The sequence below is a fragment of the Acinetobacter sp. 1294243 genome (assembly GCF_000588015.1).
In the GTDB taxonomy this organism is placed as follows: Bacteria; Pseudomonadota; Gammaproteobacteria; order Pseudomonadales; family Moraxellaceae; genus Acinetobacter; species Acinetobacter pittii.
In genome coordinates this window covers 1-57,671 of sequence record NZ_JFXG01000015.1, presented here as the reverse complement: position 1 = coordinate 57,671, position 57,671 = coordinate 1, and the positions used below count along the sequence as shown (strand labels likewise).

At 38.6% G+C, this 57,671-nt stretch carries 48 protein-coding genes, 3 tRNA genes and 2 pseudogenes (1 of these 53 running past the window's edge); 27 read left to right on the top strand and 26 right to left on the bottom strand.

Annotated features, from left to right (window positions below):
- The 4 genes in view from J655_RS19745 to J655_RS19730 are tightly spaced (at most 60 nt apart) and all read right to left on the bottom strand, a layout consistent with a single transcriptional unit that may run on beyond the window.
- Positions 1 to 133: the start of a hypothetical protein gene (locus J655_RS19745; protein WP_032046614.1), read on the bottom strand. 164 nt of this gene lie to the left of the window's left edge; 133 of the gene's 297 nt are visible here — the first part of the coding sequence; it begins with the start codon at positions 131 to 133; its stop codon lies beyond the left edge, outside the window.
- Entirely contained in the window at positions 130 to 402 is a 273-nt protein-coding gene (locus J655_RS19740) for a hypothetical protein (protein ID WP_032052837.1), read from the bottom strand. The genes J655_RS19745 and J655_RS19740 overlap by 4 nt, the downstream gene beginning before the upstream one ends.
- A gap of 51 nt (positions 403 to 453) precedes the next feature.
- Positions 454 to 954: a phage regulatory CII family protein gene (locus tag J655_RS19735; RefSeq protein WP_001289505.1), complete on the bottom strand. Its 501-nt coding sequence runs from the start codon at positions 952 to 954 to the stop codon at positions 454 to 456.
- Positions 955 to 1,014: 60 nt separating this feature from the next.
- Positions 1,015 to 1,278 carry a transcriptional regulator gene (locus J655_RS19730; RefSeq protein ID WP_032052836.1) on the bottom strand — a complete coding sequence of 88 codons (264 nt, stop codon included), beginning with the start codon at positions 1,276 to 1,278 and terminating at the stop codon, positions 1,015 to 1,017.
- A 133-nt stretch (positions 1,279 to 1,411) separates the two neighbouring features.
- Here J655_RS19730 and J655_RS19725 point away from each other — a divergent pair, with 133 nt between their 5' ends.
- The 11 genes from J655_RS19725 to J655_RS19690 all read left to right on the top strand — a co-directional run bounded on the left by J655_RS19725 (position 1,412) and on the right by J655_RS19690 (position 7,356).
- The gene (locus J655_RS19725) at positions 1,412 to 2,161 is read left to right on the top strand and encodes a LexA family transcriptional regulator (RefSeq protein ID WP_032052834.1); all 750 of its coding nucleotides are present in this window, start codon (positions 1,412 to 1,414) and stop codon (positions 2,159 to 2,161) included.
- 208 nt (positions 2,162 to 2,369) lie between these two features.
- A complete protein-coding gene (locus tag J655_RS0104715; protein WP_032052832.1) occupies positions 2,370 to 2,810 on the top strand; it encodes a hypothetical protein in 441 nt (146 codons plus the stop codon).
- Positions 2,810 to 3,100, top strand: a complete 291-nt coding sequence (locus tag J655_RS19720; RefSeq protein ID WP_032052831.1) for a hypothetical protein — start codon at positions 2,810 to 2,812, stop codon at positions 3,098 to 3,100. The genes J655_RS0104715 and J655_RS19720 overlap by 1 nt, the downstream gene beginning before the upstream one ends.
- Positions 3,093 to 3,419, top strand: a complete 327-nt coding sequence (locus J655_RS19715) for a hypothetical protein (RefSeq protein WP_032052829.1) — start codon at positions 3,093 to 3,095, stop codon at positions 3,417 to 3,419. Before J655_RS19720 ends, J655_RS19715 begins: the two co-directional genes overlap by 8 nt.
- Positions 3,420 to 3,430: 11 nt before the next feature.
- Complete coding sequence (locus tag J655_RS19710) at positions 3,431 to 4,501, top strand: ATP-binding protein (protein ID WP_032052828.1); 1,071 nt, start codon at positions 3,431 to 3,433, stop codon at positions 4,499 to 4,501.
- On the top strand, positions 4,498 to 5,493 hold the full coding sequence (locus J655_RS19705; RefSeq protein WP_032052826.1) for a hypothetical protein: 996 nt from the start codon (positions 4,498 to 4,500) through the stop codon (positions 5,491 to 5,493). Before J655_RS19710 ends, J655_RS19705 begins: the two co-directional genes overlap by 4 nt.
- Position 5,494: 1 nt before the next feature.
- Positions 5,495 to 5,740 (top strand): hypothetical protein, encoded by a 246-nt coding sequence (locus tag J655_RS0104710; RefSeq protein ID WP_032052825.1) that lies wholly within the window; start codon positions 5,495 to 5,497, stop codon positions 5,738 to 5,740.
- Positions 5,741 to 5,742: 2 nt separating this feature from the next.
- On the top strand, positions 5,743 to 6,513 hold the full coding sequence (locus tag J655_RS25770) for a DNA translocase FtsK (protein WP_416201985.1): 771 nt from the start codon (positions 5,743 to 5,745) through the stop codon (positions 6,511 to 6,513).
- Complete coding sequence (locus J655_RS19700) at positions 6,510 to 6,794, top strand: hypothetical protein (RefSeq protein ID WP_032052822.1); 285 nt, start codon at positions 6,510 to 6,512, stop codon at positions 6,792 to 6,794. Before J655_RS25770 ends, J655_RS19700 begins: the two co-directional genes overlap by 4 nt.
- 2 nt (positions 6,795 to 6,796) lie before the next feature.
- Entirely contained in the window at positions 6,797 to 7,132 is a 336-nt protein-coding gene (locus tag J655_RS19695; RefSeq protein WP_032052820.1) for a hypothetical protein, read from the top strand.
- A complete protein-coding gene (locus tag J655_RS19690; RefSeq protein WP_017480501.1) occupies positions 7,132 to 7,356 on the top strand; it encodes a hypothetical protein in 225 nt (74 codons plus the stop codon). Before J655_RS19695 ends, J655_RS19690 begins: the two co-directional genes overlap by 1 nt.
- A gap of 138 nt (positions 7,357 to 7,494) precedes the next feature.
- On the opposite strand, the gene groL is transcribed toward J655_RS19690, so the two are convergent.
- The 5 genes from groL to J655_RS19665 all read right to left on the bottom strand — a co-directional run bounded on the left by groL (position 7,495) and on the right by J655_RS19665 (position 21,251).
- Positions 7,495 to 9,129, bottom strand: coding sequence for a chaperonin GroEL (groL, locus tag J655_RS19685; RefSeq protein ID WP_002120607.1), 1,635 nt, complete (start codon positions 9,127 to 9,129; stop codon positions 7,495 to 7,497).
- A 58-nt stretch (positions 9,130 to 9,187) separates the two neighbouring features.
- The gene (locus tag J655_RS19680) at positions 9,188 to 9,478 is read right to left on the bottom strand and encodes a co-chaperone GroES (protein WP_002120604.1); all 291 of its coding nucleotides are present in this window, start codon (positions 9,476 to 9,478) and stop codon (positions 9,188 to 9,190) included.
- Between the two features lie 240 nt (positions 9,479 to 9,718).
- Complete coding sequence (locus tag J655_RS19675) at positions 9,719 to 19,270, bottom strand: Ig-like domain-containing protein (protein WP_032052819.1); 9,552 nt, start codon at positions 19,268 to 19,270, stop codon at positions 9,719 to 9,721.
- Positions 19,271 to 19,573: 303 nt separating this feature from the next.
- Positions 19,574 to 20,332, bottom strand: a complete 759-nt coding sequence (locus J655_RS19670) for a metallophosphoesterase family protein (RefSeq protein ID WP_017480496.1) — start codon at positions 20,330 to 20,332, stop codon at positions 19,574 to 19,576.
- Positions 20,313 to 21,251 carry a diacylglycerol/lipid kinase family protein gene (locus J655_RS19665; RefSeq protein WP_032007026.1) on the bottom strand — a complete coding sequence of 313 codons (939 nt, stop codon included), beginning with the start codon at positions 21,249 to 21,251 and terminating at the stop codon, positions 20,313 to 20,315. The genes J655_RS19670 and J655_RS19665 overlap by 20 nt, the downstream gene beginning before the upstream one ends.
- A 391-nt stretch (positions 21,252 to 21,642) precedes the next feature.
- On the opposite strand from J655_RS19665, the gene J655_RS19660 reads away from it, so the two are divergent.
- Complete coding sequence (locus J655_RS19660) at positions 21,643 to 23,475, top strand: phosphoenolpyruvate carboxykinase (GTP) (RefSeq protein ID WP_005067621.1); 1,833 nt, start codon at positions 21,643 to 21,645, stop codon at positions 23,473 to 23,475.
- Between the two features lie 41 nt (positions 23,476 to 23,516).
- Here J655_RS19660 and glpD read toward each other — a convergent pair whose 3' ends face one another.
- Both glpD and glpK read right to left on the bottom strand, forming a co-directional pair.
- Positions 23,517 to 25,034 (bottom strand): glycerol-3-phosphate dehydrogenase, encoded by a 1,518-nt coding sequence (glpD, locus tag J655_RS19655; protein WP_032007024.1) that lies wholly within the window; start codon positions 25,032 to 25,034, stop codon positions 23,517 to 23,519.
- 154 nt (positions 25,035 to 25,188) lie between these two features.
- The gene (glpK, locus tag J655_RS19650) at positions 25,189 to 26,697 is read right to left on the bottom strand and encodes a glycerol kinase GlpK (protein ID WP_032007022.1); all 1,509 of its coding nucleotides are present in this window, start codon (positions 26,695 to 26,697) and stop codon (positions 25,189 to 25,191) included.
- A 373-nt stretch (positions 26,698 to 27,070) separates the two neighbouring features.
- On the opposite strand from glpK, the gene J655_RS19645 reads away from it, so the two are divergent.
- Positions 27,071 to 28,402, top strand: a complete 1,332-nt coding sequence (locus J655_RS19645) for an MFS transporter (RefSeq protein ID WP_005803945.1) — start codon at positions 27,071 to 27,073, stop codon at positions 28,400 to 28,402.
- A 117-nt stretch (positions 28,403 to 28,519) separates the two neighbouring features.
- Complete coding sequence (locus tag J655_RS19640; protein ID WP_002115580.1) at positions 28,520 to 28,942, top strand: hypothetical protein; 423 nt, start codon at positions 28,520 to 28,522, stop codon at positions 28,940 to 28,942.
- A gap of 23 nt (positions 28,943 to 28,965) precedes the next feature.
- Here the strand turns inward: J655_RS19640 and J655_RS19635 are convergent, their stop codons facing one another.
- Both J655_RS19635 and folD read right to left on the bottom strand, forming a co-directional pair.
- A complete protein-coding gene (locus tag J655_RS19635; protein WP_017480493.1) occupies positions 28,966 to 29,634 on the bottom strand; it encodes a class I SAM-dependent methyltransferase in 669 nt (222 codons plus the stop codon).
- Positions 29,635 to 29,890: 256 nt separating this feature from the next.
- Positions 29,891 to 30,739 carry a bifunctional methylenetetrahydrofolate dehydrogenase/methenyltetrahydrofolate cyclohydrolase FolD gene (gene folD / locus J655_RS19630; RefSeq protein ID WP_032052813.1) on the bottom strand — a complete coding sequence of 283 codons (849 nt, stop codon included), beginning with the start codon at positions 30,737 to 30,739 and terminating at the stop codon, positions 29,891 to 29,893.
- A 152-nt stretch (positions 30,740 to 30,891) separates the two neighbouring features.
- Here folD and J655_RS19625 point away from each other — a divergent pair.
- Both J655_RS19625 and J655_RS19620 read left to right on the top strand, forming a co-directional pair.
- Positions 30,892 to 30,965: transfer RNA gene (locus J655_RS19625), tRNA-Cys, on the top strand.
- 11 nt (positions 30,966 to 30,976) lie between these two features.
- Positions 30,977 to 31,062 (top strand) — tRNA-Leu (locus tag J655_RS19620).
- A 103-nt stretch (positions 31,063 to 31,165) separates the two neighbouring features.
- Here J655_RS19620 and J655_RS19615 read toward each other — a convergent pair.
- Entirely contained in the window at positions 31,166 to 32,971 is a 1,806-nt protein-coding gene (locus tag J655_RS19615; RefSeq protein ID WP_032042574.1) for an alkaline phosphatase D family protein, read from the bottom strand.
- Positions 32,972 to 33,167: 196 nt separating this feature from the next.
- Between J655_RS19615 and J655_RS19610 the strand changes: the two genes are divergently transcribed.
- Together J655_RS19610 and J655_RS25185 are read left to right on the top strand one after the other, a co-directional pair.
- Positions 33,168 to 33,253: transfer RNA gene (locus J655_RS19610), tRNA-Leu, on the top strand.
- Between the two features lie 76 nt (positions 33,254 to 33,329).
- Complete coding sequence (locus J655_RS25185) at positions 33,330 to 33,671, top strand: hypothetical protein (protein WP_199962073.1); 342 nt, start codon at positions 33,330 to 33,332, stop codon at positions 33,669 to 33,671.
- Here J655_RS25185 and J655_RS19605 read toward each other — a convergent pair whose 3' ends face one another.
- From J655_RS19605 to rlmE, 4 genes are all read right to left on the bottom strand, one after another.
- On the bottom strand, positions 33,672 to 33,986 hold the full coding sequence (locus tag J655_RS19605) for a DUF5713 family protein (RefSeq protein WP_005067609.1): 315 nt from the start codon (positions 33,984 to 33,986) through the stop codon (positions 33,672 to 33,674).
- 134 nt (positions 33,987 to 34,120) lie between these two features.
- The gene (folP, locus tag J655_RS19600; RefSeq protein WP_032007536.1) at positions 34,121 to 34,972 is read right to left on the bottom strand and encodes a dihydropteroate synthase; all 852 of its coding nucleotides are present in this window, start codon (positions 34,970 to 34,972) and stop codon (positions 34,121 to 34,123) included.
- A gap of 136 nt (positions 34,973 to 35,108) precedes the next feature.
- A complete protein-coding gene (gene ftsH, locus J655_RS19595) occupies positions 35,109 to 37,004 on the bottom strand; it encodes an ATP-dependent zinc metalloprotease FtsH (RefSeq protein WP_005803954.1) in 1,896 nt (631 codons plus the stop codon).
- A 133-nt stretch (positions 37,005 to 37,137) separates the two neighbouring features.
- On the bottom strand, positions 37,138 to 37,788 hold the full coding sequence (gene rlmE, locus J655_RS19590) for a 23S rRNA (uridine(2552)-2'-O)-methyltransferase RlmE (RefSeq protein WP_000235573.1): 651 nt from the start codon (positions 37,786 to 37,788) through the stop codon (positions 37,138 to 37,140).
- A 199-nt stretch (positions 37,789 to 37,987) separates the two neighbouring features.
- Here rlmE and yhbY point away from each other — a divergent pair, with 199 nt between their 5' ends.
- Together yhbY and J655_RS19580 are read left to right on the top strand one after the other, a co-directional pair.
- A complete protein-coding gene (gene yhbY / locus J655_RS19585; RefSeq protein ID WP_002115576.1) occupies positions 37,988 to 38,311 on the top strand; it encodes a ribosome assembly RNA-binding protein YhbY in 324 nt (107 codons plus the stop codon).
- 16 nt (positions 38,312 to 38,327) lie between these two features.
- Positions 38,328 to 38,864, top strand: coding sequence for a DOMON-like domain-containing protein (locus tag J655_RS19580; RefSeq protein ID WP_032007537.1), 537 nt, complete (start codon positions 38,328 to 38,330; stop codon positions 38,862 to 38,864).
- A 60-nt stretch (positions 38,865 to 38,924) separates the two neighbouring features.
- Here the strand turns inward: J655_RS19580 and J655_RS19575 are convergent, their stop codons facing one another.
- Positions 38,925 to 39,512 carry a hypothetical protein gene (locus J655_RS19575; protein ID WP_005072962.1) on the bottom strand — a complete coding sequence of 196 codons (588 nt, stop codon included), beginning with the start codon at positions 39,510 to 39,512 and terminating at the stop codon, positions 38,925 to 38,927.
- Positions 39,513 to 39,541: 29 nt separating this feature from the next.
- Positions 39,542 to 39,700 (bottom strand): hypothetical protein, encoded by a 159-nt coding sequence (locus tag J655_RS24775; RefSeq protein ID WP_002115567.1) that lies wholly within the window; start codon positions 39,698 to 39,700, stop codon positions 39,542 to 39,544.
- 124 nt (positions 39,701 to 39,824) lie between these two features.
- On the opposite strand from J655_RS24775, the gene carA reads away from it, so the two are divergent.
- The 3 genes from carA (at position 39,825) to greA (ending at position 44,774) form a co-directional block, all read left to right on the top strand.
- On the top strand, positions 39,825 to 40,964 hold the full coding sequence (gene carA / locus J655_RS19570) for a glutamine-hydrolyzing carbamoyl-phosphate synthase small subunit (RefSeq protein WP_032052810.1): 1,140 nt from the start codon (positions 39,825 to 39,827) through the stop codon (positions 40,962 to 40,964).
- Between the two features lie 14 nt (positions 40,965 to 40,978).
- A complete protein-coding gene (carB, locus tag J655_RS19565; RefSeq protein WP_005067595.1) occupies positions 40,979 to 44,209 on the top strand; it encodes a carbamoyl-phosphate synthase large subunit in 3,231 nt (1,076 codons plus the stop codon).
- A gap of 88 nt (positions 44,210 to 44,297) precedes the next feature.
- A complete protein-coding gene (gene greA, locus J655_RS19560) occupies positions 44,298 to 44,774 on the top strand; it encodes a transcription elongation factor GreA (protein ID WP_002115570.1) in 477 nt (158 codons plus the stop codon).
- 68 nt (positions 44,775 to 44,842) lie between these two features.
- On the opposite strand, the pseudogene J655_RS19555 reads toward greA, so the two are convergent.
- A pseudogene (locus tag J655_RS19555) lies at positions 44,843 to 45,443 on the bottom strand (TetR/AcrR family transcriptional regulator).
- A 139-nt stretch (positions 45,444 to 45,582) separates the two neighbouring features.
- On the opposite strand from J655_RS19555, the gene J655_RS19550 reads away from it, so the two are divergent.
- From J655_RS19550 to J655_RS19540, 3 genes are all read left to right on the top strand, one after another.
- Positions 45,583 to 45,975, top strand: a complete 393-nt coding sequence (locus tag J655_RS19550) for a RidA family protein (RefSeq protein ID WP_005067589.1) — start codon at positions 45,583 to 45,585, stop codon at positions 45,973 to 45,975.
- A 111-nt stretch (positions 45,976 to 46,086) separates the two neighbouring features.
- A complete protein-coding gene (locus J655_RS19545) occupies positions 46,087 to 46,719 on the top strand; it encodes a CatB-related O-acetyltransferase (RefSeq protein WP_017480486.1) in 633 nt (210 codons plus the stop codon).
- A gap of 121 nt (positions 46,720 to 46,840) precedes the next feature.
- On the top strand, positions 46,841 to 47,278 hold the full coding sequence (locus J655_RS19540; RefSeq protein WP_017480485.1) for a universal stress protein: 438 nt from the start codon (positions 46,841 to 46,843) through the stop codon (positions 47,276 to 47,278).
- A 40-nt stretch (positions 47,279 to 47,318) separates the two neighbouring features.
- Here J655_RS19540 and J655_RS19535 read toward each other — a convergent pair whose 3' ends face one another.
- Positions 47,319 to 48,068: a hypothetical protein gene (locus tag J655_RS19535; RefSeq protein ID WP_032007543.1), complete on the bottom strand. Its 750-nt coding sequence runs from the start codon at positions 48,066 to 48,068 to the stop codon at positions 47,319 to 47,321.
- 25 nt (positions 48,069 to 48,093) lie between these two features.
- Positions 48,094 to 48,423, bottom strand: a complete 330-nt coding sequence (locus tag J655_RS19530) for an MGMT family protein (protein WP_002115572.1) — start codon at positions 48,421 to 48,423, stop codon at positions 48,094 to 48,096.
- An 81-nt stretch (positions 48,424 to 48,504) separates the two neighbouring features.
- On the opposite strand from J655_RS19530, the gene J655_RS19525 reads away from it, so the two are divergent.
- Complete coding sequence (locus J655_RS19525; protein ID WP_017480483.1) at positions 48,505 to 49,221, top strand: metalloprotease; 717 nt, start codon at positions 48,505 to 48,507, stop codon at positions 49,219 to 49,221.
- Here the strand turns inward: J655_RS19525 and J655_RS19520 are convergent.
- The 3 genes and pseudogenes from J655_RS19520 to J655_RS19510 all read right to left on the bottom strand — a co-directional run.
- Positions 49,218 to 50,948, bottom strand: a complete 1,731-nt coding sequence (locus tag J655_RS19520; protein WP_032052809.1) for a CapA family protein — start codon at positions 50,946 to 50,948, stop codon at positions 49,218 to 49,220. The two genes, J655_RS19525 and J655_RS19520, sit on opposite strands and share 4 nt — an antisense overlap.
- Positions 50,945 to 52,600, bottom strand: a complete 1,656-nt coding sequence (locus J655_RS19515) for a hypothetical protein (RefSeq protein ID WP_005803973.1) — start codon at positions 52,598 to 52,600, stop codon at positions 50,945 to 50,947. Before J655_RS19515 ends, J655_RS19520 begins: the two co-directional genes overlap by 4 nt.
- Before the next feature lie 147 nt (positions 52,601 to 52,747).
- A pseudogene (locus J655_RS19510) lies at positions 52,748 to 57,544 on the bottom strand (beta strand repeat-containing protein); the annotation flags it as partial.
- Positions 57,545 to 57,671: the final 127 nt, after the last annotated feature.

The window sequence follows — 57,671 nt, the reverse complement described above, 5'->3', positions numbered from 1 at the left end:
CGGCGTTATTTTCATCACGTTTTTGGCGTGCTAGATTTTTTTTACGGACTTCCAATAAACCAGACAAAGTTCTTAAAGCTGGTTCATGCCACGATTGGATATTTTTTTGGCTTTGTTGTTCTGAAATACTCATGAAACCTCCGCTAAAGCTTGCTCAGCACTTGTTAGGCGGCGTTTGGCGTTAAGTTCTGCGACTGTGGCGTGGCGGATTTCATTTGATGAAACCAAAATCAAGTGATTCTCTGATTTGATAGTCCACAACCTAGTTAAGGTTTTATTCCTAACCTCAAATAAATCGTTTGATTTATAACTACGGCAGTCTTCAGTCAGCACAACCACATCACCAACTAGGAATTCTAGTGAGTTGCCTTCAGGCGTTTGATTTGATAAATTAGTTTGCATATTCATTGACCCTTGAAATTAATGAATCACCTAAAAGCTTGATTTCGCCGATCAAGCTTTTTCTTTTTGTGATTTTGAAATGTAAATTGCTGCTTCTGATTTAAGTGCTTCACGCAGCTGGTGAATGTGGTTTTCCATTTGCTCTAAGATTTCTTCGGTATCGGCTAATTCCGCTGGTGTTACCACCCCATCCTCTAAAACCTTGTGAACCTGCTGATTAGCTTGGCCATTGTTGATGTTTATATGTAGCAACGTTTCAACAATGCTTACTTCATGGGCTTTTTCATCGGCTTGACTTGCTGGAACTAATACAAATCCAAGCATATGAGCCCACGCCTTAACTAATGCAGGGTTGCGAGTAAACTGAATCATTGCCTCAAGTTTTTTGATACTTGGGAAATGCGTTTCCATATTTGGGTTTGCGTAGTTAAGAACGCTCTTGTATGAATCGCCTAGAACGTCTGCAATTTCTTGCGGCGAAATACCTTGCGATTGGTGAACAATTTTGTAAATTGCCGTTTTAGCCTCTGGGCTTAAGTGAATTTCACTCATATGTGAATACCTCTTTAAATTTCACGTATACGCACATAAGGCGTAAGTGAATAATTGTTCCTATGCGGTTCGCTTGGGTTTTGTGCTACGTCTTAAATATTCAAAGTCAGCATTTGGGCATAATTCATCGCAACTAACTTTCCCGTGGCTTTCTCGGTCTAAGGCAATTGCTAAAGTTGCGCTACAAAAACGAAATTTGTTTACCACCAGACGCAAATAACCAAGAGTCGAGCCGCATTTTTTTGCAAATTGCTCTTTGGCTTCTTTGTTAGGCAAAGAATTAAGGTAATCAGCAAGTGATTTGGTTGATACTTCCACTTCCATTGATAAACCTATTGATAATTAATTTATCACTTGAGTTTATCTTTTGATAATTTTAATTGCAATAGGATAATTAGCAAAATTTATCCCTTATTGTTATCATTTGATAATTAGTTGGCTTATGAATGTTGTGTCCATGAATCTTAAAGAAATACGTCGTAAGAACTTGCGTAAGCTAATTGACCAGTTACTTTCTGACAAAATTTACGAGCGTCAAGAAGACTTCGCGGTTGCTGTAGGCATCGACAAAACTTATCTCTCTCAAATGCTTATGGAGCCTGATCAAAAAGGTTCACGAGGTGTTAGTGAGGCGAAAGCACGGCAGATTGAAAAAGAGTTAAATTTAGAGGTAAATTTTCTCGACCTACTTGATGAATCAAGTCCGTTTGGTAAAAGTAAAATTGAGAATGGTGTTATTCGACCTGCATCAAACCTTGATGATTCAGGTGACTATGTAATTATTCCGATGTATGACATTAAAGCTGCATGTGGTAATGGCTATACAAATGAAGATGAATTAGTTAAAGGCGGGTTGGTCTTTAAAGAAAGCTTTATCCGTAAATGTGGACTTTCCTTAAGCCATGAAGATACAGGAATTATTACCGGTGATGGTAGAAGCATGGAGCCAACAATTAATCATACGGATGCTATTCTTACAGACCTACGAGTAAAAACGATTGATCAAGTCATTAGTGATAAAGTTTATGCTTTTGTTGCAAATAAAGAGTTGAGAATAAAAAGACTTTTTAGAAAAACCAACGGCGGCTTAAGAATTGTTAGTGATAATCCCGACAAAGAAACCTTTCCAGATGAGCATATTGAAAAGGAAGATTTAGATGCCATTCAAATTAAAGGTTTAGTACGCTGGAGATGTGGAGAAGTATAAAAAATATAAAAAATTACATTATCAGCCTGATAAATTATCAGGCTTTTTTATTGCCTTAATAATCATGCAATTATCAAAAATGATAAATTAATTTATCAATTGCTATTGCTAAGTAAATTATCTTTTGATAATTTTATCTCGTAGACAACAAAAAAGCACATCGACCCTTTCAACTTCCGATGTGCTTTTGCAAACTGCGAGATCAATTATGAACGTAAAAACCGTTTCTAACAAGCATAAGGTAACTGGAGTTACGGCAATCGCTGTACTTGCTGCCTTAACATCATGTGAATACAAAACCGCTAATTCTAGCGTTCCTTCTAATTACTCATACGAAAGTAAGCAAATGGTTGCTTCTGAATATGAACTTTTAGCTGTTAAGAAAACTGGTGAACACTCAGGCGAAGGCGTTATACGCATTGACGGCTTTAAGTTAAATGTCACTTTTGATTATGAAGGCGTTCCAGACAGTTACGGCGTAGCTGGCTCAGACTATACAACCGCTGAAATCACTAACTTGGCAATTGAGTCAGTAACAGACTTACGCGGCAAGCCTTTCAATGACTTTACTAATCGTGATGACCATAAAAATATAAATATTTTATTGGTTGGCTACATCGATCGTAATAAGTGGGTGGAGGCAATCTGATGAAAAATTATAAATGCCCTACCTGCAATAAAGTTATTCCTGTTGATCGTTCAGAAATTAAAGCTGGTGATGAAGTTTCGTTTTGCAAAGTAACGCAAACTTCTAAATCTGCTCGTTTTTCTTCGAGAGAAGGAATTGTTGAGTGCCGCGAAGGCGATGTGGTTTTAGTTAAATATCGAAAGGAACTTATTCCATTAAATATTAAGGATGTCACACCTGCAGGAGCTCCCGGCCCGCTTACTTATGCCTTTGTTGGCTCATGTGAATGTGAGGGATCTAATCATGACTAATTTTAAAAAACACCCTGATGGGTACAAGTCTTACTTGGGCCGAGATGAAAAGGGACTCTACTCAGTTCGCATAGGCTGGCAAGTATTTGCTTCAAATGCTAATGGCGAAGTGCTCTACAAACTCAACAAGGATGGCGTTAAAAACCCTCTAGATGTTGAGAAGTTTAAAGCTGAATATCCGAAAGTATGGGAAGTACTCACACAAGAGATCAGCTTTCAACGAAAAAAGAAATTAGCTATCGATTTGGGTAATTCACACATCTCTTCAATTGACCGCAAATCGTATAAGCAAAAACGCGGCTTTACTGGCTCAAGATAAGGATAATTAAAATGACAGTTTTCTTTAAAAAAGCTGAACGTAAAAACGCGAAATTACGCTTAGCTATAGCGGGTCCTACCGGCTCAGGTAAAACGTTTACTGCCCTATTGCTTGCTAAGGGTATTGGTGGCCGTATAGCTGTAGCCGACACTGAGAATAGTAGCGCTGAGCTATATGAAGATTTGGTTGAATTTGAACATGCCAATATTCAACCACCATATACACCAGAAAATTTTATTCAGGTAATTAAAGCAGCTGAGAAAGCCAATTTTGACACACTGATTTTAGACAGTATTACTCATGAGTGGTCTGGTGTAGGTGGATGTCTTGAAATTGTTGATCAACTTGCTTCTGGTCCATTTAAAGGTAATTCATGGGGTGCATGGAGCCAAGTAACTCCACGCCACCGCAAATTCATTGATGCAATGTTGCAATCAAGCATCAACATCATTGTGACCATGCGTTCAAAAATGGAAACCATACAGACCAACGATAACGGCAAAAAGAAAATTGAAAAAGTTGGTATGAAAGCGGAACAACGTGATGGTATTGAATATGAATTTACGACTGTTCTAGATCTAACTCATGACAATATTGCTATAGCAACTAAGGACCGCTCTCGTCTGTTCTTAGATCCTCGTCAATTGGGTGAGCATGACGGCGTTTTATTAAAACAGTGGCTACTCTCAGGATCTGCTAATGCATGTATCAATGGAAATCAATATTTAGAACTTGAACATTTAATGCATCAAGCAGGAATTGATATTTCGAATTACTGTGCAAAGCGTGGTCTAAATAGTCTTCATGATGTGAAACAGCAAATATTTGAAGAAACTTGTGACGGTATTAAAAAAATCATTCAGCAAAATCAACAAGCTCAACAAGCCAATGAACAACGACTTATTGAGCAACAAGAAAAGACTTTAGAAAACGAGTACCAACTCGCTTTGAAACACATTGAGTCAGCTATACGTCTCAGTGATTTGGATTACCCAACTAATTACTTCAAGGGTACTAAGTACGAACAAAACATTTTAAACGCCTGTACTGCTAAATCAGATATGGAAGGATGGACAGCATGAATAATTTAATCACTGCAGCTGAAGCTTTTGCAGCTCTTCAAAAAGGTAAAACTGTTCTTTGTCGTTATGCTGGTGATGGAACACTTAAAGCTGATAAGTCCTTCAGTACCCTTGATCAAATGCCCGCAACTGTATTTGGTCTACCCCATTACGAGTTTTGTATTCAGCTTGAAACAATTGAATTAGCTGGTATCACTTTCACAAAACCTTTGACTATTGATGAATATGAAGAAGGTCAGGATGTGTTTGTTATTAGTACATATTCCCCTACGGTATATATCATTAATTTTAAGACTAATGCACTAATTGAATCTATTAATAGAGGCTTTGTTCAACGTGATGCTGAAAACGCCAAGCTTCAATTAAAAGCCCTATCCAAAGCCTTTGGATTTGAAATTGACAATGATCTCAGTGTTATTCGCCTTGGTGAAGAGCCAAAAAAACAACGAGGTAAAAAAGCAAAGGCTGAACAGCCTGTAGCTATAGAAAAGCCTGTTGAAGTTATCGCTGAAGAAAATAAACAAGCAATTGTTATTACAGAGCAAACTAATGTCACCACATCTGAGGATCTGTTAGTTCCAGAAACTAACGAGCCTAAAGTAGATCCAGAATATCAAAAGACACTTGATACCTTACTGCAACGAGTTATGGAGTCAAAAACACCTGAAGAGGTAAATGCAGTTTATCGCTATACGCGCACTTGGTCTGACAAACAAATGGATCCTCTCCTTCTTGCTACTCACAAGCGACTTGAAGAACTTGAAAAAGCTAAGGCACCAGCTAATGAACCACCATCATTAATGGTTCAAATCCAGACTGCACCAGATCTTACAACACTTGATGCACTTGAAATTGATGTTGCAGCTCGTGATCCACAGATTCAACCAAAGCTAATGGGATACGTAAGAAAACGCCGTTTCGAGTTAGAGAATCCTACATCTAAGGCAAATCAAGAACCTGACCCTGATTATCTATTGGGAGATGGTTTCTAAGATGAAAGACCAATTCAAGAAAGTGAATAACAAGCACTTAATTGGTTTTACTAACTACTTGCATTTGCTGGGCTTCGTAATAGTCCAGCAAGGAGTAAACCAAGCAATGCTTTTAACGAAACATTATGCGGTACCGGTTGCTTGGCGGCGCATAACGATCGACTACAACAACCGTTTAAATAAACCCGCTCAGCAACTTTATAAAGAGTTTGTTGAGTGGACTAAAGAAGAATATTTGAGGGCTTAAAAATGGATATGGAATTATATAAATCTATTGTGGATTTCGTTAGAAGACACAACAAAGCAAGTACAACTCATATTCAACGTGCATTTGGCTTGGGCTATAACCGTGCTGCTCCGATTATGGATAAATTGGAAGAAGACTATGTAGTTAGCCCAATGTCTGCGAATGGCAAACGTGAAGTTTATCCAGAAATTGTTGCTGAGCTTCATCAACAAATTAAAGTTCTAACAGCCGACTTAAAAGAAGCTCAAAGTGATTTTGCTTATGCATACAAGTCTGCTACCAGCTGGACAGAACGTGCTTACAAGCAACGGGAAAAAGTTGAATTAATAAAGAATGAGGCTGAACGATTCCAACAATCAGGATCCCCATTAGACCTAAATCAATTCTTAAGTAATTTAATTGAATTGGCCACATTTAAAAATGATCATGAATTTACAGATCATTTATTAGTACCAGCTCAAAAATTCTTTACCCATGATTTTAATGGTGATGGCTTTAAATATCACGATTCACTAGAAGAAGCTAAGAAGGAAGCAGAAGTTAATCTCGACTATTACAGAGAAAGAGTTGCAGATGGCCATCATGTTGCTGATGAAGGTGAATTTTTTGAACTTTGCTACGGCGTAGTTATCGCATCAGCTGGGTATACCGTAGATGAAGTTGTGACCGAAGAACATCACAAAAATGATGAATTTACAAAATACGAAGTGGGAACGGAAATCTTAAGTCTTCACTTTAATAAATGTAGTAACGAATCTGGAGCTGAACAATGAGCAAAGTAATTGGTGAAGTTAATTTAACTCCTAATAGTATTGAAGGCACACCTGCTGAAGTAGCAGCACATATCTTTCAAAATATTATTTGCCCTAGTACTGAAGAGCTACTTAAAAACAATCCTGAAGCAGCAAAAGTATTTGCTTATCACATTTTTGGTTTGGCTCTATCTCAGTTTGCTGAGTTTCAATCAACTAAGAATTTTGAAAAGACAGTGAACGTTACCCTGAATAATTTAGTGATGCGTTTGAAACAAGAACGCAATGAATTGAGGAACTAAAAATGTCATACCAAATTCAACCGGTTGAAGTACCAGATGATTTAAATAGCTGCTGGTTCCACCCTGATATAGAGAAGCACGACACTATTGGAGAGCATGCTGAGTTTTATACAAAAGAACAATGGGCTCAGCTACAAATTAATCTTGGTGTAGAAATTCTTGTTGAGCGTTTGGAATATTGGGATATTCCAGAAATTCCTGAAGACGACTGTGCAGATTGGTCAAACTGGAAACCACAAACACCTATAAAAGATGCCTTTCTTATTGCCGGTTTTGATACAGAAGATGGGCCTTGTTTGTGGTGGGCAAAGCCTAAAGCGGAAAGTAAGGAGGGGTGATGGGAGTTGCAATTGATTTAACAAACACTGAACGTAGAGTTTCAACTGCTGAATTTGCCCTTCGCATGAATTTTTCAGAAAAAGAACTTTACGAACGTATTAAGGATGGAAGAATTAAGCCACCTGTAAAGGATGGACGTAAAAACTTCTGGTTAAATAGTTATGTTCTTAGTTGCATTCGACAAGGTGCAGATGAAAATGAAATTCAGGAACTGAGAGCATGAAATCAGTAAAGAAAAAGGTCGCATTAAGCGACCTTTTCTTATGTGGCTAAATCAAATGTGAGTAATACTGTGAGTAACCAATCATTAAATTAATAATTAAATACCATATTACAAACACTTAACTTAAAATTGAGCGGTTTACATCATTCCGCCCATACCACCCATACCGCCCATATCTGGAACAGCTGGTTTATCTTCAGGAATGTCAGTAATCATACATTCTGTAGTTAACATTAAGCCAGCAACAGAAGCTGCATGCTCAAGTGCAGAGCGAGTTACTTTAGCTGGGTCAAGGATACCCATTTCTAACATATCGCCATATTCACCAGTTGCAGCGTTGTAACCAAAGTTACCTTCACCACCTTTAACAGCATTGATCACTACAGATGGCTCATCACCAGCGTTTGCAACGATTTGACGAAGTGGAGCTTCGATCGCACGGCGTAAAATGTTAATACCTGCTGTTTGATCTTCATTAGCGCCTTTTAAGCCATCTAATGCATTAACCGCACGTACTAGAGCAACACCACCACCAGCAACAACACCTTCTTCAACTGCTGCACGAGTTGCATGAAGCGCGTCATCTACACGGTCTTTCTTCTCTTTCATTTCAACTTCAGTCGCTGCACCGATTTTAATTACAGCAACACCGCCTGCTAATTTAGCAACGCGTTCTTGTAATTTTTCACGGTCATATTCTGAAGTAGATTCTTCAATTTGAGCACGGATTTGTTGAACACGCTCAGCAATACCAGCAGCATCACCAGCACCATCAACAATAACAGTGTTTTCTTTAGACACAGTGATCTTGTGCGCAGTACCTAAATCTTGAAGAGTTGCTTGCTCTAAAGACATACCAACTTCTTCAGAAATAACAGTTGCACCAGTCAAGATTGCGATGTCTTGAAGCATTGCTTTACGACGGTCACCGAAACCAGGAGCTTTAACAGCACATACTTTGATAATACCGCGCATGTTGTTTACTACAAGTGTAGCAAGCGCTTCACCTTCAACATCTTCAGCGATGATAAGAAGTGGTTTACCAGTTTTTGCAACCGCTTCTAAAACAGAAATCAATTCACGGATGTTGCTGATTTTCTTGTCAACAAGAAGAATGAACGGATTTTCAAGTTCAGCAGTTAAAGTATCTTGTTTGTTTGCAAAGTATGGAGAGATATAACCACGGTCAAACTGCATACCTTCTACAACGTCTAACGCGTCTTCGAAGCCAGAACCCTCTTCTACAGTAATTACGCCTTCTTTACCTACTTTTTCCATCGCTTGAGCGATAAGTTTACCAACAGTAGTATCAGAGTTAGCAGAGATAGAACCTACTTGCTCGATCGCTTTGAAATCGTCAGCTGGTTTTGCATTTGAACGGATATTTTCAACTACAGTTTTTACTGCGATATCGATACCACGTTTTAAATCCATTGGGTTCATACCTGCAGTTACAGATTTAATCCCTTCATTTAAAATTGCTTGAGCAAGTACAGTTGCAGTTGTCGTACCGTCACCAGCGATGTCGTTAGTTTTGCTAGAAACTTCACGAACAAGTTGAGCACCCATGTTTTCAAACTTGTCTTTTAATGAAATTTCTTTAGCAACAGTTACACCGTCTTTAGTGATGTGCGGAGCACCGAAAGAACGGTCAATTACTACGTTACGACCTTTAGGGCCTAAAGTCACTTTAACCGCATCTGCAAGTACGTTTACGCCTGCAATCATTTTTGAACGAGCTGAATCACCAAATTTTACGTCTTTAGCTGACATATTAAACTCCGAATCTTTTTAAATACTGAATCTGATAATGAATTGAGTTATGGATTGATTAGCCTTCCAACACAGCTAAAATGTCTGACTCTTTCATGATTAAGAGTTCTTCACCACTTACTTTCACTGTTGTACCTGCATAAGTACCAAACAATACTTTGTCACCAACTTTAACATCCAAAGCACGTACGCCATTCTCAGTGATTTGACCATTACCTACTGCAATTACTTCACCTTGAGATGGTTTTTCAGCAGCAGAACCTGGAAGTAAAATACCACCAGCAGTTTTGGTTTCTTCTTCTACGCGACGAATTACAACGCGATCATGTAATGGACGAATGTTGCTCATAATTAACTCCATCAGACTAAGTCTTTTTGATTAATCGTTATTGCTTTAATCCAGAGCAATAACAAAATATTTAGATGTCACTTTTGTGGGGATGAAAAAAAAGGCTTCAAGGGGAAAATGAAAAAAAACTTATCTTTTTTGGTCATTTTTTAACAAGTTGTGAAGAGTTTTTATTAAATTTAAAGCACAAAATAAAAGAGGCTATTTTCATAGCCTCTTTTATAAAGATAAATATTAATGTTAAACAAAGAGTTGCTGGTTATTTAACAATTCATCTAATGTTGTATTTACCTGATTTAAAGTTATCAATGAAACACTACTAAACATTGTACCTTCACCATCTCGGTCAAGACTAATAGTCGTGTTTCCAGCATCTTGCTCTACAGTAATAAATTTCGCTAATGTGCTCACGTCTTTAGAATAGTCAATTAATAGTTCACTTAAATCGATTTTGTCTGCTTGAGTATCAGTTCTTACATCACCTAAAGTAAAATCTAACACCGTATCATGTCCATTCCCACCAGTCGCATCTTGGCTATTTAGCAATTGGAACAGTATGGAATCAGTACCTTCATTAGTCATATAGGTATCGTTACCTTCACGCCCATTCAAAACGTTATTACCAGAGTTACCTGTTAAAAGATTATCTAAAGCATTGCCTGTTGCATTTAGATGAGCAGAACCAACCAACTCCAAGTCTTCAACATAACGACCACTTTCTAGACCTTTCAACCAATCAGAATATCCAACCAGACTATAACTCACAGAGCTAACTATTTTATCGTGTCCACCAAAATCGACATCTCTGTAGCCTGATTCGATAAGCTGGTTCTCCCAATAGCCACTTTCTACCCAAACATCTTCATAATGACTTGTATCAAAATAGATATCTTCAAAATGACTAGTATCAACCCAGCCTTCTTCTGAACGTATATAGGTCAGTTCGTAGCCTTCTTGCCATTGTTCATTTACAGCATCATAATGTTGTTCTACATATCGACTATAGTCGCTCTCTGCCGTACCATTATCTATATAAGTTATATTACCTTGATTTATATATATTTTTTGTATAGTCGAATAACCACTTATGATCCACTGCTTTTCATAATATACATCTGTTATTAATTGTTGTTCATAATATCCATCAAAAAGCCATATCTGTTCATAATGCCCTTCATTAATCCATTCTGGATACATATAGCTATTATCAATCCAAACATCTTTATATGTTGCATACGGCTCAACAGTATATTCTTCAACAAAATCACTTATATGATCAACTATATACGTATTATCCGTAGCATCACCTTTAAATTGATCGACAGTGATTGTAGGTAAATCATTAATCGCTTTGCTGATAGTTTCACTACGATTTCCTGCACGATCAATAATGGTAAGGTCAAATGACATTGCAGTCCCATACACATAAGTAGAGAAAGTTCCATCTGCCATGACCGTAGTACTCGTTACGGAAGGTTCTTGATCAGCAAAATAATATGTAATTTCAAGAGTAGCCTTACTTTCTGCGTGTCCCGTGAGCTCTCCCCATCCATTTATGGCAAGCTGGGTGACCACTTTCGGTGCTGTTGTATCATTTGTAGCAATAATCGTTGTACCTACACTCACATTTTGATTGGCATCAACTACTTTTACCGTCAATGTTTCACCATGCCAATATTGTGACCATAAGTATGTTGTGAAACTTCCATCATTTCTGACAGTAGTTTGACCAACTAAATTATTATTAGCATCAAAAATATTAACTGTTGAATATGCTTCCGCTTGTCCTGAAAGTACATTTCCATCTTCTAAGACAAGCTGAGTTGCTGCATTTGGTGCGACAGTGTCTATAGGTGCCTTAATTTCGGTGTAAGCGCTTTGATAGCCATTTTGCTCCACAACAATGCGTAAAGTTTGCCCATTCGCCTGAGGTGAGTATAACTGGATATTAAAATGCCCTGTTTCATCTACAGAACCACCACCAATATAATTACTATACACATCAAAAATACGCACCTCACTATTTGGTGTAGCAGTTCCCTCAATGAAGAAACCATTTTCAGATACAACGACCTGATCTGCTGTTGGTGGTGCATTAGTGTCTGGATTAAAAGTAATATTAAGTGGGGTACTTATATTTTTAGCTAAATCTATTGCCGTTATAAATAACTGCTCTCCACGTAATAATGGTGGATAAATACTAGCATTGAAATATCCTAATTCATCCGATTGAAATTCTGCTCTAAAATCTCCATCCGCATCCATTACTTTAATGGTTACTTTCGGATCAGCTTGTCCCGTAATACCATAACCGTCATTACTAATCACCACATCATTAATTATTGGAGCAATATTGTCTAAAGACGCAATAATTTCAGAGATTAGGCTATATTGATTCGTATTCTGGTCATAAACTCGAACTTGTAATGTCTGTCCCTGTAGATAGTAATCAATTAACTGAATAGCAAAACTACCATCTTCATTCACAACATTATTCCACCCTCCATTAATGATCTGACCATCAGTAGATGTAACAACAATCGACATTCCTGCTGTTGCCTTTCCTGTTAGAATATGGCCATCTACATCCAGTTTTAGCTCTGTTGCAGTAATTGGTGAGTTGGTAAATACAGGTACTAACTGATGAGCAACTTCGCTTCGGTTGCCAGCAATATCTTTGACAACAATACTCAAATTTTGTGTCTGGTATTGACTCAGATTAATCCATTGATTAAATGTGCCATCGTACCAAACATAAGTTGTTGCGATAACTGCACCATATTGATCAATAATTTCAATCGTTGCATTTGGCTCAGCCTCACCAAAAAGCAATCCGTCAGAGGTTAATGTAATATTTGAAGCAGCTGATGGTGCAACATCATCAATTAAAGCATTATGTTTAACCTCAATACTTCGGTTACTTGCTTGATCAATTACAACAAATATAAGCTCTTCTCCATGTAAATAGACTTGATTAAAATAACCTGACACGTTACCAGTACTATCTACATAACCATAGCCTACAACCTCACCCGTAGCATTTTTGACTTCAATCCGAGTATTTACTTCTGCTTGCGCAGTAAAGTTTTGACCGTTTGAGTCGAGCACAATATTTTCAATCGGATTTGGCGAGATATCATCAATTAAGGCATTCTGTTTGACCTCTGTACTGCGGTTACCAGCTCGATCAACTACAACAAAAGTAAGCTCCTCTCCATGTAAATACACTTGATAGAAGTAACCAGAAACATTACCCATGCTATCGGTTGAACCAGATCCTACCACCTCACCAACAGCATTTTTAACTTCGATTCGACTATCTGCTTCCGCTTGCGCTGTGAAGTTTTGACCATTTTCATTTAAGACAATGTTTTCAATCGGATTTGGTGCAATATCATCAATCAAAGCATTTTGCTTAAATTCAATACTTTGATTACCTGCTTTATCTATAACGATAAAAGTGAGTTCCTCACCTTTTAAGTAAACCTGATTGAAGTGACCTGACACATTACCAGTACTATCGACATAACCATAGCCAACAAACTCACCCGCAGCATTTTTGACACTAATAAAACTATTTGCTTCTGCTTGTGCTGTAAAATTTTGCCCATTTTCATTAAAGATGAGGTTTTGAATCGGATTTGGTGCAATGGTATCCATCAAAGCATTTAACTTAAGTTCGACACTGCGGTTACCTACTCGGTCTATAACAACGAACGTTAATTCTTCTCCATGTAAATACACTTGATAGAAGTAACCCGTCACACTACCAGTGCTATCGGTAGAGCCCCAACCTATCTGACTACCAAATGAGTCAAAAATTTCAATCTGACTATTTGCTTCTGCTTGTGCTGTAAAGTTTTGACCGTTCGCATCAAGTACAATATTTTTAATCGGATTTGGGGCGATATCATCAAGCGGCGCCTTAACTGAAACAGCTTCACTCACATTTCCAGCAAGGTCTTTAACAATGACTGTAAACTCTTCACCATGTAAATTGTAAGTACCGAAAGAAATAGTGAATGTACCATCAGCATTTACACTCTGACTCCACGTATTCACCTGTTGACCATTCTGATCAAAAATCTGGATGAAGGTATTTGGCTCAGCTACACCAGAAAGGGATGAACCATCTTCACTAAACGTGAGATTACTTGCAGCCACAGGAGCAAAATCATCAAGCGGTGCTTTTACAGTAACCCCACCACTCAAATTACCAGCCCGATCTACTACAACTATCTTAAACTCTTCGCCATGCAAGTAGTTACTGTATAAAGAGATGTTAAATGTTCCATCCCAATTAACATTATTATTCCACTGATTTACCAATTGACCATTCTGATCAAATATTTGAATCGTAGCATTTGGCTCAGCCATACCAGTTAGATATGAACCATCTTCGCTAAATACTAAATTAGTCGCATTTTCCGGTGCCGTATTATCAAGAAAGGCTGTTTGTTTTACTTCAACGCTACGATTACCAGCTTGATCAATCACAACAAAAGTGAGCTCCTCACCTTTTAAATAAACTTGATTCAAGTAACCCGAGACATTACCAGCACCATCCACATAACCAGAACCTACAACCTCACCCGCAGCATTTTTAACTTCAACTTTGCTATTTGCTTCTGCTTGCGCTGTAAAGTTTTGACCATTTTCATTAAAGATAATGTTTTCAATCACATTCGGAGCAATGTCATCAATCAAGGCATTCTGCTTGACCTCTGTACTACGGTTACCAGCTCGATCAACTACAATAAAAGTGAGTTCTTCACCATGTAAATAGACCTGATAGAAGTAACCTGAAACATTCCCCATGCTATCGGTTGAACCAGATCCTATGACCTCACCTGCAGCATTTCTAACTTCAACTTGAGTATTTGCTTCTGCTTGCGCCGTAAAGTTTTGACCATTTGAGTCGAGTACAATATTTTCAATCGGATTTGGTGCAATCTCATCAATCAAAGCATTCTGCTTAACTTCTGTACTACGGTTACCCGCTCGGTCAACGACAACAAAAGTAAGCTCTTCACCATGTAAATAGACCTGATACAAGTAACCAGAAACATTGCCTGTGCTATCTGCTGATCCATAACCAATAATGTCACCATTGGTATTTTTAATTTCAATCTGACTATTTGCTTCAGCCTGAGCTGTAAAGCTCTGACCATTGATATCTAATACAATATTTTCAATCGGATTTGGTGCGATATCATCAGTTAAAGCACTCTGCTTGACCTCTGCACTACGGTTACCCGCTCGGTCAACTACAACAAAAGTAAGTTCCTCACCATGTAAGTAAACTTGCGGGAAATAACCAAATACATTACCTAAGCTATCGGTATAACTAGTAGTAATCTTATTTCCATCCTGATCTAATATTTCAATAGAGCTTCCAGCTTCTGCCTGAGCTGTAAAGCTTTGGCCATCTTCGTTGAAGATGATATTTGCAATCGGATTTGGTGCAATGGTGTCAATTAAAGCATTTTGCTTAAATTCGACACTGCGATTACCAACTCGATCTATGACAACAAAAGTAAGCTCTTCACCATGTAAATAGATTTGATTGAAAAAGCCTGAGACATTACCAGCACTATCTGTAGAGCCCCAACCCGTCTGATTACCTAATGAATCAAAAACTTCAATCTGACTATTTGCTTCTGCTTGTGCTGTAAAGTTTTGACCGTTTGCATCAAGTAAAATATTTTTAATTGGATCCGGTGCAATATCATCAAGTGGAGCATTTATTGAAACAGCTTCACTCACATTTCCAGCTTGGTCTTTAACGGTGACCGTGAATGCCTCCCCATGTAAATTATTGCTACCTAAGAAAATAGTAAATGTACCATCCGAGTTTATGGTGTTATCCCATATATTCACGAGCTGACCATTATGATCAAAAACCTGAATCGTAGTATTCAGCTCTGCTACGCCTGTAAGATATGAACCATCTTCTGAGAAAACTAAATTGCTGGCTGGTGTAGGAGCTAACGTATCAGCGGTAATTACAGTATCGGTGCTTACTTGCCCACGAGCATCCTTAATTGATAAGAAAAACTGCTCACCATCAACAAGAGAGCGGTCAAGCTGGAGTTTAAAATAACTTGATCCATTCCAACCGTTATCTTCACCGACTTTAATTTCGGCTACGATTTCACCTTTGGCATCTTTAACAATGAGAGTACTATTATTTTCAGCTTGCCCACTTATCACTCCGTCCGAAGTAAAGCTATCTACATGGGGGGCAAAAGCATAATTAGGCGCCTGTATCTGAGCTGCTAAACTTACATTTCCATTTACATCGGTAGCCGTGACATAAACCGTCTCAGCATTAGTTAAAAATACACCTAGTTCTATCGAGAAACTTCCACTCTCATCGGTCCAGTTATTCCAGAACCATTTATTAAGAATGTTTCCTTGCCCATCTTTAACTAAAATTTCAGAGAAAGGTTCTGCATGACCATAAACTAAATCGCCAGCATCATTGAAATTTAAATCTGTTGGGACAGGTGGAGGAGTCAGATCTACAATGATATTCTGCTCAGGACTCATCAACCCTTTATTATCAATAATTTGAACGGAAATTTGCTCTCCATCAATTAAAGGACGGTTTACACTCAAGCTAAAATGACTAAATTCATTCCAACTATTGTCATCACCTAATGTAACCTTTCCTAATTCATTACCGTCAGCATCACACACGATTACTGTACTATTATCTTCAGCAAACCCCGAAATTAAGCCTTCTTGTGTAATACGTTCAACATGTGGAATATAAGCAAAGTTTGGAACTTCAATTAGAGTTTCACTCGTATTTTGATTTTTATCTACTACTTGTACGGTAACCGATTCGCCTTCTTTTAAAAATTGGAACACTTGTAAACTTGCAAAGCCTTGTTCATCGGTAAAACCTGTAGCAATTAAATTACCCTCTCCAGAAAATGCACGAATAAAGCTGTTCGGCTCATTAACATGTACTGATAAAGTTTCACCACTGATATCAAACTGTGGAGTTTCTAAAAATACTGCAGAAGTATAGTCTGCGGTAATATATTGTGGATGGCCTGAAATATTATCTTTATCTGTAGAAATAATAATTTGAGTGCCTTCCTCCAAAGGTTGGTCGAGAGACAAAGTAAATGGTCTGACTTCACCTAATGCCATTACACTAAAAGGCGTAATACCTGAACCCTCAAATGCAATGGAGTTAAACTCTTGCAGAATATTTCCATTCTGATCTTTTACAATAAAATGACTACCTTCAGTCGCATAACCAGTGATCACACCTTCTGGACTAATTCTTGTAATACTAATAGCAGGAACTTCAGTTACTAGGCCAATTGACGAATTTTCACTGCTGTATCCATTATAAGTAGCGACCGCATAAATTTCTTGATTAGTACTAATAGAAAGGTCTTGTAAAGTAAATTTACCCTCCTCATTAGCTATTGTAGTTGCAAGCCAGTCACCATTTTTATTATATATATCAACTTTACTTCCTTTATATGCACTACCTGAAATGATAGCTCCATCTATATTATTGAAAGTTAGTGAATCTAGAGTTGGCGAATTCGGAGTATGATCTACATTATAATTTTGGGTCTGTTTAATAATGGCTGTATTGCCAGCTTGATCAGTAAGACTAATATCAATTGATATATTGGTTTGCGATTCTTCTGACCACAAAAACTCTGCTGGAATTTCAGTAACCCACTCTTGGGTAACTTCATCAAAATGAAAGTTATAAACAACATCGTTTAAAGTCGTATTTACTGATGTCAGTGAGCTATTTAAATCTGTTGGTAGATTATCTACTTCCAGTCTTATAGAAATAACTTGATCTTTTTCAACTAGGCTTATTGTATTGTCTTCAGTAATCGGCTTTACAGTTACTGTAGTTGATTCAATATTTAAAGAATTATCTATAATTAATTTTTCCACACCAGTTTCTGATGTGTTGCCTGCAAGATCTGTCACTATAGCTTTATAGAGGTAACTTCCATCAGCTAAATTTTTTTGATCAGCTGTTGTCTCCTGCCAAGTTTTTCCTTCATCGGTAGAGACTTCATAGTGATCTAATAAAGCAGCTTGTTCTCCAATTACAATCGGTTGAGCTAGCTTCAAAGTAAAATTATTATCTTGCGTAATTTGATCGGTTGCTGAAACACCTGTATCACTCAAATCAGATAAAGTTAGTTCACCTGCTTGTGGTGCGGTAGTATCTACAACGACTTTTTGTATAGCGGTTTCTGATGTATTACCTGCAATATCTGTAACTATAGCTTTATATTGGTAAACACCATCAGCCAAATCTTTTTGATTTACTGTCGTTTCCTGCCATGTCTTTCCTTCATCTTTTGATATCCAGTAAGTGATTTGGCTATTGACTTCTTGTCCACTAATCTTTAAATCAAAAGTTTTATCTTGTGTAATTTGATCAGTTGCCGAAACACCTGTATCACTTAAATCAGATAAAGTCAGTTCACCTACTTGTGGTGCTGTTGTATCGACAACAACTTTTTGTATAGCGGTTTCTGATGTATTGCCTGCAACGTCGGTTACTACAGCTTTATATTGATAAACACCATCGACCAAATCTTTTTGAGCTACTGTTGTTTCCTGCCAACTCTTTCCATCATCTTTCGATATCCAGTAAGTAATTTGGCTATTTACTTCTTGTCCGCTAATCTTTAAATCAAAAGCTTTATCTTGCGTAATTTGATCAGTTGCTGAAATGCCCGTATCAGTCAAAGCAGCTAAAGTCAGTTCACCTGCTTGCGGCGCTGTTGTATCCACAACGACTTTTTGCACACTGGTTTCAGATATGTTGCCTGCAACGTCGGTTACTACAGCTTTAAATTGATAAATACCATCAGCCAAATCTTTTTGATTTACTGTCGTTTCCTGCCATGTCTTTCCTTCATCTTTCGATATCCAGTAAGTGATTTGGCTATTCACTTCTTGTCCACTAATCTTTAAATTAAAAGTTTTATCTTGTGTAATTTGATCAGTTGCCGAAACACCTGTATCACTTAAATCAGATAAAGTCAGTTCACCTACTTGTGGTGCGGTAGTATCTACAACGACTTTTTGTATAGCAGTTTCCGATGTATTTCCCGCTCGGTCCGTTACTACAGCTTTGTAGAGATAAACACCATCGGTTAAATCTTTTTGAGCGACCGTTGTCTCTTGCCAAGTTTTTCCTTCATCGGTAGAGACCAAATATGTTACTCGGCTGCCACTTTCCTGTCCCTCAATCTTTAAAGTGAAGTTTTTATCTTGAGTGATCTGGTCGATTGTAGAAGCCCCTGAATCCAAAAGATTTTTGAGATTCAAAGTACCTGGCTCAGGAGGCGTCGTATCTTTAGAATCGTTCCGAGACAATAAAGCAATTGTTCCGGCTCCTGCTAAAGCGCTGACTACCCACGACCAGAGGGGTACAGAAGATGGACTATCAATAAGCTTTGGCGTATCTTTTAATTCTAAATAATTAACAGTGGTCTGTCCGCTAGCATCTTCTCCCAGATTAGCAGCCCAATAACTCTGCCCTTCATTTAAAAGAATTTGCGGGTTTTCACTAATAAAATAGTTTTCTAAAACAATTTCAGTTCCATCTTTTAGATGAACAATTGCACTGTTTCCTTCTCTTGTTATTGAAGAAATTTTTTCTGGATTTATATCGATTTTTGCGACTTCTTTAGGATTTACTACAATATTTTTTGTCTGGCCTACATTAATATCAACTGTATTATTTTTTGAAGCATTATTTGCCATTAATGATACTTGTACCATTTTTCCACCATGAAATTTTAAATATTATTAAGTTATTCTAAAATATTAAGATAAATAGATACTCATTTAATCAAATATTATTAACTATCATAAAACCCTAAACCCTTATTGTAGCTACTTTAAATCGCGGCTTTTTATATAGTTAAAAATTTTTTATGTATCCATTAATATTATTTTTAAAATGATAAAACATTTAGAATGTTTTCCTATTCCCCATATATAGAATTTAAAGCTTAGGCATTGTAATGGATAAAATTTTATCAATCTACTCTTAAGTTAAATGTCTTATAGAATTTTTATAAATTAAATTAATTGAAAAATCTTTAAATCATAATTAAACCAATAATGATTAATTTTTCCTTCATTTGAAATGACATTAAAACTATTTGGAACATGATAATGCAAACGGCTAGAAGTTGCTGTTCCTGCATGAATATCATAAATAGGATGATCTATCTTTAATTGATAAATTTGCGTTAAATCATATACAGCAGTTTTATGTAAATGCCCGTGTAACATTCCAAATAGTCCCGTTGTACTCCATTTTTCGAGTGCCATTTTTCCTAATACAGGACAATCTTTAATACCATGCTCATCATCAGGTGGAGTATAAAAAGGTTGATGGAAAACAACTAATTTGATTTTATCCGCTGGCGCTTGCTGTAATCGCTCATATGTAGTTTGAATTTGCTCAATCGAAATATGTCCACGAGTATGATAACGACGGCGAATACTATTCACCCCAACAATATAAAAATGTTCAGTTTCTATAGTTGGTTCAAGCTGGCCAAAAAAATATTGGTAGCGAGTAAATGGTGAGAAAAAACGGTTCCAGATATGGTACAACGGAATATCGTGATTACCAGGCACAACAAGATAAGGAATATTAAGGCTATCTAAAAACTGACGGCATTTATAAAACTGTTGATATCGGGCACGTTGAGTAATATCACCACTCACCACAATGACTTCAGGTTTATGTTGAGTGCAAAAAAGTCGGATTGCATCTAAACATGCCTCAACTTCTGTTCCAAAATGCAGATCAGATAGGTGTAACAACATTTGGCACCATAATATTTAAAGCATTCTTTTCTACAGAGAAATTTAAAGGTGCTTTCATCTCTAATATTTCACCATCTAAAGCTACTGTAAGTTTTGATCTTTTTGCACAATCTACCACCACATGATCTGCACAAAAACTATAAACATCTTGGGTCTCTTCTACTTTGCCTTGAATCCACTGCCACAACATGTTTAATAAACTAAGCCTATCACTTTTCGTAATGACCACTCCAGCGACCCGACCTTGTGCTGCACATTCGGCAATTCTTAATTTCATATCACACAACTGCAACTGGTTATTACCAAAGAAAATTAGAGGGGTTTTGACTGGATATTTCTTCCCATCAACTGTGACGGAAAGTTTCATGGATTTATTTTCTCTTAATAAAACATCCAGAGCTGAGGTATAGGCATGTAAAGGTAAGCGTCCTAAATATTTATTATAAAGCTCACGTTTCTTTATAAATAATGGATAAAGTCCTAGACTCGCATTATTTAAATAAACATGGTCATTAATTGTCGCAATATGTACAGAGCGTGGTGTACCTCTAGCGATGACTTCAGCAGCTTCTAACAAATCTAAGGGAATATCTAAAACTTTAGCGACATAATTAAAAGTTCCCAAAGGTAAAATTCCCATAGGGATATGAGTATGTCTAAGTTTTGATGCTACCGCATTTAATGTTCCATCCCCACCCGCTGCAACAACAACACCTAAGTTTGCATTTTGGCTATGCCGATGAATTACTTGAATCATCAAATCATCAAAAGAAACATCTTCCGCTAATTCAAAAACTTGTATTTCAAAACCAAATTCGGTGAACACGGTCATTAACTGTTCATACATATCTTCATGTTTTGACGCATGAAAACCCGACTTTTGGTTATAAATGATAGAGAGAGGTTTTAAAGTCCGCATTTTTATTATCTTAGAGGGATTCATCCTGAATATTGTATATAAAAACACCTAATAAAAGTCTCTTTATGTAAATTTTGAATGAAGATCATTTGTTTAATCAATAATAATTCTCAAGAAAAAAATAAGAATCAAGATATTGATTTTTAAGGAAATAAATAATATAAATAACATACATACAACATAAAAATATTGAGAATAAGATATTGTAAAAAACTACAAGTTAATGATTTAAATAAGAAAAATATAAAAAAGTAAAATATCTATTTCTTAGTCTTTAGTCTTATTTTTTTTATGATTTTGTGCTTTAATACAGCCACTTTTTTATTTGATCTTTCATTGTACCTCTCAATGAATGACTTGTACGTTGTACATATTTTGAATAGGCCTCACCATGACCACAGTGAACGCACCAGAATTCGTTCGTCATCCTAAGCTTATCGCATGGGTTGAAGAAATTGCAAACTTAACCAAACCAGCAAAAATCGAATGGTGTGACGGAAGCGAAGAAGAGTATCAACGTCTAATCGACTTGATGATCGCTAACGGCACCATGCAGAAATTAAACCAAGAAAAACATCCTGGTTCTTATCTTGCAAATTCTGACCCATCTGACGTTGCACGTGTTGAAGACCGTACTTACATCTGCTCTCAAAATAAAGAAGATGCTGGTGCGACAAACAACTGGGAAAACCCAGCTGTTATGCGTGAAAAATTAAATGGTTTATTTGAAGGCTCAATGGAAGGCCGTACCATGTACGTTGTTCCTTTCTCAATGGGTCCTTTAGGTAGCCATATTGCTCATATCGGTATTGAGTTAACTGACTCTCCTTACGTTGCTGTTAGCATGCGTAAAATGGCACGTATGGGTAAAGCAGTTTATGACGTATTAGGTACAGACGGCGAGTTTGTTCCTTGTGTACATACAGTAGGTGCTCCACTTGCTGAAGGCCAAAAAGACGTTGCTTGGCCATGTAACCCTGAAAAATATATCGTTCATTACCCAGAAACTCGTGAAATCTGGTCTTTCGGTTCTGGTTACGGCGGTAACGCATTACTTGGCAAAAAATGTTTAGCTCTTCGTATCGCTTCTGTCATGGGACGCGAACAAGGTTGGTTAGCTGAACACATGCTTATTCTTGGTGTAACTAACCCTCAAGGTGAAAAACACTACATCGCTGCAGCATTCCCGTCTGCATGTGGTAAAACAAACTTTGCAATGTTAATTCCACCAGCAGGTTATGAAGGTTGGAAAATCGAAACTGTAGGTGACGATATTGCTTGGATCAAACCAGGTGAAGATGGTCGTTTATATGCGATTAACCCTGAAGCTGGTTTCTTCGGTGTAGCTCCTGGTACAAACACCAAGACTAACCCGAACTGTATGGCAACTCTTCATAAAGATGTTATCTATACAAACGTAGCGGTAACTGAAGATGGTCAAGTATGGTGGGAAGGTCTTTCTAAAGAAGTTCCAACAAACTTAACTAACTGGAAAGGTCAGCCTCACGTAAATGGTGAAAAAGCAGCGCATCCAAATGCTCGCTTCACTGTTGCAGCTGGTCAATGCCCTTCTATCGATGCTGACTGGGAAAATCCAGCAGGCGTTCCAATTTCTGCATTTATTTTCGGCGGTCGCCGCGCAGATACAGTTCCTTTAGTTTCTGAAGCTTTCGATTGGGTTGACGGTGTATATAAAGCGGCAACTATGGGTTCTGAAACTACTGCTGCTGCTGTTGGTCAACAAGGTATCGTTCGTCGTGACCCATTCGCGATGCTTCCATTTGCTGGCTATAACATGGCTGACTACTTTGATCACTGGTTAAGCCTTGGTCAACAAGTAAGCACAAAAGCTGAAGCAGCTGGTAATAAATTACCAAAAATCTTCAATGTAAACTGGTTCCGTCGTGATGCTGAAGGCAACTTCGTATGGCCTGGTTTCGGTCAAAACATGCGTGTTCTTGAGTGGATCATTGATCGTTGTGAAGGTCGTGCAAACGCTGTTGAAACACCAATTGGTCTTGTTCCAACATATGACGACTTGAACTGGGAAGGTACTGAATTCTCTAAAGAAGAATTTGACCTAATCACAGCTCAAGATAAAGATCAGTGGATTACTGAAATTGAAAGCCACACTGATTTATTTAATAAACTCGGTGATCGCTTACCGAAAGCATTAAAAGAACGTCAAGCAGCTTTACTTGAAGCTGTAAAAACTGGCTTCTAATTGCTATATATAAAAAAGGTCGCTATATGCGACCTTTTTTATTATGCGGCATCATCTTTTTGTCGACGCTCAGATAAATAAGCTTCTAATATTTTTACTTGTTTTTCATCAAATGCCAGACCTAGTTTTGTTCTACGCCACAATATATCCTCAGCAGTAGTTGCCCATTCATATTCACATAAATATTTGACTTCGCATTCAAATAAATCATGTCCAAAATTCTGGCCTAATTGCTCTATTGCATTTTTCTCTCTGAGTATATTCCAGACTCTTGTGCCATATGCATGCGCCCAACGGTTAGCAAGTGATTCAGACACTCCACTTACACGTGAATAAATCTGATGCGTTAAATCATCTAGTGTTGTCCAGTTTTCAGCGCCAGGTAATGGCTCATCTGCAGTCCACTCCTCTGCCATATTACTAAAAAACGGGGATAGATCTTCTAAAGCAGCCTCTGCCAGTTTCCGATAAGTTGTGATCTTGCCACCAAACACAGATAACAAAGGTGCTTTTTTATGTTCAGCCTGTAATGCCAAGGTATAGTCACGTGTAATTGCTGAAGGATTATCAGATTCATCATCACATAAAGCACGTACACCCGAGTACTGGCTTACAATATCAGCTCGAGTTAACTGCTTTTTAAAATGTGAATTGGTCACTGTTAAGAGGTAATCAATTTCTACCTCTGTGATCTCTACCTTTTGTGGATCACCTATATATTCCTGATCTGTCGTACCAATCAGTGTATATTTTTCTAAATATGGAATTGCAAACACGATGCGTCGATCTTCGTTTTGCATAATGAAGGCTTTATGGCAGTCATATAATTTTGGCACAACAATATGACTTCCTTGGATCAATCGGATTTGATAAGGCGATTCTAAATTTAGGTTTTCTCTAATAATTTCTTCAACCCAAGGACCAGCTGCATTCACCAAAGCTCTTGCACGTACCTGATAAAACTCTGCTCCGCTTTGTAACTCCAGATGCCACAGCTCTTGTTCCCTATAAGCTTTAATACAACGCGTACGTGTTACGACTTTGGCACCTTTCTCTTTGGCCTGTAATGCATTTAACACTACAAGACGTGCATCATCTACAGTACAGTCAGAATATTCAAAGCCACGTGTGATAGCTGGTTTTAAAGGACTATCTTCTTTGAAGTAAATAAGATTTGATCCTAATAGTTTTTCTCGTTTTCCCAAATGATCATAAAAAAACAAGCCCGCCCGAATTAACCATGCAGGGCGTAAATGTGGTCGATGAGGCATAATAAAGCGCATGGGTTTAATAATATGTGGAGCTTTAGCCAACAACACTTCACGCTCTGCTAAGGCTTCTCTAACCAATCTAAATTCTTTATGCTCTAAATAGCGTAGACCACCATGAATTAATTTACTGCTAGCAGATGAGGTGTGACTAGCTAAATCATCTTTTTCACATAAAAATACCGATAGTCCACGGCCTGCAGCATCATTAGCAATACCAACACCATTAATACCGCCACCGATCACGGCAATGTCATATATTTTTAAATAATCATTAGGGTGTATTTTCATTTCTCATTTTCTTTTTATTGTTGATCTTATAAAAATTAAAACATCAAATGGAAGAAACAACAATCAAAAAAGTAGAATAATCAATTTTAAATAACCAAGTATTTAACCCTTAATTGATCATCCTACTATCGAATTCAACCAGTTAAAGAACGAATTAATCCTCAGCCCAACTTTGACTACGCTTAACTGCCTTGAGCCAACCTTTATAAATAATTTCTGATTGTTCAGAAGACATTTTTGGCTCAAATACCTTTTCTATGGCGGATTTATTTCTTAACTCATGTAGATCTTGCCAGAAACCCGTCGCCAGTCCAGCAAGAAAAGCTGCCCCCAAAGCTGTGGTTTCTTTCATTATTGGACGTTCTACTGGTGTCGCTAAAATATCGGCTTGAAATTGCATCAAGAAATTATTTTCCGTCACTCCCCCATCAACACGGAGTGTACGGAGCTTTTCTTCTGCATCTTGCTGCATTGCATCCAAAACATCTCGGGTTTGAAAAGCAATAGACTCTAAAGTTGCACGAATAATATGTTCAATACTGGCTCCACGTGTGAGACCAAAAATTGCTCCTCGCGCAGTTGGATCCCAATACGGTGCGCCCAACCCTGTAAAAGCAGGTACAACATATACACCGTTACTGTCTTTCACACGTGTTGCATAAAGCTCAGAGTCTTTAGCATTCTTAATGACCTTTAATTCATCGCGTAACCACTGAACGCAAGAACCACCATTGAACACGGCACCCTCTAAGGCATAGTTCACCTCACCACTCGCACCACATGCAATAGTAGTTAGTAATCCATGTTCTGAACGTACAATCTTCTTACCTGTGTTCATTAATAGAAAACAGCCTGTGCCATAGGTATTTTTTGCCTGACCAGATTCAACACACATTTGACCAAACAGTGCGGCTTGTTGATCACCTGCGATTCCTGCGATGGGGATACCAACTTCTTGCCCACTAATGGTATGTGTATATCCATAAACCTCAGATGAGCTACGCACTTCGGGTAACATTGCTCGAGGAATATCTAAAGCTTGTAAAAGTTTTTCATCCCATTCAAGCTTTTCAATATCAAAAAGCATGGTTCGCGAAGCATTGGTAAAATCAGTGACATGGACTGCGCCATTGGTTAGTTTCCAGATTAACCAAGTGTCCACCGTACCGAACAATAATTCACCTCGCTCAGCACGTTCACGACTTCCTTCAACATGGTCTAATATCCATTTAATTTTTGTGGCCGAAAAATACGGATCAATCACCAAACCCGTTGTTTTACTTATGTATTCTTGCAATCCTGCTTTATGTAGTTGATTGCATATCTCAGTCGTTTGTCGACTTTGCCAAACAATCGCATTGTAAATCGGCTTTCCCGTTTTTTTATCCCAAACAACTGTTGTTTCCCGCTGATTGGTAATCCCAATTGCTGCAACTTGTTCACTCTTAATGCCTGCTTGAGCTAATGCTTCTACCCAAACAGCACTTTGCGTAGCCCAAATTTCCATAGGGTCATGCTCAACCCAGCCAGGCTGAGGATAAATCTGAGTAAATTCTTTTTGAGCAATACTTACAACGTTAGCATCATGGTCTAAAACAATTGCTCTTGAGCTTGTTGTTCCCTGATCAAAAGCAACAATATATTTTTTCGGGCAATTTGACATCTGAATGTCCCTTTCATTATTCACACACATCTAGTCCACAATGCCAAGACATCATGCCTAACTATATTTACTTAAAATTTTCTTTGGAATATATCATTATTTTTAAGGGGTATAGGTTTTCTTCGCCCAAACTCTACTCATTCTTTATCAATTTTTACTACTTGGAAAAAAATAATATGCCAAAGATCCCAACAATATTATAAACGTGAGCTGATCGGCTAATTTGAAATCACATAAATATTCAACTTATTCCTTTGCTTAAATAATAAACATTGTTTTACAGACATAAAAAAAATAAAGTGAAATACTCCTCTAGAAAATATGTAAAAACGGAATAAATCTTCTCTCTTTTAGCATTCAACCCAAGCGAAACATGGAGCGACTCATGGTTGATCAACCTTCTACCGCAACAACTCCACATTCTAATTTAGATACAAAAACTCGTCTAAAATCAATTTTGGGCGGTTCTGCCGGTAACCTTGTCGAATGGTACGACTGGTATGTATATGCAGCATTCACGCTCTATTTTGCTCATGCTTTTTTTCCAAAAGGTAGCCAGACGGCTCAACTCCTTCAAGCGGCCGCAATTTTTGCTGTAGGCTTTTTAATGCGCCCGATCGGTGCATGGATTATGGGAATCTATTCCGACCGTAAAGGACGCAAGGCGGGTCTTACGCTTTCAGTCACTTTAATGTGTATAGGTTCGCTGCTTATTGCCGTGACGCCAAGTTATGAAAGTATTGGTGTATTTGCCCCTCTTCTTTTAGTTGTCGCCCGTTTAATTCAAGGCTTAAGTGTAGGCGGTGAATATGGTGCTAGTGCTACCTATTTAAGTGAAATGGCTGAAAGAAATCGACGTGGTTTTTTCTCTAGCTTCCAATATGTAACATTGATTGCTGGTCAGCTCACAGCCCTATGTGTTCTATTAATATTACAAATGGTATTAACTGAAGAACAACTACATGATTGGGGATGGCGTATCCCATTCTTTATAGGTGCTTTACTCGCGATTGTAGTTTTCCGCATTCGACGTGGCCTATTAGAAACTCAATCTTTTAAAAATGCTCAGGCAGAAACAGACCAACCAAAATCAGGCATGTTTGCTTTATTTAAACATTATCCGAAAGAAGCGTTCACAGTATTGTTTTTAACCGCTGGCGGGACTTTAGCTTTTTATACTTACACGACTTATCTGCAAAAATATTTGGTCAACACATCTGGATTCACCAAACCTGAAGCCACTCAAATTACAACTTTAGCGCTATTTATTTTTATGTGTCTACAGCCTGTAGCGGGTGCTTTATCGGATCGCATTGGTCGAAAACCCCTTATGATTTTCTTCGGAATAACAGGTGTTTTATTCACATACGTTCTATTCGATGCACTCGCAAATACACATAACTACTGGACAGCTTTCTGGTTATGTTTTGGGGGTCTCGTAATGGTGACTGGTTACACTTCAATTAATGCCGTAGTTAAAGCTGAGCTCTTCCCTGCACACATTCGCGCTTTAGGAGTTGCATTACCTTACGCGATTGCCAATACGTTATTTGGCGGAACAGCAGAGTTCTTTGCTTTAAGTTTTAAAGAAGCTGGGCATGAATCTTGGTACTTTATTTATGTAAGTATCATGATCTTCATTTCTCTCATTATTTATATTTTTATGAAAGATACCAAGCATCATTCAAAAATCAAAGAACATTAATACTTTACTAATAAGGGCTAATATCGTTCGCCGATGTTAGCTCAAATCATGAGATTAAGCCCCAACAACCTTTGTATTTTATGAGATACTAGCTATAAGAAAATAAGGACGATACTGATGAATAGAAGTATTTTATGCTTGGCATTAAGTAGTATGTTTGTTTTAACTGCTTGTCAGACTACCCCTCGACAATATAATGGTTCAACTGGATACCAGATTGAAAACCAAACAAAAACTTCGGCGACTTTAGCTTACACTTTAGCGGGTCGTAATAACCAGCAACTCGATGAACGTAAATTACAACGCGCTTGTCAGAATGTGCTAGGTGCTCAGAAAGTTTATAAATTATCAATTTTGAGTATCAATGAAATTCCTAATCCAGCGAAAGATGAGCATTATGGAATTCAACTCGGCGAAACTCGTGCTTCTTTTGGCTTATCAAATACACCTAGCTTAAATAATGGTGAAGACTATGCGACTCGCCAAGCGCTTGAAGCACGTCCAAGCACACTAAAAGTTGTTCGTTATACTTGTTCATAAAATAAAAAAAAGACGCTGTTCTTTTACAGCGTCTTATAAAAACTTACATTTCTAAACTCTTTAGCTTCATCTAGATCTGGCCATGTAGAAGCACTTCTTTCTTCAATTTTTTCATATTTGGGATGACTAAAGTTTTTAACACGGCTATCAGCCACCCAGACTTCTGGCGCAAACTTTAAAAATTCATCTAAGAAAAAGCGGTTACATTGATCGTATAAAACATCAGCTGCCAATAAAACATCAACTTGCTCAGCCTTATATAAATCATCTAAATATTCTAGCTCAACATTATTAAGTAAAGCGTTTTCACGGCAAGCATTCAAACTAACTTGATCGATATCACAGCAGATGACTCGTTTCGCTCCTGCCATTTTTGCAGCAATTGCAACTACACCCGAACCAGCCCCGAAATCCAAAACAACTTTATCTTTAACATGGTCCGGCTCTGCAAGTAACCACTGTGCCATTGCTAAACCAGATGCCCAACAGAAAATCCAATACGGCGTATCATTCCAAATACGACGAATAACTTCATCATCTAAGCGATCAGTTGGAAAAACTGGTGGAATCAACCATAAAGAAATAGGCGTTTCTGGTAATTGTTGTACCATCAACTCACAATTGGGAATAACTTCATGTAAGGCTTGAAGTAAATGTTCAGGGGCTTTAGACAGTTGAAAGGTGCAGCTCATCAGATTTCTTTTAATTCATTTTTATAACAAGCATAACAGAGTCATTCCATTATGATTTGAATTTTTAGAATAACCTTCGGTTGGACCTACTTTTCTTTCGGGAAAAGTAGGCAAAACCATTGTCATCCGCAAAACTCGGCAGATACTCTCTAGAATCGAAAGCATCGCAGAAACATTAAATTTTTAACGTATTTCTGCCTCAAACAATTGCGGATGACGGTTACGCGTATCAAATAACAGCCTAGCGTTAATTAAATTAACCTAAAGCTTTTTCAGCAGCTTCTACAGTTTGACGAATCAAAGTTGTAATAGTCATTGGACCAACACCACCCGGTACTGGTGTGTAAGCAGAAGCAATTTCTTCAATACCTTGTAGTTGAATATCACCTACACCACCGCCATCACGAGGATGGAAACCAGCATCTACAACCACTGCACCTTGTTTAATCCAATCTTTTTGGATAAGTTCAGCTTTACCAACTGCACCGACAATAATATCGGCTTGTTTCACAAGCTCAGGGAAGTTTTTTGTGCGTGAATGGCAAAACGTTACTGTTGCATTCGCTTGCAAAAGCATCATTGCCATTGGTTTACCTAAAATTGCTGAACGACCGACTACAACCGCATGTTTACCAGCAATTTCGATATTGTTTTCTTTTAAAATGGTCATGATGCCTGCAGGAGTCGCTGAACCATATGCAGCTTCACCCATAGCCATACGGCCAAAACCAAGACAAGTTACACCATCAACATCTTTAGCTAATGAGATTGCATCGAAACATGCACGCTCATCAATTTGCTCTGGAACTGGATGTTGTAAAAGAATGCCGTGTACATCTGGGTTAGCATTAAGTTTTTCAATTTCAGCTAATAATTGTTCTGTTGTCGTTTCTTGTGGCAATTCAATTTTTAAAGAGTCCATGCCTACTCGACGGCAAGCATTTCCTTTCATGCGTACATAAGTTGCAGATGCACCATCATCCCCAACTAAAATAGTCGCCAAAATTGGGGTACGACCTGTTTTAGCTTTTAAAGCTTCAACACGTACTGACAAATTTTCTTCAATTTGCTTTGCTAATGCGCGACCGTCTAAAACCAATGCCACAGCACATCTCCAAGGTAGACATGAATTTAATGTGCCAATAATACATGATTATTTGGACAAATTTATTCTAGATGTTGCTTTTATGTTCATCTTATCTCAAAACAGTATTGTTTTTTTTGTAAAGGTTGCTAATATGTGCATCACCAAATGTAGGCGGGGTGGCAGAGTGGTCATGCAGCGGACTGCAACTCCGTGGACGCCGGTTCGATTCCGACCTCCGCCTCCAAATTTGGTAAAGCCCGGGTGGTGAAATAGGTAGACACAGGGGATTTAAAATCCCCCGCCCACAAAGCGTGCCGGTTCGAGTCCGGCCCCGGGCACCATTTTCTAGTACAGAAATTGGTGTCATAAAGAATCCAGCGAAAGCTGGTTTTTTTATGTCTAAAAAAAGGATACTTATTAGCATCCCTTTCTCGCCCCATATATTTAAGCAGTTTTTTGCTTATCTTTTTCAGGTGTTAAATTCGCATCCAACACCAATTGATAACCTCGACTAGAATCTACTTTATATTCTGCATTTTTAATTGAATCTACAAAAATCCAATCCGACAGCACCTGCTTATCATCTAGTGTAACCATCAAATAACCCCGCTGATTTAAATTACAATATGCCAATTCATCGATAAGCGTCGTAAAGGCAAATTCAAATTGCTGCAACTGAGCTAGCGGAATACTTAAATATTTTTCAAGACCCGGTGAAGAAACCGAACTTGTCGCCAGTTCAACCCCGACATATTCACCCTTTTGGCTATATAAGTAAGATGTCCACGCATTATGGGTATCGCCTGCCAAAACAATAATTTTCTTATTAAACTCTGCCAATTTAGTGTAAAAGAACTCTCGCTCAGCATAGTAACCATCCCAAGCATCAAGGTTATATGGAACTAAAGTTGTGACTCGAGCTTTTTCTTGAACAGTTAAAGTTGGATCACCCTGCTCTAATCGTAATTTTAATGTGACTAATTCTGTAATTTGCGCATTCATTTTAGCTAACGTATCTGGCGATGTTCCGCCTGAAGTAATTTGCCCCAGCGATGCCAACAACTCAGCAGGAATCCACATTTTACTCATTAAGACTTGCTGTCCCACAACATTCCATGTTGCAGTTGAACTTTGTAAGAGACCTACTATATTTTTCTCTTTACTACCTAATAACCACTCACGCTGAGTTTCACCCATTAAGGTCCGCATTGGATTAGTCAAATCTGCTTGGAATTTTGCAATATCCAAACCATTTGCTGTTATATACTTGCCATAATCCAACTGCTCATCACGGGCAATAATGCGAGTATCTAACATCATTAAATTGACAAGCCCCCCAAAATCAAACCGGCGATAAATCTTAGTATGCTGATCATCGATAGGACGGATAGGCATCCATTCAAAATAAGCTTGTAAAGCCGCTAGCTTTCTTTCTAAAAACTTACCTTCATTCTTTGCTTTTGGAGTTTCTTCCGTATGATTCTCAGCCCCTTCACGCCAAGTATCATTTGCTAACTCATGGTCATCCCAAATTACAATAAAAGGATGACGCTGATGAGCGGCCTGTAAGTCTTTATCTTGACGATACAGCGCATAACGCTTGCGATAACCATCTAACTCAATAATTTCTTTATTATTATCGGACGGTAAAGTACGGCCCAGCTTTGCAGCATCTTCTGTCGCATAGCCATCAGCCCCATATTCATAAATATAATCGCCCAAATGAATCACTACATCCACGTTCTGTTTTGCCATTTCACGATAAACGTAAAAATAACCCGCAGGATAATTAGAACAAGAACATACTGCAAAGCTAACCTTATTAGTAGTTACAGGTAAAGTTTTAGTTTGCCCTATTGGCGAGACTTTACTACCAAATCGAAAGCGATAATAATAAGTCGTACCTGCTTGTAGACCTGTTGCATCCACCTTCACGGTAAAATCGTCAGTTTTAGTCGTTTGAACCGTACCAGTCTTTAAATTCTGCTTGAACTGATCATCGGTAGCAATTTCCCAAGTCACCTTAAGAGGTGCACTAAGGTCTACTGGTGTTAAACGCGTCCATAAAATTACTTTATCTTGCAATGGGTCGCCGCTCGCAACTCCATGTAAAAAATCTGCTTGTGTTTCTGAACCCTCCTCCTCATCGGAACCATCATTACACCCCGTAAAAGCTACAGGCAAAGATAGCGCCCCAAAACCGAACAGACTCTTTTGAATTAATTCTCGGCGTGAAATTTTCTCTGACATAAAATTACCTAAGTTTTAAGCAATGAGTGTCTTAAATTTAGGTAGATAAGATGAACAACTGATCTCAGTTTAATGAACAAATCATGACACAAATTGGTCAATTTATATAAATACCAACAAGAACTGATTGAAAATAAAGCAAACTCTCTGATTTTCTCTTGCCAATCGCGCACTTGTCCTCTATTATTGCGCACATGCCCGGGTGGTGAAATAGGTAGACACAGGGGATTTAAAATCCCCCGCCCACAAAGCGTGCCGGTTCGAGTCCGGCCCCGGGCACCATTTTCAAATATTGAATTTGGTGCTACAAAGAATCCAGCGTATGCTGGTTTTTTTATGCCTAATCAAAATGAATTTTATGATAAGAATATTATTACTCGTTTGCACTACCCTTTTTATAACAAAGGTTTACGCCACAGATCTTTTCTCTGGTACCCTTTCTTTCAAAGACAACAATTGGTATTTTTCACGTTGCTCTATTACCAAAGATGATTATTTAGTTAAAGCACCCGAACAGATAATAGATAAATTTAAAACGCTGGAACAAAAAAGAGAAACTTATTGGGTCAGTTTGTTAGCGGACGCAGATTATCAAGAGAATGGTGTTTTAGTTTTAAAAGTTAAAGAAATAGACGAAATACATTTAAAGGCATCTTGCCACTTGTTAGATGTATTTGAAGATATTGAAAATCGAGAGTAATCACCACTCTCGATTCATCACCAGCTCTTCCATTTCTAGATCTAAATATCCAGCTTCCTGTGCTACCATCATCATTGCTTCAGCAATATAGTCAGCAGCACTATCATCTAACGAAGAATCTAGATCTTCGAACTGAGGTTTCATTTCATTAATTTCAATCACAGTCTGATGAGCATATCGATAGATATCCTGCTCAGCTAAGGCAGGCTTCTGAACTTTTTTAGCAAATTGTTCAATGAGCTGCTTTAGTTCAGCGACCAAAATATCTGGATAATATTCATCATCAAACATCGGGAGAAGTAAGTCTTCGAACATACAAAAGTTTACACAACAGCAAAAACTTGCCGCTTATAACATATTTTCAAAAGAATAACGATATTTTTCCCTGACTCAATCATCTAGCTCATTAAATTAATGAGTTACTACCTGATTTTATAAAGCCTACTTTGCTAGGCTTGTATCATCGCCTTCCAAACTAGAATTGCATCAGTCATTGCTTTGACATCATGCGCTCTAACAATGCATGCTCCTTGCTGAATACTAAGCAAATGCCCCGCAACGCTTCCTACCGCACGCTGATCTGCAGTTGCACCCTTTAATGCTTCACCAATAAAACGTTTACGAGATAGGCCAGATAAAATCGGATAACCCATTTCACCAAGCTTCCAAAATTCTTTTAATAGTCTTAAATTTTGCTGCGCATTTTTTGCAAAACCAAACCCAGGATCAATAATAATATTATGTTTTTTCACGCCCGCATTTAAAGCTTCATTCACGCGCTGCTGGAGTTCCGCTATAACATCTAAGGTTACGTCCGTATATTGGTCTAACTGATTCATTGTAGTCGGCTCACCACGCATATGCATGATCACTACGGGTATATCCAGATCTGCTGCCGTTTTTAAAGCATTGGGACGAGTAAGCGCACGTACATCATTCCAAATATGTGCTCCTGCTTCTTTCGCTGCACGAATAACATCAGGCTGACTTGTATCAATTGATAGAACAATATTATGTTTAGCTAAAGCTTCAACTACGGGCACAACTCTTCGTATTTCTTCTTCTACGCTTACTTCAGATGCTCCTGGACGGGTAGACTCACCACCAATATCAATAATGGTAGCACCTTGCTCTACCATGGCTAGTGCATAAGCAATCGCTTGATCTACTTGATTATGCTTTCCACCATCACTAAAAGAATCTGGTGTGACATTTAATATGCCCATAACGTGAGGCTGTGATAGATCTAACTGAAGCTGTCCACACTGTAAAATCTGTTGAGGCAAAGGCATTAGTTGCATAAAAAGCTCCAGTTTAAAATCAGGCTGTATTTTAGCAATTATCCTCTATATATGGTGTTGATTTGTTTTTAGCTTTTAACAAACTCAAGCCCATAAAAAAAGCCACATGACTGTGGCTTTTTTAATTAACTAATTATTAGTTCATTGCTGGCAATGGTGGTGGTGTAGATGGACCATCTTTTGGTGGTTCAAATGCAGCCACTGGATTTTCAGCAACATATACTTTAGGCGGTTGTGGCTCACGGCCTTCCATAATGTCACGGATTTGATCACGATCAATAGTTTCCCATTCCATCAAAGCTTTTACCATCGCATGTGCAATATCTTTATTACCTTCTAAGATATTACGTGCAACTTTATATTGCTCATCAAGAATACGACGTACTTCTTCATCAACTAACTGTTGAGTTGCTTCAGAAATCGTACGGCTTCCCACATTACCAAAGAAACCATTTTGGTTTTCATCTTCGTAAACCATTACACCCATTTTGTCAGACATACCGTACTTCGTAACCATTGCACGTGCCATTTTAGTAGCTCGCTCAAAGTCATTTGAAGCACCAGTAGATTGCTGTTGGATAAATACTTCTTCAGCAATACGACCACCAAACAAAATTGCAATTTCGTTTAGCATCTTGTCTTTATAGTGGCTAATTTGGTCTTGTTCAGGTAACTGCCAAGTTACACCTAAAGCCCAACCACGCGGCATAATCGTTACTTTATGAACAGGATCTGTACCCGGTAAAATCTCGGCAACAATCGCATGACCCGCTTCATGATAAGCAGTTGCACGACGTTCTTCTTCACGTAAAACCATCGATTTACGCTCTGGTCCCATGTAGATTTTGTCTTTTGCATCTTCAAAGTCATGCATGTCAACAGTGTTCTTATTACGGCGTGCAGCAAATAATGCAGCTTCGTTAACCAGGTTTGCCAACTGTGCACCAGAGAAACCTGGAGTACCACGAGATAGAACTTTAACATCCACACCCGTAACTGAAGGTAATTTTTTCAAATGTACATTCAGAATCTGCTCACGACCACGAATGTCAGGTAAACCTACCATTACTTGACGGTCAAAACGACCTGGACGTAATAATGCTTTATCCAAGACATCAACACGGTTCGTCGCAGCAATTACGATTACACCTTCGTTACCTTCAAAACCATCCATCTCTACAAGCATTTGGTTCAAGGTTTGTTCACGTTCATCATGACCACCACCTGTACCTGAACCACGATGACGTCCTACTGCATCAATCTCGTCAATAAAGATAATACAAGGCGCATGACGCTTCGCTTGCTCAAACATATCACGGACACGGGACGCACCCACACCCACGAACATTTCGACAAAGTCAGAACCTGAAATGCTGAAGAAAGGAACTTTAGCTTCACCAGCAATTGCTTTGGCTAATAACGTTTTACCAGTACCCGGAGGACCAACCATAAGTACGCCACGAGGAATGGTAGCGCCCAAACGTTTGAATTTTGCAGGGTCTTTTAAGAAATCTACAATTTCAACAACTTCTTGTTTTGCTTCATCACAGCCGGCAACGTCAGAAAAATTAACTTTGATTTGGTCTTCAGAAAGCATTTTTGCTTTCGACTTACCAAAACTCATCGGTCCATTTTTTCCGCCTGCACCACCACCCATGTTACGCATAAAGAACATGAATAACAGAATGATTAACAGTACAGGGAAACTAGCAATGAGAAGTTGCATCAAAATGCCTTGACGTTGAGGAGCTGTTCCCTCTACAACAACATTTTGCTTATTTAAGCTCGGCATAAGCTCAGTGTCTTCAACTTGCGGACGAACAGTTTCAAACTGTGATCCGTTAGTTTTTTCACCATTAATATTTAAACCGTCAATTGTGACTTGCTTAATTTGGCCAGCATTCACCGCTGCAACGAAATCTGAGTATTTCATCGCAGTAGGCTTATTGCGGTCACTGATATTACTGAAAATTAAAATCAGAACACCAAGTATTATTAGCCACAATACGGCATTCTTGAAGTAATCGCTCAAAGCTTTATTCCCATATCGATCTAATTTGATCATGCCCAATCTTGGCTGATCGTCATAAAAACAGCAACTGTATTGCTTGCGGATAACCTAAAAGTACAAAATGCACAATTTTTAGGAGCTTGGCAAGTAAACTTTATTGCAATGCTTTCTTACGCCCTTGTCCAACCAAAAAAACTTCTTTAGAGCGCGCCCGAGAAGCTGCTGGTTTTGCTGTCTTTAACACATCAAAACTATCAACCACTTGTTTGCGAAACTCATCGAATCCTGCGCCTTGGAACACTTTAACCACAAACTGTCCATTAGGTCCAAGAACCTTTTGAGCAAAATCTAAAGCCAGTTCACATAAGTAAATCTGTCTAGGTTGATCAACAGCCCTATTACCTGATGTATTGGGGGCCATATCAGAAATTACAATGTCTACTTGTCGCCCATTTAAAATATTTAACAATTTTTCAAATACAGCTTCTTCTCTAAAGTCGCCTTGTAAGAAAGTGACATCAGGCAAAGCATCCATGGGCAAAATATCGGAAGCAATCACTAAACCTTTGCTACCCACAAGTTTTCCAGCAATTTGAGACCAGCTACCAGGAGCTGCACCCAAATCGACTACCGTCATGCCTGGCTTGATCAACTTATATTTTTCTTGGATTTCAAGAAGTTTATATGCTGCTCGCGCACGATACCCTTCCTTTTGTGCTTTTTTTACAAAAGGATCGTCTAGATGTTCCCTCATCCACGCACGACTACTTTTCGACAATTTCTGGTTTGTAATGCGTGTTGCCATAACTCACTAAATATCAAAAAAACTTCTGATCGTTCATTGTACGTGAAAATTACTCTCATTACAGTACGGATGTAGCGTAATCTCACCAAGTTTTACAGTTTTTTTCCAATAATGTTGATCGATTATTTATACAGTTTTTCGTACATCTGAATTTAAGTTTTTTGCTATACTAAGTCGTTTTTAAAATCAGGTATTTTTAATGGCCGCTTTATCTATCCATGAACGTAAACGTTTACGTCAAATTGGTCATGTGCTTAATCCGGTTGTCATGATTGGTGGACAAGGCTTAACAGATGCTGTTATCGAAGAAACTCTTCGTGCTTTAAACGACCACGAACTTATTAAAGTTAAAGTTGCTGGTGAAGACCGTGAAGCACGTACTGCTGTGATTGATGCAATTGTAGAAGCGACTGGCGCAGAAGCTGTGCAAAAGATTGGTAAAATTGTTTTACTTTACAAAAAAGCAGCTAAGCAAAACCAGCATTTGTCTAATCTTGTTCGCCACGCTCATTTAGCAAACTAATTTGATTTGACAAACTATGGCAAGTTACGAACTTTCAGCTTTTGATCGTTTTCATGCTGTTTCTGTTGTTGGCGCAATTGAACAGCAAGGACCGCACACCTTAAATGTCGGTTTTTGGATTCGTGATCCAAATCAACTCATTGTCTGGCCCCAAGAAGTCGCGGCTCATCCGCGTCAGGATTTTTTGTGGGAAGAAACTTGTTTCGAAATTTTTGTTGGCGTGCATGATGAAGATTATTATCGGGAAATTAACCTTTCCCCTTCTCAAGCATGGCAGTCTTATCAGTTTGAAGAATATCGCTATCCAGAAAGTATACCTCCCCTTGCTGCTTACGATATCGAACTGAACCATCTCAAACGTACTCATTATGGCTTAAATGTTAGTCTTGATTTGGGACAATTTATGCAACAGCATCGCTTGAAATGGTCAAACCTTTATTTAGGTTTAACTGCAGTTTTAAAAACCCAAGAAGGTATGCAGTACTATGCAATGCAGCATAGTGGAAAAAGTGCAGATTTCCATAATAAGCGTGACTGGTTACATCAGTTTTAAAAAATAAAAAAGCGAGAAATTAATTCTCGCTTTTTTATAGCTGGCTAAAAGCTAAGATCGTTAGTTATCTCGTGCTTTATTCCAGGCTTCAACTGCATTATTTTTAGTACGCTTAATACTTTCACTTAAAGAATCTTTGTGCTTCAAAGAAATCTGGCTAATATCACCTTTTAATTCTTTACTGACTTTAGTCAAATCTTCGATAAGCGCGTTAATTTCTGCTTTCAAAGCATTTTTAAGTTCAGAAAGTCCTTCTTGTGAAGTGCTAAACTGAGCTTTAATCACATCAAGACGTTGTAGAATATCTTGTTTAATTTGAACAAATTGATTTTGAATATTCTTGTTTAACTCATGAGTTTCAGCTTCAATTTTTTCTTGAGTTTCACTTAAAACTTCTTTGACCTGCTCTTGAGTTTCAGTGATAGCTTCTTTCACCTGAGTTTTCGCTTCTGTAGCAACTTCTTTAATCTGCTCAGTTTTCTCGGCAACACTTTCTTTTACTTGCGCAGTTTTAGCAGTTACTGTTCTTTTCGCTTTAGTTGTAGTAGCAGCTACGGTTTCTTTCACTTCATTCACCTCGGCTTTTACCGAATCAACTACTGCTTGAGCTTTCTCGCTCACATCTTTTGAAACTTGATCATTACTCATGCTATTTCCTCATATTGTTTATTTTTTAACTAGCAATACAATAAATCCAGTTCTAAAAATTCAGCCAGCAAATTGTTAGACAATTTATCAAAAGTAACTGATTCGGATGAGCGGATAATTTTTTTGTAAAAATCAAGCAATGAATTATGTTTTTTAGCAGAAAATAAATAGACTTTTTGAGGTTCCATGCGTATAATGCGCTGTTAAGTTACAAGCGAGCAGACCGATAGGGAGGGGCATGTTTTATCACAACATCGCCTATCTTTTTTGGGTCTACTCGCTTTTTTACAGCCGAAATTCAGGAGCTTTGGTTTGAGCCCCCCCGCCATTTTAGCCCTCGCAGATGGAACGATCTTTAAAGGAACGTCAATCGGCGCAACGGGAAGTACGACTGGAGAAGTCGTTTTTAACACAGCCATGACAGGCTATCAAGAAATTTTGACTGACCCAAGTTATGCACAACAAATTGTGACATTAACTTACCCTCATATCGGAAACACTGGCTGCAATGCAGAAGACGTTGAATCTGGTCGTATCCATAAAGTATGGGCGAATGGTTTAATTATTCGTGACCTTCCTCTACTACACAGTAACTTCCGTGCTGAGCAGTCTTTGAGTGAATATTTGCAAGAACACAATGTTGTTGCAATCGCGGATATTGATACACGTAAATTAACACGTATTTTGCGTGACAAAGGTGCACAAAATGGTTGCATCCTTGCTGGCGAAAATATTACTGAAGAAGAAGCAATTGCCAAAGCTCGTGCTTTTGGTGGCTTAAACGGTTTAGACCTTGCAAAAGAATGTTGTGATTCAACTGGTTTTGAATGGTCTGAAGGTTCATGGACTCTAGGCCAAGGCTTCTCTCAACCTGAATTAAAATATCATGTAGTTGCATACGATTACGGTGTCAAAACCAACATCTTGCGTATGCTTGCAGACCGCGGTTGCAAATTAACCGTTATACCTGCAGAAACTCCGGCTGAAAAAGTATTGGCACTTAATCCGGATGGCGTATTCCTTTCAAATGGCCCTGGCGATCCAGCTGCTTGTGATTATGCAATCGAAGCTGTAAAAACTATTGTTGAAACCACAACATTACCTGTATTTGGTATTTGCTTAGGCCACCAAATCTTGGCACTCGCTTCTGGTGCAAAAACTGTAAAAATGAATCATGGTCACCACGGTGCTAACCACCCTGTACAAAATCTTGAAGATGGTACAGTGATGATTACTTCACAAAACCATGGTTTCGCTGTAGATGCTGAAACTTTACCGGCTAACTTAAAAGCAACGCATAAATCATTGTTCGATGGCACCTTACAAGGGATTCACCGTACAGACAAACCAGCTTTCAGCTTCCAAGGTCACCCTGAAGCAAGCCCAGGTCCACATGATTGTGCCCCATTGTTCGATCATTTCATCGAACTTATCGAAGCATCTAAACAGTAATTAAGGAGCGAATAATGCCTAAACGTACGGATATTAAAAGCATCTTAATTATTGGTGCTGGCCCGATTGTGATTGGTCAGGCATGTGAGTTTGACTACTCAGGTGCTCAAGCGTGTAAAGCACTTCGTGAAGAAGGCTACCGTGTTATTTTGGTTAACTCTAACCCAGCAACCATTATGACAGACCCTTCAATGGCTGATGCAACTTATATTGAGCCAATTACTTGGCAAACAGTTGCACAGATTATTGAAAAAGAACGTCCAGATGCAGTATTGCCAACTATGGGTGGCCAAACTGCGTTGAACTGTGCTCTTGCACTTGATGAGCACGGCGTTCTTGAGAAATATAATGTTGAATTAATTGGTGCAACTAAAGACGCAATTGAGAAAGCCGAAGATCGTAAACTCTTCGATATCGCTATGCGTAAAATTGGCTTGGAATGTCCAAAAGCTGCCATTGCTGAAACAATGGAAGAAGCTTTAGAAATCCAGTCACGCTTTGGTTTCCCAGTAATTATCCGTCCATCATTCACAATGGGTGGTTCGGGTGGCGGTATTGCATATAACCGTGAAGAATTCCTTGAGATTTGTGAACGTGGTTTTGACCTCTCTCCTACTCACCAGTTATTGATCGATGAATCTTTAATTGGTTGGAAAGAATACGAAATGGAAGTTGTTCGTGACAAAAACGACAACTGTATTATCGTATGTGCCATCGAAAACTTCGACCCAATGGGCGTACACACTGGTGACTCAATTACTGTAGCACCAGCTCAAACATTAACTGACAAAGAATACCAATTGATGCGTAATGCTTCAGTTGCAGTTCTTCGTGAAATTGGTGTTGAAACAGGTGGTTCTAACGTCCAGTTCGGTATTAACCCGAAAGACGGACGTATGGTTGTGATCGAGATGAACCCTCGTGTATCTCGTTCATCTGCACTTGCTTCTAAAGCAACAGGTTTCCCGATTGCTAAAATCGCAGCAAAACTTGCTGTTGGTTATACCCTTGATGAATTGAAAAATGACATCACTGGTGGCGTGACTCCTGCAAGCTTCGAACCATCAATTGACTATGTTGTAACGAAGATTCCTCGTTTTAACTTCGAGAAATTCCCGCAAGCTGAACCAGTTCTTACCACTCAGATGAAATCTGTTGGTGAAGTGATGGCAATTGGCCGTAACTTCCAAGAATCTGTACAAAAAGCATTACGTGGTCTTGAAGTTGGTGTAAGCGGTTTTGATGAAAAAATCGAAGCTGGTGCAACAAATGCAAAAGAAATTATTCTAAAAGAACTTAAAGTTCCGGGTCCTGAGCGTATCTGGTATGTAGCGGACGCTTTCCGTCATGGTTTCTCTTTAGATGAAGTTTTTGAAGCGACTAAGATTGACCGCTGGTTCCTTATTCAGATTCAAGACATCGTTAAAACTGAAGCTCAAGTGAAAACTTTAGGTTTTGGTGACTTAAACGCTGACAACATCCGTTCGTTCAAGCGTAAAGGTTTATCTGACCTTCGTATTGCTCACCTCATGGGCATTTCACAAAAGCAATTCCGTAAACAACGTTGGAACTTGGGTGTTTATCCAGTTTACAAACGCGTTGATACATGTGCAGCAGAGTTTGAATCTGGTACTGCATACATGTATTCAACTTACGATGAAGAATGTGAAGCAAATCCATCAAACCGTGACAAGATCATGGTCATTGGTGGTGGTCCAAACCGTATTGGTCAAGGTATCGAATTTGACTACTGCTGTGTACACGCTGCATTAGCTATGCGTGAAGACGGTTACGAAACAATCATGGTGAACTGTAACCCTGAAACTGTTTCTACCGACTATGACACATCTGACCGTCTATACTTCGAACCTGTAACACTTGAAGATGTACTTGAAATCGTACGTACAGAGAAACCTAAAGGCGTAATCGTACAGTACGGCGGTCAAACTCCGCTTAAATTGGCACGTGCTTTAGAAGAAGCAGGCACTCCAATTATCGGTACATCACCAGATGCGATTGACCGTGCTGAAGACCGTGAACGTTTCCAACAAATGATTCAACGTTTACAGCTTCGTCAACCAAACAACAGCATTGTAAAATCTGCTGAAGAAGGTATTTCTGAAGCTGCAAAAGTAGGTTATCCGCTTGTTGTTCGCCCATCTTATGTATTAGGTGGTCGTGCAATGGAAATCGTATATAACGAAGAAGAACTTAAACGTTACCTTCGTGAAGCAGTTCAAGCATCTAATGAAGCCCCTGTTCTTCTTGACCGTTTCCTAGATGACGCAACTGAAGTTGATGTTGACTGTGTATCTGACGGTAAAGACGTTGTGATCGGCGGCATCATGCAGCATATCGAACAAGCGGGTATTCACTCAGGTGACTCTGCATGTTCAATTCCTCCTTATTCTTTATCTAAAGAAATTCAGGATGAAATGCGTCGTCAAACAATTGCGATGGCGAAAGAACTTGGCGTTGTTGGCTTGATGAACGTTCAGTTCGCTGTAAAAGGTGACGATATTTACGTTCTAGAAGTTAACCCACGTGCTTCACGTACAGTTCCATTCGTATCTAAGTGTATTGGTGATTCTTTAGCGAAAGTTGCTGCGCGCTGTATGGCAGGTCAATCTCTTGAGTCTCAAGGATTTACTAAAGAAATCATTCCAACTCACTTTGCTGTGAAGGAAGCCGTTTTCCCATTCGCTAAATTCCAAGGCGTAGACCCTATGCTTGGACCTGAGATGAAATCTACAGGTGAAGTGATGGGCGTAGGTAAAACATTTGGTGAAGCATTCTATAAAGCTGTTTTAGGCTCAAATGAACGCTTACCTGGTTTACCAACTGAAGGCGAAGTAAAGCATGCTTTCTTATCAGTACGTGAATCTGACAAGAAATATATCGCTGATATCGCTAAGAAATTAGTTGAATATGGCTTCAAGCTTGTTGCAACAGGTGGTACTTACCAAGTGCTTAAAGAAGCAGGTTTAGAATGCGAATCTGTAAATAAAGTTACTGAAGGTCGTCCACATATTGTTGACCGCTTGAAAAATGGTGAAATACACCTTATTGTCAATACCACTGAAGGTAAACAGGCTCAATATGACTCTGCAATGATTCGTCGTGCTGCCCTACAAGGCAAAGTGTATTACACAACGACCATCAATGGCGCAGAAGCTGTTTGCCAAGCCTTTGCTGTGAAATTGCCAATGGATGTATACCGCTTGCAAGATTTAACTGTAGGTTAATTTTTTTACCGATAAGTCCCGTCACCTTATCGGTGGCGGGATTTTTTCATTTTTTTAACTGTGTTTTCTCAACTTAAGAGGGACCGAAATGCAACGTTATCCAATGACCCCTGAAGGTAAAATCGCCTTAGAGAAAGAATTACAACATCTGAAATCTGTTGAACGTCCACGTATTACTCAAGCAATTGCTGAAGCACGTGAACATGGGGACTTAAAAGAAAATGCAGAATACCATGCTGCTCGTGAACAGCAAGGTTTCTGTGAAGGACGCATCCAAGATATCGAAGGAAAATTGGGTGCTTCACAAGTCATCGATGTTAAGGACTTAGAACAAAACGGTCGTGTTGTATTCGGTGTTACGGTAACGATTGAAAACCTTGATACTGAAGAACGCAAGACTTATAAAATTGTTGGTGATGATGAAGCTGATTTTAAAATCAATAAAATCTCAGTGAACTCACCAATCGCACGTGGCCTTTTGAGCAAGAGTGAAGGTGATGAAGTAAAAATCGTTACTCCTCAAGGCGAAGTGGAATATGAAATCGTAAGTGTAGAATATCTTTAATTTATAAATAGATATACTTAAACTATAAAACCCCTCAATTGAGGGGTTTTTTATATTTCAGACAAATATTAAAAAAGTTCACTATGCATTTTTTAAAAAGCCTGATGCAAAGATTTTAAAAGCATTTAAGGCTTCAGGAAGTACCTGTTCAGGATATTCACTAGAAGCCACCCATAATGCAGCGTTCATGGCAGCCCCATTTAAAAGCACTGCTGCCGCTTCTGGGTCTACAATTTTAATTTGTTCTGCTGTCAATAGCTGTTCAACACACTCACGGGTAGACTGCAGACATCTATTTTGACTTGGCCAATGCGCTGGATCGCCCAGCACTGCAGGTCCATCACGTAACACAATACGCTGAAACTCAGGATTTAAAGCATTTTGAATATAGGTCTGCCCTTCAAGTAGCAATCCTTCCCAAAGATCACCAGGCTGCTCTAAATGCTGCTGGGCATATTCTGCCATCTGTGAATCAATTTGATCGACCACTGCAGCAAATAAACCACGCTTGTCACCAAAATGATGGTACAGCGCCCCACGGGTCAACCCTGCTTCTGCCGTGAGTTTATCCATTGAAGTATCTGTATAGCCATATTCAGCAAATGCACGACGTGCTACTTCAATCAGTTTCTTGCGGGTTTCCGCCATCTTTTGTTCACGAACAGACATGTATTTCACCAGCTAATCATCACAAAAAATTTTAATTGACATACGCCTCGTATGTCAATTATGTTTACATACGAAGCGTATGTGAAACCTGAGCGACATTTACTGATTGGTATTTAAATACTGAAGGAGAACAAACCTGATGAGAACTGCAATATTTCCTAAAGACCGCCATGCCTTATATGAACAGCATGGTTATTCAGCCGCAATTCAATCGAAAGATTTACTCTTTGTTTCAGGACAGGTTGGTAGCCTTGAAGATGGCTCACCTGTACCTGATTTTGAAAAACAGGTGATCCAAGCTTTTAAGAACTTAGCAGAGACACTGAAAGCAGCTGGTTGTACTTTCGATGATATTATTGATGTCACCACCTTTCATACCGATCCAGAACGGCAGTTTGAAAGCATTATGAAAGTTAAAAATCAGATCTTTACACAAAAGCCTTATCCTAATTGGACCGCTGTGGGCGTAACTTGGTTAGCAGGCTTTGATTTTGAGATTAAAGTTATTGCACGTATTCCTCATAATAATTAGTTCAAATTAGCACTTACTTTAACATTCGATTCACTGGCTGGGCTGAGATTATGGGTTCAGCTTGAATCGCAATTCGGTATAATGGCGTATTCTCTTTTTTATATTTCCCTTATGGCTGAAAAGTTAATTGGCTCCCCTGTTCGTCATTGGTGCGAATTTGAGTTTATTTCCAAAACTGTGAGAAATCCAAATATCCATATTAAAGGAAATTATTCTTACTATTCGGCGTATTGGGATCAAGGCTTTGAGCGTTGTGTAGTACGTTATTTACATGACAAGCCCTCTACTCCAGACAAGCCAATTGATCAGATTTATATTGGTAATTTTGTTTGTTTTGGCGCTGAGTGTGTGATCATGATGGGTGGTAATCAACTTCACAGACCAGACTGGGTTTCAACTTTTCCTTTTGATACTCGTAGTTTTTTGGCAGCGGGTGATACTGTTATTTCTGATGGCTGCTGGATTGGTAGCCGTGCAATGATTATGCAAGGTGTCAAACTCGGTGAAGGCGCAGTGGTCGCCACTGGAGCCGTAGTAACTAAAGATGTTCCTCCCTATGCAATTGTAGGTGGAGTGCCTGCGAAAATTATTAAATATCGCTTTCCTCAAGAACAAATCGACAAACTACTTGCTTTAAAACTTTATGATTTAGATGAGAAGCAAATTTTGAAAATACGTGAATATCTTCAAACTGACGATATTGATGCTTTATCTACACATATAAAAAATTTGCGCAATTTATAAAAATTTATCTAAAAAATTTGTTGTTATAAAATCACAAATGATTACGTGCTTGAATTTAAATCGTCAAAAAATAAGTATAAAGTATTAATAAATAAGCATCATTACAATAAGGAAAATACTCATGTTATATCAACATATTTTGGTACCAATTGACGGTTCTGAAACTTCTATGGTCGCCATGAAAGAGGCCATTAAGCTGGGAAAAGCGTTAAATAGTAAAATTACAGTTGTACAAGTGATGGCACTTGACCCATTTATTGCTGATGTCTACGTAAAAACTGGCCAAACTAATGAGTTGATTGAACGTACAAGAACTTATTTGCTCGACATTTTAGAAAAAGCAAAACAAGAATTTGCCAATGAAGGCGTTACCGTTGAAACAAAACTGCTAGAAGGTTTTGTTGTACATGAGGAAATCATTCAGGCTGCTCAAGACTTAAATGCAGATCTGATTGTCATGGGTTCTCATGGCCGCACGGGAGTCCGAAAACTCGTGTTGGGAAGTGTTGCACAAAAAGTTTTAGGGGAAAGCCATATTCCTGTGTTAATTGTTCGCTAAAGTGAGACGCCTGTCTGGCTAAAGTGAGCAAGATAGGCTTCTATTTCTTAAAAGGCATAACCTCTTCACGCGATTGCTCAACCGTTATTGTTTTTTTACTTTTGAAAGCTTCCCAAGAATAATTTTTATAATTTAATTGCCATAAATAATATGGTTGTCCCACATCTTTAAATTGAATGTTTAGTATCATCCATGCCTCATCATGACAATGGGGCGATTTTTTATAATCTTGTTCTGAAAAACATGCTCGAATCATTTCTCGTGAAGAAAAAGCAATATCTTTTAGTGCAACTTGATACTCCCCATGAGGTTTGAGCTTAATGAAGTCAGCATTTTCTTCAAAACGCCCTCCTCCTGAGTAACCCGTAAACCATCTATTAACTACTGCGATTGCAAACTCATTTTTATTTAAGGGATATAAAGCTGGAAAGATTTGTAATCCATCTGGTCCCAAATCATCGTTATGAGGCTCTTTATTATGATGTTGATAATCTTTAAAGTCCCATTGATCAACTACTTTATATTGATTATTTTGCTTCTTAACCTGAACAATTTGTGGACTTTCATCTATTAGGTAATAAATCGAATCTTGCGTATTTTTTCCCTTCCACAGGATAGCTTCACCACTGCATTTCTGTCTCAGTTGCTTGCATATCAAATCTATGTCTTGCTGAGAAGCCTTTATATTTATAAAAGGTTGAGTTGAAATATCCTTTTCAGCATAACTCACCTGTGCCATCAAACTTAAAAGTAATACTGCTCCACTACACCATTTATTATTCTTTTGCATGTGTATTTACTCTCTAACATAAGTATTAAGGCTGCCAAGCAAACTGCTTTAAGTCAACTTTACCATTTAACAAATAAACACCTTCAGCTTCCAATTTTAATTGCTGAATATTTTCACCTTTTTCATTAAATTTACTTAGGCTAATTTTGCCTTGAGAATTAATCACACGATACCAAGGAACTTGATGATCAGCTTCAAGATGTTTCAAAACATAGCCCACTAATCTCGCATGTTTTGGTAATCCTGCCATACGAGCCACTTGTCCATAGGTTGCAACTTTTCCGTAAGGAATCAAAGCAATGACTTCTAAAATTTGCCGATGTAGTTCATACTGAGTTGTCAAAATGGACTCCATAAAAATTGACATCATTCATATCATATAAAAAATTTTGAACAAAACTAAATGCAATCCAAGGTGGGCTTGAGGGAAATCTGCATGAAAAAAACATTACTAGTGATTACTGGCACTTTACTATGCGTTTCTTGTACTACACGCCCTCCTCTTCCTTTAGGAGAAACACCTAAAGTCTCTACAGATGGCCGCCCTATTATTCCAGTCACTTTTGTTTTTACAACCAACTCTCCCGAAGCTACAAAGTTTGATAATTATCAACAGATGCGTAAGGAAATTAAAATATTAAATAAATACTATGTAGATGATAAAAATAATAAAATTTTTAAATTTAAATTACATCGTTATATTCCTTATGAAGAGTTTTCAAAATTACATTGTGATTTAAAACAACAGATTAATCAGCCCTACCCAATTACGAATGAAACTATCCCTGCCAGTGTAAATACGTGTTTTCCGAAACGAACTGCAAGTAAAGAAGTGATTGTTTTTATTTATGATGCCTACTCAACGAAATGGAAATTTGAAGATGTAACGAGTAGAGCCTTTCGTAATAATGGCAAACCCTTTATTTTATTAGACTGGAACCGCCTCAATTATAATATTCAGGCTGGTAGCGTGCATGAAATGGGACATGTTTTTGGTCTAAAACATGTTTGTGCACCAAAAGCTACAAAACGTACTCCAACAAACATCATGGCAAGCGCCGAATGTAAATTAGGCAGTGGTGGCTTAAGAAATTTAGGATTTACGCCAGTACAACTTCAAACTATTTTATCGACATACAAACAATATCCCTAAAATTTAATTTCAATATATGGCCCTAAGTTATCTTGGGTAGCGATGTAATTTTCAAGGGTCAGTGAAGATGTCATGTAAGTACTAGCTTTTAAGAAATCTTCAGCATCTACTGGATACGGCTGCCAAAATGTTTTCAAATTATTGATGTAAATTGGATAAAGACGAAGTAAGTCTTTTGACAAATCTAACCTTGCTATACAGCCAAATGGTAAAGCATTATGTTTTTCATATTCGCCATTGCTATTAAACACAGCATTGCCAATACCAAACACGACTGGCTTTTGGTTGATGATCTGGATAGGTTGAATAGTATGAGCACCATGACCAATGATCAGGTCAGCACCAGCTTGGGTTAAAATCGCAGCAAGCTTATTCTGCTCTTTTGTAATGGGCTTAAAGTCGACACCCCAATGGCAAATAACAATAATTTTATGTTCAGGATGAGCCAGCCTATAGCGACCTATTTGTTCAAGCAAAACACCATTTAAACACGCCACTCCACTCTTATGACCTAAAGCATAAAAATTATAATCGAGATAGGGAGTGTCTCTGTGCCAGTATCCGTTAAAAATAGCATAGCGCTTATTTTCAAAAGAGAGTTCAAAGTAGTTATGAGCATCTTTTTGGTTTACGCCAGCACCAATATAAGAAATGTTAGCCTGATCCAACTGTTGTAATGTATAGGTCAGCCCACGATCCCCATAGTCTTTTAGATGGTTGTTTGCCAACACCACATGATTAAGGTGAATATTTTTGAATGCTGCTAATGTTTGTTCAGCATCAGCTTTAAGAATAAAAGACTTTTTATGGCCTAAAGGAGATTGGTTTTCTAAAGAAAATACCGCTTCAAAGTTAGCAATATTTAAGTCATGTTCACCTAAAAAAGCTTTTATTTTTTTAAAAGAATAGTCATATCCATATTGCTGCAGAGCATCCGTTTGTCCTCTCGCCTTACGCTTTTTAGTGTAGATTTCCCCAAAGTAGGTATCCCCCAAAATGTTAATAATGCCACTTGGAGCAGAGCAAACTTTAGGTTGTACGTTCTGTGCTTGAAAACAAGCATAGTAAGGAACCTGGTGCTCAGCACGATGAATATCATCTAAGAATAAAAAGAAACCGATCGTTTGGTTTTCTTCCAAGAACGTCAGATAAATTTTTCTAAATGAGTTTGTAAGATATAAGACCTCTACTACATTCTGTCCCATTAATGGTGTCTGAGGGAGATAAGACTTTCCTTGAAAATTCAGCTCTTTTATAAAGAATACTTTTTTTATTTCATTGGGATAGCTATAAATTTTTCTGAGCAATAAAAACAAATGCTTTAGCTGATTTTGGGTAGCTTCATTTTTTAATTTTAAGTTATAGGCAGCGGCTCTTTTAGAGAAAATTAAAGATGCTTGCTCATTTGTACCGCAAAGCATATTGCTTAAAGCTTCCTTTACATCTACGGCTTGAGTAAAAATTATGAACTGCAATAACTCTGTAAATGTGTAAATTTCAGATGTTTTTAAACCTAAGTTTTGCTGTCCAATTTGCTCACTCATTTTTTGTGGCACAATATAGACATCTTGAGCCTGCACTTTTTTTTGTTGAAATTGTTCTAGTGCATAGTCGATTAGAAGTAATGTTGAAATATCATCGTCGAATTCGAATTGCCATAAAGCTTCATCGAAACTTGTAGTGTCGATATGTGCTAATAATTTGATTTCAACGGGTTGATACTTCATGACTCATCACCTTTGTAATCTTTTACATAAGCGATGTAGCCTGATAAATTATGCTCTTGGTCATCAATCCGTACTCGGAAACGATCATGGCGAATATAAAAAGCATGTAAAATTTTATCTGGCCGTGCCATATACATCGCCATTTCCGGATAAAAAAAGCCTGTCGTTTGAAAATCAGCTCTGAATTCAATTAATTTTTGAAGCTCAGGCATATAAGCTTGCTCAAAAAGTGCTGTGTGCCCCTGCTCTTTTAAACGGTTCACCATTTTATAAGCAGCCATTAACATTTCTAGTAAAGTCGCATAAGTCGTTTTTCGATTGCGAATAAAAATAAAATGTTTTAAATAATTATTTAAACCAAAAATAAAATATTTATCTTCAGGGCATATTTTAGTGAGTTCATTTGTACAATAACTTAACCAATGATCATGGTATTTTTCATATCTCTTTTCAATAAAACATTCAAACATTAATTTAACAGTTTCTAATAATCTAGAATCTTGGTTGATTTGATATAACCTTAATAAAGCTAAAGCAGCTTCACCATCATAATAAATAATTCTGAATTTTTCTTTTAAATCATAATCTGGATAATTTAATACGTGAGTTGTTGAGCCATTTGAATCGACTAATTTTAAAATACCATTTGCAAGTTTCTCTGCATATTTTTGATAATCAGTTTTTTGAGTAATTTCTTGATATTTAGTGAACATTAAAATAGCAGCAGCATTGGCACCTAATTTAATTTCAAATTCCCCTTCTTTACCATCAATCATAAAAGCAGTTTCTGAGTCTTTTTCTTTATAAAAGTTGGTCAGTGCATATTGGATAGCAGCATGTATCTTGGGCCAATATTCTGGTTTGCTCTGCACTTCAAATGTTTCCAGCAACGCATACACCGAGGTACAGTGGCGTACCGTATTATAGTTACGAATATCTCGATCATAAGCAGAAAAATAGCCATAGATAAATTTGCCATTTTCTTGAATTTGATCATGCAAAAATGCCGAATTTTTTTCAATTAACGACTGAAAATGCTGTTTCTTATTGCTCGAAATCGCCCTGATACCATTCGCATCATAACCGCTCGCTAAATTAATGAATTGCCCATTTTCATAAAATGCTGCGTAGGTATCAAAAGTCCAAATGTCTTGTAGCTCTTGTAGTTTAATCTGTGGTTTAGTCGCGTTATATTTTTGCTTAATTGAATAATTCAGATTTGTTTCATCAAAAAAGTTGGGTTTGTCATAGCTCAAACCTCGTATAATTGCCTTTCCATAAATCTCTTGCTCAAGAAAAGCTACTGAACAGTGTTCATCAAACCCAATACCTTTACGGTAGTGGTTGTTGTGAAATTGATGATGGACTTGCTGCTCTACTACTTTCCAAGCTTGTTTCGTTAAATTATATGCAACATCAATTTTTATATAATCAGTAAGTAGTTCCTGTGCAAACTGATCATTAATGAAAGCTAATAATTGTATTTTTGCTTGTGAAAAGCTTGTTTTTTTACTATGCCATACGTTACATCTTTGGTCTTTAGGCCCATAAGATATAAATAAAATCGTCTTCTTTTGAAGATCTGAAACATGGGGAGCGATATGTTCTAACCAAAGGTTCAGTTGTCTTTGGAAGTTTAAAAATGCTTTCACTCGAAATCAGTCCCTATCCGTTGTTTGTTGTTCTATAAAGTTTTCAATCCATCATAGCATGAACATGTAAAAAGCTAAGTTAACGTATTGTTTAGACATAAAAAAAGAGCCCGAAGGCTCTTTTTTTTCTATAAGTCGATTGTCAGATTAGAAAATGATTTGACCATTGTTGATCAAGTCATTCAATGTGACTGGACCAGTGAGGTTAGTCAATTGAAGCAATGGTGTTTCAGTGTAAGTACCTTCTACAAGTAATCCACCATCACGGTCTACGCTGATTGTCGCAGTTTGAGTACCAGCATCATAACTTACTGTCACATATTGACCGATTGTTAAGTTAGTTTGAGAACCAATTAACAAGTTACTTAAGTCAATCTTATCAGCTTGATCATCTGTTGCAGTATCACCTACATGGAAGTCAGTCCATACATCTACACCACCACCTGTTGTGTTACCACCAGTTGCATCAGTGACACTTGCAGCTGTTAATGTGTTGTAGATCAAGGTATCAGAGCCATTACCGAGAGCAAATGTATCATTTGCCGCAGTACTTACCGCAAGGCTATTCAACTCTTGACTCAAGTTAATCGTCAATGTAGAGGCATATTCACTACCATCAATCACTGAAACCAACTTGTAATCAATCACATCAACAGTCGCATTTGCCGCGCTATCTAATGGTTTATAGAAGTAAGAACCATCATTGTATAGATACAATGTGCCTTCACCTGTATTCACTCCTTGACCAGCAGCTAGCTCATAAGTGCCAGTTGTTGAGTTCATTACATAGAGCTGAGTACCTTCTACCACATCATTAGTAAGAACGTTGCCAGTAATCCAGTCTGTTTGACCATCTGGTGTGTATTGGTCTAGATGAGTCGCTGTAGTTGTTACTACAGAATCTAGAGTTACTACACCTAATGAAAGCACACTTGATAAACTGAATACAACTCGATAAGTACCTGCTGTTAAATGAGGAACATCTGCCGAGAATGCCGGAGCACCCAAAACACCTGCTAATGCTGTTGCAGAACCAGAGTATGCTGTATCTACCCATGTTCCACCAACGAACTGCTGAATTGTATATCCAGTTGTTGGGAAAGCAGAAAGACTCAACGTTGCAGTGTAATTTAACTGTACATGTACATCGCTTACTGTATTAGCAGCAATCACAAACTGGTCTGAGGTTACAGTACTACTGAGCACAGGAAGTGGAATTGGGAAACCGACTAAGTTACCAATGGTCACATTACCACTTAACACGTCTACAGCAGGATCTACCACTGGTTCCATACTGATTGTTGCATCATCTGTATCAGGTGTTACTGATGGCGTTGGAAGAGTAGCATCTGCCGAAGGATCTGCTGTATTCCAAGTGACATCAACATCTGGCGAACCAACTTGAACATGTAATGTCGCGGTATCAGTTCTGCCAGTCACTGGATCTGTCACTGTGTAAGTGAAGCTATCAACTTTACCTACATTCGCCATATCCGCAGTTGCCTGATAACTATAAGTACCATCTGCATTAATAGTCAGAGTTCCGTATACCCCAATAACCGTTGCTGGAGTACCCGCTACAACTGTAGTTGTATTACCATTTTCAGCTGTAACAGCAGTTACTACTGAAGTTGTCGTAATGTAGTCCGGCACATAGTTTGTACCGTAAACCGCAGAGTTATCATCAGCAAGTACATTACCAGTTACAGGGTCAACAACCAGTACAGGCGGTTGAGTGATATCACCGTGATTCAGTGTGATATCCGCAGTAACACTACCTAGAGCTGTAAGTAATGTGTTGCTTTCCATGAACAACTCATAAGTACCGGCACTTAAGTTATCAATCTTGAATTGAACTTCGGAACCAAAGATACCTAACAAGTCAATTACGCCAGTATCAGAACTATCCGCAACTACAGTACGAGTGCCATCTGGATTTACTCGTGTTAATACCACATGTAAACCGTCGACAACCGTAGCAACCGAACCAAAGTTCACTGCAATGATGGCGTCAGTCAGATTACCTGGATCAACTGTAAATGTCGCTGTACCTTCTCTAGAACCGATAACGATACCACCTACGCCGAGTAACCAGTTATAGCTGATCGCATTATCAAGTACCTCAGTTGTTACAGGATAAACCATGTCTATTTCAGCCGAAGCAACGTTATCCATTGCATCTACTGGAAGCGGGCTAGTAATTACAGCTGGTTGAGATGGATCTGCATCGTTCCAAGTCATATCTACACTGTTACTATCGAGACGAACGTAAAGTGTTGCCTCAGAAGTGTTACCTGTTACAGGATCAAGCAAGGTGTAGGTAAATTGATCTACCTGACCTAGGTTTGCTCCGTCTACAGTTGGAGTATAGGTGTAGTTACCATCTTGGTCGATCACCAATGTACCGTATGTACCGGTGATTGTTGCACCAGCAACTGGATCAACCGCAACACCATTCACTTGAGAAATCACAGCACTGCTGCTTGCTGCATCAACTTCACCAGTGAGACTTGCATCTTTGATGACATTACCAGAGATCGGTTCAACAGAGTAACCTGCCACGATGTATGGATTATAGACATCCATCGTACCAGTTAATGTTCCGCCTAAACCTACACCGACTAAACCTTCATATCCAATGAATGCACGGTACTGACCAGCATCCAATCCTTCAAGAACAGCTGTTGGCGTACCACCGATAAGTGATAGATCAATGAGTGATGCTTCTGGGTTAGTACCACCAATCGATACCCATTCACCTGTTACTTCATCAAATTTCTGAACAACAATCGCATAATCGCTGAGTAAATCTGCTGTGATTATGGCATCGAATGTGAACGTTGCTGTACCTTCACGGTTCGGATCAACAGTAAATTCAATTGCTTCATCAGCGAGTAATTGTAAATCCAGACCAGCTAACGATACAGCTACAAGATAATTCGCACTACCTAACGCTACATCATCAGCAACAAGCAATGGCTCTGGATTAATTTCTGCGGTTACAACATTATCCACCGCGTTCACAGAGCTCAATTGAATATTGAGATTTGCTTGAGCCGTATCACCAGTTACAGGATCAGTTAATGTGTAGACAAATACATCTGTTTGACCTACGCCTGCTGCACTTGCAGTAGGAGTATAAGTGTATGTACCGTCTGGATCGATTACCAAAGTACCATACAACCCGTTGATCACAGTATCTACCGCTGTAACAGGCTGACCATTTACCGCTGTAACTACAGTCGTAGGAGTTACGATGTCTATTTCACCACTGGTATTGATATCAGTAATAACATTACCATCGGCAACTTCGGTGTAGTATCCACCTACTTGTGTTGTGTCATAAACATCCATTGTGCCTGTTAAGGTGCCAAGTAAACCAATACCTAGAAGACCGTTGTAAGTCATGAATGCACGGTATTGACCTTCTTCTAACCCATCAATCACTACACCAGGTGTTGAACCTAGTAAAGTAAGATCAAGAATATCCGCTTGGCCACCACCATAAATCGCAGTCCATTGACCTGTTGCTGTATCAAATTTCTGAACAACTAGAGAGTAATCAGATAATGCATCCACTCCAATTAAAGCACTATAAGTAAAGGTCGCATTGCCTTCTTGACCAGCACCTACTGTAAAATCAATTGCTTCAGAACCAAGTTGTAAATCAAGTCCAGCCAGTGAAACCAAGGCTAGGTAAGTTTCACTACCTAAAGAGGCATCATCTTGTACAAGCAATGGTTGAGGTGCAAGTACAGCTGTATCAGTGTTATCGAAAGCAATGATAGAGCTTGCAAGAGTATAAGTTTGCGTATCTTGAAGTGTACTAGCGTTTCCTGCGAGGTCTGTGAATGTCGCAGTAGCATCAACAGTTAAGTCTGAATCTGCTGCAAGACCACTACCAGCTACATCAACTGTCCAAGTACCTGCTACGGCATCAACTGTGGCTGTATAGTCAACACCATTTACAGTAACCACAACACCTGTTGTTACTGCATCTGTAGGGATGTTGGTCAATGTACCTGTTAAGGTCACTGATCCACCAGCTTCTGTCGCATCCAAGATGTTATCAGCAGTAACTGGGTCAATTGCTAACACAGTTGTAGTGATATCAGGTGGAGTAACATCTAGAGTTACCGTTACATCTGCATCTGCAACATCAAGGTTACCTTGTGCATCTACAGCCTCAGCATGAATCACAATCTGACCAGTCACAGGATCTGCTGCTGTTGCGGCAAGAGTCGCTGTAATGAAGCCGTTTGCAAGGTCAGCTGCTGTCACGGTGTAGTTAGTACCGTTCACATTCACCACCGTGCCATCGATTGCATCTGGTCCCAACGCCACTTGTGCATTGAAGGTGCCGTCTGTACCTAGTTCGTCTGCATTTAAGATACCGTCGCCATTTAAGTCTTCAGGAATCGTGATCGCACCGATCAGGTCTGCAGGCAAGGTATCTACAGTCACGGTGATATCTGCATCAGCAACATCAAGGTTACCTTGTGCATCCACTGCTTCTGCATGGATGGTCACAGGGCCTTCGCCTGTTACAGGAATCGCTGCAGTGATGAAGCCGTTTGCAAGGTCAGCTGCAGTCACGGTGTAGTTCACACCGTTCACATTCACTACTGTGCCGTCGATTGCATCAGGTCCCAACGCCACTTGTGCATTGAAGGTACCGTCTGTGCCTAGCTCGTCTGCATTTAAGATACCGTCGCCATTTAAGTCTTCAGGAATCGTGATCGCACCGATCAGGTCTGCAGGCAAGGTATCTACAGTCACGGTGATATCTGCATCTGCAACATCAAGGTTACCTTGTGCATCCACTGCTTCTGCATGGATGGTCACAGGGCCTTCGCCTGTTACAGGAATCGCTGCAGTGATGAAGCCGTTTGCAAGGTCAGCTGCTGTCACGGTGTAGTTGGTACCGTTGATATTCACCACTGTGCCATCGATTGCATCTGGTCCCAACGCCACTTGTGCATTGAAGGTGCCGTCTGTGCCAAGCTCGTCTGCATTCAAGATACCGTCGCCATTCAAGTCTTCAGGAATCGTGATCGCACCGATCAGGTCT

What these genes read in the sequence shown, in the direction of transcription:
- J655_RS19615 (WP_032042574.1), bottom strand. Translation starts at nt 32,971, where the DNA reads ATGTCAGAGAAAATTTCACGCCGAGAATTAATTCAAAAGAGTCTGTTC.
- J655_RS19525 (WP_017480483.1), top strand. Translation starts at nt 48,505, where the DNA reads ATGAAAAAAACATTACTAGTGATTACTGGCACTTTACTATGCGTTTCT.
- J655_RS19550 (WP_005067589.1), top strand. Translation starts at nt 45,583, where the DNA reads ATGAGAACTGCAATATTTCCTAAAGACCGCCATGCCTTATATGAACAG.
- J655_RS19520 (WP_032052809.1), bottom strand. Translation starts at nt 50,948, where the DNA reads ATGAAGTATCAACCCGTTGAAATCAAATTATTAGCACATATCGACACT.
- J655_RS19695 (WP_032052820.1), top strand. Translation starts at nt 6,797, where the DNA reads ATGTCATACCAAATTCAACCGGTTGAAGTACCAGATGATTTAAATAGC.
- J655_RS19690 (WP_017480501.1), top strand. Translation starts at nt 7,132, where the DNA reads ATGGGAGTTGCAATTGATTTAACAAACACTGAACGTAGAGTTTCAACT.
- J655_RS19545 (WP_017480486.1), top strand. Translation starts at nt 46,087, where the DNA reads ATGGCTGAAAAGTTAATTGGCTCCCCTGTTCGTCATTGGTGCGAATTT.
- greA (WP_002115570.1), top strand. Translation starts at nt 44,298, where the DNA reads ATGCAACGTTATCCAATGACCCCTGAAGGTAAAATCGCCTTAGAGAAA.
- J655_RS19660 (WP_005067621.1), top strand. Translation starts at nt 21,643, where the DNA reads ATGACCACAGTGAACGCACCAGAATTCGTTCGTCATCCTAAGCTTATC.
- J655_RS0104710 (WP_032052825.1), top strand. Translation starts at nt 5,495, where the DNA reads ATGAAAGACCAATTCAAGAAAGTGAATAACAAGCACTTAATTGGTTTT.
- carB (WP_005067595.1), top strand. Translation starts at nt 40,979, where the DNA reads ATGCCTAAACGTACGGATATTAAAAGCATCTTAATTATTGGTGCTGGC.
- J655_RS19680 (WP_002120604.1), bottom strand. Translation starts at nt 9,478, where the DNA reads ATGAGCAACATTCGTCCATTACATGATCGCGTTGTAATTCGTCGCGTA.
- J655_RS19640 (WP_002115580.1), top strand. Translation starts at nt 28,520, where the DNA reads ATGAATAGAAGTATTTTATGCTTGGCATTAAGTAGTATGTTTGTTTTA.
- J655_RS19635 (WP_017480493.1), bottom strand. Translation starts at nt 29,634, where the DNA reads ATGAGCTGCACCTTTCAACTGTCTAAAGCCCCTGAACATTTACTTCAA.
- J655_RS19540 (WP_017480485.1), top strand. Translation starts at nt 46,841, where the DNA reads ATGTTATATCAACATATTTTGGTACCAATTGACGGTTCTGAAACTTCT.
- groL (WP_002120607.1), bottom strand. Translation starts at nt 9,129, where the DNA reads ATGTCAGCTAAAGACGTAAAATTTGGTGATTCAGCTCGTTCAAAAATG.
- J655_RS19575 (WP_005072962.1), bottom strand. Translation starts at nt 39,512, where the DNA reads ATGAGTAATGATCAAGTTTCAAAAGATGTGAGCGAGAAAGCTCAAGCA.
- J655_RS19725 (WP_032052834.1), top strand. Translation starts at nt 1,412, where the DNA reads ATGAATCTTAAAGAAATACGTCGTAAGAACTTGCGTAAGCTAATTGAC.
- J655_RS0104715 (WP_032052832.1), top strand. Translation starts at nt 2,370, where the DNA reads ATGAACGTAAAAACCGTTTCTAACAAGCATAAGGTAACTGGAGTTACG.
- J655_RS19730 (WP_032052836.1), bottom strand. Translation starts at nt 1,278, where the DNA reads ATGGAAGTGGAAGTATCAACCAAATCACTTGCTGATTACCTTAATTCT.
- J655_RS19665 (WP_032007026.1), bottom strand. Translation starts at nt 21,251, where the DNA reads ATGCGGACTTTAAAACCTCTCTCTATCATTTATAACCAAAAGTCGGGT.
- J655_RS19675 (WP_032052819.1), bottom strand. Translation starts at nt 19,270, where the DNA reads ATGGTACAAGTATCATTAATGGCAAATAATGCTTCAAAAAATAATACA.
- glpK (WP_032007022.1), bottom strand. Translation starts at nt 26,697, where the DNA reads ATGTCAAATTGCCCGAAAAAATATATTGTTGCTTTTGATCAGGGAACA.
- J655_RS19580 (WP_032007537.1), top strand. Translation starts at nt 38,328, where the DNA reads ATGGCAAGTTACGAACTTTCAGCTTTTGATCGTTTTCATGCTGTTTCT.
- glpD (WP_032007024.1), bottom strand. Translation starts at nt 25,034, where the DNA reads ATGAAAATACACCCTAATGATTATTTAAAAATATATGACATTGCCGTG.
- J655_RS25770 (WP_416201985.1), top strand. Translation starts at nt 5,743, where the DNA reads ATGGATATGGAATTATATAAATCTATTGTGGATTTCGTTAGAAGACAC.
- rlmE (WP_000235573.1), bottom strand. Translation starts at nt 37,788, where the DNA reads ATGGCAACACGCATTACAAACCAGAAATTGTCGAAAAGTAGTCGTGCG.
- J655_RS19535 (WP_032007543.1), bottom strand. Translation starts at nt 48,068, where the DNA reads ATGCAAAAGAATAATAAATGGTGTAGTGGAGCAGTATTACTTTTAAGT.
- J655_RS19735 (WP_001289505.1), bottom strand. Translation starts at nt 954, where the DNA reads ATGAGTGAAATTCACTTAAGCCCAGAGGCTAAAACGGCAATTTACAAA.
- J655_RS24775 (WP_002115567.1), bottom strand. Translation starts at nt 39,700, where the DNA reads ATGGAACCTCAAAAAGTCTATTTATTTTCTGCTAAAAAACATAATTCA.
- folP (WP_032007536.1), bottom strand. Translation starts at nt 34,972, where the DNA reads ATGCAACTAATGCCTTTGCCTCAACAGATTTTACAGTGTGGACAGCTT.
- J655_RS19700 (WP_032052822.1), top strand. Translation starts at nt 6,510, where the DNA reads ATGAGCAAAGTAATTGGTGAAGTTAATTTAACTCCTAATAGTATTGAA.
- J655_RS19740 (WP_032052837.1), bottom strand. Translation starts at nt 402, where the DNA reads ATGCAAACTAATTTATCAAATCAAACGCCTGAAGGCAACTCACTAGAA.
- J655_RS19670 (WP_017480496.1), bottom strand. Translation starts at nt 20,332, where the DNA reads ATGTTGTTACACCTATCTGATCTGCATTTTGGAACAGAAGTTGAGGCA.
- J655_RS19530 (WP_002115572.1), bottom strand. Translation starts at nt 48,423, where the DNA reads ATGGAGTCCATTTTGACAACTCAGTATGAACTACATCGGCAAATTTTA.
- J655_RS19645 (WP_005803945.1), top strand. Translation starts at nt 27,071, where the DNA reads ATGGAGCGACTCATGGTTGATCAACCTTCTACCGCAACAACTCCACAT.
- J655_RS25185 (WP_199962073.1), top strand. Translation starts at nt 33,330, where the DNA reads ATGATAAGAATATTATTACTCGTTTGCACTACCCTTTTTATAACAAAG.
- yhbY (WP_002115576.1), top strand. Translation starts at nt 37,988, where the DNA reads ATGGCCGCTTTATCTATCCATGAACGTAAACGTTTACGTCAAATTGGT.
- J655_RS19715 (WP_032052829.1), top strand. Translation starts at nt 3,093, where the DNA reads ATGACTAATTTTAAAAAACACCCTGATGGGTACAAGTCTTACTTGGGC.
- J655_RS19710 (WP_032052828.1), top strand. Translation starts at nt 3,431, where the DNA reads ATGACAGTTTTCTTTAAAAAAGCTGAACGTAAAAACGCGAAATTACGC.
- J655_RS19720 (WP_032052831.1), top strand. Translation starts at nt 2,810, where the DNA reads ATGAAAAATTATAAATGCCCTACCTGCAATAAAGTTATTCCTGTTGAT.
- J655_RS19705 (WP_032052826.1), top strand. Translation starts at nt 4,498, where the DNA reads ATGAATAATTTAATCACTGCAGCTGAAGCTTTTGCAGCTCTTCAAAAA.
- J655_RS19605 (WP_005067609.1), bottom strand. Translation starts at nt 33,986, where the DNA reads ATGTTCGAAGACTTACTTCTCCCGATGTTTGATGATGAATATTATCCA.